The organism is Helicobacter brantae (genome assembly GCF_003364205.1).
Lineage (GTDB): Bacteria > Campylobacterota > Campylobacteria > Campylobacterales > Helicobacteraceae > Helicobacter_G > Helicobacter_G brantae.
Map to the genome: position 1 here is coordinate 57,672 of NZ_NXLV01000001.1, position 57,671 is coordinate 115,342.

Here is a 57,671-nt window from a genome sequence, read left to right on the forward strand (position 1 = left end):
AGTTATTTAGGAGAATATGGCTTTTGGGAGTTGTGGGTGCTGTGGCTGTGGCTGTAAGATCGCCTTTGATGGTTGATTGGCTTAGGGCTTTGAGTGTGGCTTCTGTATTTGTGAAAGTGATATTTCCCTCTAGTGTGGATTGATCCTCTAGGATGACTAGATTGTCATCTCCCTCAATAATCTCAAGTTCGCCCATTTTGGATTGCTGAAGTGTGAGATGGGATTTATCTCCATTGTTTAGAGTGGTTGTGCCTTGGATATCTGAGTTATTAGAGAATGTGAGATCAAATGTGCCATTTTCTTGCTTGAGTGTCCCTTGTATTGTCATTCCTGAGATTGAGGTGGGGAGAGGTTCGTGTCCTGCTTGAACATAATCATCCCCTCCTGTGATGAGGATTGAATCTGTGGAGACGAGGTTTCCTGTAATGGTGTTGTTGTCTCCAAATCCTCCTAGGGTGGCATTGGTATCAGTAAAAGTCAAATCTCCTTCAATTGTGCTTCCATTATTGATACTCAGTCCTAGTGTAGGATTTCTGCCTTGATTATCCACCCCGCTCATTGTAAAGCCTGTGCCGATGGTTGAGTTATCAATCGTAAGCAATGTATATCCACGCGTGATTTCTATCCCTTTATTTACACTAGAATCGATGATATGAAGGTGAGTTGTGGCATCTGTGAGCTTGATAGCTCCATTCATCGTCGTGCCTGTGATGTCTCCATCAAGACTTCCATTGCTGATTTCTAAATCTCCCCCAATTTCATTATCAGTGCCTTCAAAGTCAAGTTTAAGCTCATTGTCGTTATCAGTAGATTTGATACTTCCTGTGATTTTTGAGCCATTTTTGACACCCAAAGTTACTTTGGAATGCACTAAATTAAAATTTCCATCAAGAGTTGTAATGTGATCAAGTGTGAAAGAGTTGTTGGCATTTAGACTTCCACTTAAAGTGGTGGTTTTGAGTTGAGAGTTATTATCAAAAGTGATATTGGTTTGATCTGGGCTATTTAGTTTGGTTTCTTGCTGAAAATTTGCACTCTCAAATGTGATATTTGAAGTTCCATTATTTTGAGTAAAAGCACCCTCAAGAGTTAGTCCTCCAAGATTCCCACTAAGAGTTCCTCCATTTTGAGTGAAATCTCCCTTAAAGGTTTCAAGTTTATCTACTGCTGCTCCATTGCCAAGAGTGGTATTCACATCATTGAGCGTAACATCTCCGCTAACGATAGCCTCTCCCCCTAGTATCCAATCAAGTGAGCCATTGTTTTGAGTGTAAGATCCATCAAGTTTTGAGTTTGAGCGAAGCTCAAAGTTTGTATTTGTATTATTGTTGAGGATGTTTCCCTTGATAGTAGAGCTATCAAGTGCTGTGAGGTTTTGATTGCCTCCTGTTTGAGTGATGTCGCCTGTGAAAGTGGAGTTATCAAGGTATAGACTTGTAGTTCCTGTATCTTGAGAAGTCAGATCTCCCTCAAAACTTGAATTACCCTTTCCACTGATATAAGCATCTCCCCCTGTGATGGTGATATCTCCCTCTTCTGTGCTTCTATTATCAAGCTCTACCCAGATAGAGTGATTATTGGAAATGATTCCTCCATTGAGTGTTGAGCTATTGTCAAAAAGCAACGCTGTATCATAGCTTGTAGAGAGTGCAAGATTTCCCCTAGCATTCCCTCCATCTCTTACCTGAACACCATTGTTAAGCGTGGAGTTGCTAAAATTTAAATAAACACGATCTCTTCCCGTTTGGTCATATCCTCCATTAATGGTTGAATTGTCGGTAATCTGTCCGCTAATCCCCCCATTAATTGTTCGAGTTTTAATCCCTCCATTCACTGTTGTGCTACTTAGACTGATTTGTGGAATTGTGTTGCCTGGTGTAACTGAAGAGATAATCATCCCTTGCCCAATAGTAGAGCCTGTTGCTCTAAACAAGGTGAGTTGCCCTCCATTTTGGGTGTAGCTTCCATCTAGGGTTGTATTATTAAGCGTAGCTTTGAGTGTCCCACCTGTTTGATTGATACTTCCTGTGATTTCTGAGTTGCTAGAGTCAATGAGTGTAGCACCATTAGAATTTGTGATACTTCCATTGACTTTACTTTTTACTCCTGATATGGTTTCTTGATCCCATTGATTTGTAGGAGTGATGCGAGTGTTGAGAAAGACATCAAGTGTAGCACCATTTGAGCCTGTGATAGAGCCATCGATTGTGGAGTTGAGAGCTTGGAGAGTGAGTGTCCCACCGCTTTGAGAAACACTTTTTGTCGAAGAACCCTCAACTACCCTCAATAACCCCACACCCCCTATCCCTGTATAGTCTTCCATTGTAGAGCCTGAAGCACCATTCGTCCCTGTTTTTTGATCCCCCTTGAGATTGATTGTAGTTGTGCCATTGGTGGCTGAGATGGATTTGAGATTGGTAGAGTAGAAGTGAATGGTCGTGGTGGCTCCACTGAGGGTGGTGGCTGATTGAAAATCTGAGTGATGAAAGGCAATATCAGAGCTTCCTCCTGTTTGAGTATAGTTACCCTTCAAAGTCAAGCCTTTGACAATCCCCTCTAATCCCCCTCCTTCAATAGAGATATTTCCTGTGATTGTGGCTGTTGGGTTAGCAGGAGTTTGATCTTTATTTGCCCAAAGTTTTGTTGTAGTTACCCCACTTGTAGAGGTGATACTTCCCGTAAGTGTCCCCTCAATAGTGGCGTTCATTGTCCCCCCTATTTGGGTGATATTTCCTTGTATTTCTCCTCCATTATTGATTGTGATAGTGCTTTCTCCATCATTACTAAGATTTCCCTTAAGTATCCCTCCTACTGTGGCTTGAAGTGTAGTATTTGAGCCTTGGAACACACCATTCCCCATACCATTTGCCCCTGCTGTGAGGGTGAGTGAAGCACCATTGCTGATATTGAAAGCTACATTATTTTGAGCTTTATCTGCATTGTTGAGGGTTAATCCTACATCAAGACTCCCCCCTGTGATATTGAATGTTACCCCTGCTCCATCTTTGAGCCAATACATTCGGAGCTGTTTGATGATATTACTCCCACCCACGCTATTGATTGTCAAAGTTTCATCGTTTTTGATATCTACCTTATCAAGAGTTTGTCCATTCAGATCTGGCACCACTCCATGCCCCACCCCTCCAAGCAATAAGACAGATAAAGTGATAGCAGGAGAGATACGCATCAGAAGCTTACCTCACTTGTAATATCTCGGACAGATTGGCGTGATTGAGAGCTATATCCTCCTATGCCATTTGGAGTGCGTGTGGGGAGTTGATTGCCCTCAATATAGCTTTCTATTTTTCTAGGTTTTCCTGCATAGTTTTGATCGATATCTTTTGTAGTGTAGCGTTTTACCACAGGCACGGTGCGTTTATCGTCATTGATTGCCACAGGTGGAGTATAGGGGTTATAGACCATTGGGACATTTCTTACTCGATTATTAGCCCTTCCAAAAGTCATTCTAAGCCCTACATTTGCAGAATACACGACATTATAATCCCCAAAAAAGCTTGTATCCAAACTTGCATAGAGCTTGAAAAAGTCATTAAAAGTAAAATCTGTTTGAGCACTCAAAATCATTCTAAAATCGCCATCTTGTTTGTAGCTAAGTTCTGTGGAGCTATCTTTGAAGCTAAGATCTCCACCACTATTGACATCATAAGCAAAAGAGCTTCCAACTTTGATATGGGATTTGATTTTTTCTCCAAAAACCTGTCCCCAAAACACACCTGCTCTAATATTGACAGGGAAATTTCTCGCCATTGTAGCACTAATTGTCTCTCCACTCACATCAACCACTTCAAGAGTGGATTTGTCAATATACCCACTTGTTACCTGAAATTGTGGCTCAATATATCCACTTTTATTTTTCTCTCCATAATAAAAGCTATACCCAATTTCAGCATTTAAGAGCAGTTTGTGGTTACTTATACTTGGACTATTTTTTGCCAAAGAGTAGTTGCTGATTTCAAAAGAATTGGAGCTATAAATGTATTTTGCCAATACATCAGCATAGAATCCACTGAAAGCTTTAAAGGTGTTGTAGATTCCAAAAGCGACATTATAGCCTTTGGCTGTGTAGTCTTTGCTCTCTGTGTTGATAGCTGTGTAGTTGAAGAATGCTCCTGCAAAGTTATGCACAGTCAAGCCCAAAGAGTTGAAATCCACCCCTGCCCATACAGAATAATAATTATCTTTTGAAGCCACACTAAAGTCCCTTGCCTCTTGGCTTCCTTGTCCCACATATCCCCTCATCCATACCCCCAAATCCCTTTGGATATATTTGAGATCCCCTAGTCGTCTATCTAGGCTATCTATCTCAACGCTAAAGTTACGATATTGGCTTTGAATCATGGAAGCAATAATCTTAGAGCTATAGCTAATCCCTGAAGGCGTGGCTTGTCCGATAATCCACTCAAATCCTTGTCCATCAGCTGAATTCTCTTTGAGGATTTCAGTATCATAGCGTGTAAGCCCTACCTCGCTTTGAGTCCCTTTGAAGCTCACTGAAGTAGTTGGATCTGTAACTTTGGCTACGACAATTCTTTGCCCCCCAATCTCTTGGAAAGTCTCGGCTCGGTATTGCACTTGAATGAGGTGATCTCCACTTGCTTTTTGAGCCAAGATATTATCTGCTAGTCCTGCCCCCAAATCTGCATACACTCTAAAAAGCCCATTATTTCCACTTAGAGTATTGACTTGAAGTTGTCGCACATAGGTTTGTCCATTGGGAGCGTCAGGGATTGGCTGACCATTTATGGGATTGGGTTTGACAATCATTTCTTTGCCTACCCTAGAGGTAGTAGCTGTATCATCAAATTCCAATGTAAAATCCACATAGCTCATCGGATTGCTAAACGCTGAGGCAAAAAGGGCATTGGTATAGAGGATTTGCTCATCATTGCTGAGCGAGAGGGATTTGAGCTGAGAATCATCAGTGATTGCTAGTCTTCCTCCAAAGTTCCCTACACTCTCTAGCACTACATCTCCGACACTAAACCCTCCAGCTCCATTGCCGGTCTGAGTGAAGCTCCCTTGTAGCATTCCTCCACTGAGATTGACATCAAGTGTAGAGGCTTGGGAGGCGATAGTTGTATTGACATTGAGATTTCCATTGGTGAGGGCAGTATAGGTGGCTGTTGTGTTGCCTTGCAAAGTAACATTTGCCATCAATCTTGCATTGTTTTCTGCTAGGAGGTCAAGGGTGCTATCTGTGGTTGAAAGCTCATTGATAAAGGCTCGGCTACCCCCTGTGGCTGTAATGTCTAGCTTTGTATTTGTGGCTGTGAGTTTGCTAATCACCCCACCATTAGGAGAGCTATCATATTTGAGTGTGAAACTTCCCCCTGCGATTGTCATCTCTTCAGAGTTGAGGGTAGAGCCTGTGAATGTGGCTGTGGTGTCAATATTACTAAAGTTCATCTTTCCATTATAGACACTGCCTGAGCTAAAGCCTAGAGTGGCTGTTTTGAGCGGTTGGGTGTTTGTGTTGTTATTGTCTGTAATATTGGCATTGAAGCTTGAGCCATTACTTGCAGTGATAGAGAGGGTGCTATTAGTGAGGTTTATATCTGAAGGATTTCCTGCTTCTCCTAGAGAGGAGTTGTTATTGAGATTGAAAGTGAGAGTAGAGGAATCTGCTGTGATATTGCCTGTAAGGGTGGAATTGGTGTCAAGATTGACATTTGTTGTCGCTGTTGTCCCATTGCCATTGATTGTAACGCCTTGAGTAGTGAAACTTGAGCCATTTGTCCCTGTGAGATTCATAGTCCCTTGATTTTGGGTGATACTTCCATTGAAGCTTGAGCCTGTGAGGGAGAGGGTGGTAGTGGAATTGTCAGCACTCAAATTTCCTGTGATAGAAGAACCATTAGAGCCTGTGATGGTAGCTGTTGCACCTGTGATGGTAGTCGCACCATTGATAAAGGAATTATCACTAAGATTGACTGCATTATTATTTCCATTTGTGATTGTAAGTGTATTGTTTATCCCTGATTGATTAGTAAAGTTGAGGTTTGAAGAGGTTGCGTCTTTGATTGTTACCTCTCCATTGAAATTTGAGTTATTTCTAAAAGTGATATTTGAAGTGCCATTTTCTTGAGTAAATGTCCCTGTCAGTGTCAATCCACTCACATCTCCTGTAAGGGTTGAGTTTTTGGAGAGGAAATTTCCACCGATACTATTTCCTGCCCCACTGCCTGTGAAGTGAGCATTTGTATCTTTAAATGTGAGATCTCCTCCAATACTAGAGCCATTGGAGAGATCAAGACTGATTTCTCCATCTGTTTGAGAGAGATTGCCTGTGATAGAGGAGTTATCAAACTTGATTGTATTATTAGAGTTTGTCCCTGTGGCTGTTACATCTCCATTGATAGTGCTTCCATTAGTGAAACTCACATTTGAAGTCGTATCTGTAAGAGTGAAATCCCCACCAAAGCTTGTGCTATCGGCTATGCCTGTGAGTCCCCCTGTGTCAATTGTGGTTGTGCCTGTAACTTGGGAATTGAGAGTATTGAAGTTGAGGGTAGAGTTGTTTTGAGCGTCTATATTCCCCTCAATCGTTGAGCTATCCATCTTGAGCGTTGCTGTGGCTGTATTTTTGAGTGTGAGATTCCCTGTCATTGTTGTGTCATTGAGGAGCTTGAGAGTATTATCATCCCCTCCACTGATAGTATAGGCTTTGAGAATGGAATGATCAAATGTGAGTGAGGAGCTAGTGGCATCTGTGATTGTGGTGTTATTTTGGAATGCTGAATTTGTGAAGCTCACACTTGAAGTCCCACCATCTTGAGTGTAAGTCCCTGTAAGGGTTAGTCCATTCATCGAGCCTGTAACGCTACCATTAGTTTGAGAGAAATTTCCACCGATACTATTATCTGTCCCACTTCCTGAAAGTGTCGTGGTAACGCCACTTAGTGTAACATCATTTGTAATATTTCCATCATTAGAGAGATCAAGCTTGAGTGAGCCATTGGTTTGCTCTAAACTTCCCTCAAGCTTCCCACCTGTTTGGATATGGATTATGCTATTGGTGTTAGTGTTTGTGATATTGCCTGTAAAGGTAGAGTTTTGTTTGATTGTGATTTCTTGATTGTTGTTTGTTTGCTCTAAACTCCCCTCAAACTTTGAAGTCGTATCAAGAGTGAGTTTAAGATGTGCGTTTTGCACTTGCATTTGAGGGCTAGTGATTGTGGAGTTGTTTTGTGCTGTGAGATCAAAACTCCCCCCTGTGATTGTCATATTTCCATCAATCTTTGAGCCATCGACAAGGATTGTGGTAGTGTGATCGGTGGCTGTGATACCATTTTCAATCTTAGAGCTATTAAAAAGGGAGAGGGTGGTAGAGCCACTAGAGAGAGTAAGTCCTGCTGTTCCATTTCCTCCACTGATTGAAGAGCCCCCATCAAGTGTGCCTGTTACACTACCTTGAGTTTGAGTAAATCCCCCCTTCAGTGTAGAATTGCTTAAAAGCATAAAGGAGAAACGACTATCACTTGAGGTAAATCCACCTGTGATCCTTGAATTTTGAGCGAAGCTAAGAGTCCCACTCTGCACTGTGGTGAAATCTATCCCTTGTCCGATAGAAGAGTTTGTGAAATTCACCATACTCACCCCATCGGTTTGCTTATACTTTCCTTCTACTTGTGTATCTGAAGCATTGAAGTTCATCGAACTTGCTCTTTGTGTAACATCACCTGTAATGGTGGAATTTTGAGAAGAGATAGTGGTATTTTCTCCATTATTGCTGATATTCCCCTCTACTCTTGAATTATTTAAAGAGATAGAGAGGGTGGAGAAATTGCTTGTGATACTTTGAGTGGTAGATCCGCTTGTGGCATTGATTGTAAGCTCTCTACCATTGGTTTGAGTGAAAGTCCCTGCATCAGAATCTGTCAATGTTACAGAGTGAGTCCCTCTATTTCCTGAAAAATCCCCCATTTTGCTATTGGTAAGATTAAAAGAAGTTGAGCCATTATTGGCTTGAATATTTTTTATTTCTGATTTTGTAAAAATCATACTTGCACTTGTGGCAGAAGTGATAGAGATATCTCCCTCAAAAGTGCTATTTGCAAAAGTGAGGTTAGAAGCCCCATTGGTTTGATTAAACTCCCCTTTGAGGGTGAGGGCATTGGATACTCCACTTGTATTTGATGAGGTGAGAGTAATCCCACCCTCTACAACAGCTGTATTGGCATAGAGTCCAAAGTCTGCATTTGTAGCACTGATAGAAGTATTTGTGCTTGTAACCTTGGCATTTGTGAGATAGAGATCCATAGAGCCTGTATTTTGTGAGATTGTCCCTCCGACATTCGCTCCTGTAACGCTGATATTATTAGTGCTGTTGCCTGTGCCTTGGATATTTCCTGTTACTTCTGCGTTTGTCCTAAATTCCAAACTTCCACTATTTTGAGATACATTTGCTATCGTTGTATCCATCAGGTGGATAACATTTTGAGAATTGTTAGTTCCATTGAAGCTCCCAATGTTTTGCATACTGACAATATCAGCCTTGAGGCTTCCCCCACTTTGAGTGATATCGCCATTATTGAAGTTCCCATCAAGCATTTTGAGAGTGTTAGTGGAGCTTGTCCCTTGGAATCCCCCTTCTATGGTTGTGCCTTCAGAGAGGAAGTCAAGACCTCCTGTGGTTTGCTTGATCCCTCCACTTAGACTTCCTTTTGTCATTGTAATATCATTTTCAGAATTTTGTGTCCCCTCAAATCCCCCTGTGATGATGGATTCTGTGGCAGTGAGGGTAAGTTTGCCACTTTTTTGCTGTATCCCATTTGCTATCTTGCTATTTGTGAGGGTGAGATTGTTGATTGATCGTTCTCCTACAAATCCCCCCAAGATTTGAGAGCTTTTGAAATCCCCTGTCATTCCTGAGTTATTTACGCTTGGACCTTGATAAATTTGTCCTTGCACTTCTGAAGTGGTGAGGTTAAATTCTACTTCATCATATCCTGTAACTTTGCCTGTAATCCTGCTATTTGTAAAATCTCCCTTGCTGTTTCCCATAATATCTCCCAAACCATCAAGAGTGAGATTGCCCTTCAAAAGTGAATTATTAAAAGTTACATCATTCTTTGTCCCTTGAGCTTTGATATCTCCTACGATATAGGCTTGGTTATCAAAAGATATATTTGTAGTTCCATTAGTAGTGGTGATGTTTCCTTGCATATTGGCTATACCATGAAAGGTGATATTTGAAGCCCCATTGCTTTGATCAAAATTCCCTGTCCATTTGGCATTATCTTTGAATGTGATAGTTGAATCCCCCCCACTTTGGGTGGCATTACCATTGAATTGGGAATCATCTTTAAAGGTAGCATTAAATGTCCCACCACTTTGGGTAAGTGTGCCTGTGAGGTTTGCACTTGTATCTGCTGTGAGGGTTGTATCTCCTGAAGCGGTGCTGATTGTCCCATTTGTCATTTTGGAGCTATTTGTGAAAGTGATATTAGCATCTCCCCCATTGTTGTTGATACTTCCCCCTTGCATCTCTGCATTATCTTGAAATTTGATATTGGCTGTGCCTTGAGCGACATTGAAAGTCTCACTAATGGCTTTGGAAGTATTTGCAAAAGTAATGTCAATATCGGAGTGGAAAGTAGAAGTTCCACTTTGGAGTTTTGAATCTGTGGTGAAGTTGGCTGTGGTTTTTCCTGCCCCTGCTTGTGTATCAATCCCCCCTGTGATTGTGGCGTTTTGGTTTATGGTAAGGTCTGTTGTCCCTGTCCCTGCTCCACTGATAATTTGCCCTGTGATAGCTGAATCGCTATTAGCTGTAAGAGTGCTTGTCCCTCCTGCAAAAGTGATATTGCCATTGACTTGGGAGCTATTGTAGAGATTTATTTTATTTGTTTGGTTTGCAAATGAAGAATCCCCACTAAGTGTGGTTGTATTGTTGAGATTGACAAGTGCTGTGCCTATCCCTCCTGTGGTTTGTATCCCATTACTGATTTTTGAGTTTTGATTAAAAATTGCTGTAAGATTTCCATCACTATGGCGAATTCCCCCATTGATTGTTGCATTTCCTGCTTGTCCTGAGCTTACGGAAGTTAAGCCCTGTGTAGTGAGTGTGCCATTGATTGTCCCATTATCAAGTTTTACGGTATTTCTTGTTGTAGCTGTGAGAGTGGCGTCGCCCTGAATGACAAGTGAGGCTGTCGTGGTCATTACTCCTATTTGATTGATTGCACCTGTCATTGTTGCACTTTGGATTGTATTGGTTCCATAGGCAAGAAGATTGTTCTGTGTTGTTCCATTAAAAACAAAGTCTCCTCCACCTGAAGTTCCATAAAATCCAACCTGATTAACATTTGCTGAAAATGTGGAAGCTCCATTGATTTGAGAGTTTCCATTGGCTTGGACTACTGCCTGTGTCCCTGAATTAACCGTGATTCCTTGAGTGATGGTTGTATTGCCATAAAGTATTGCTTGAAATTTTGAATCTGAATGCACGATTTTATTGATAGTGGAATCTGTTGAAGTGATGCTTGCCAATCCTCCATTGGATTGTGTAGTCAGAGTATTGTTAATATTTGAACTTACAAGTTGGATAGAGTGATTTGTCCCTGAAAAACTAAGATTATTGGCTGTGGTGCCTGAGGCATTGAAAATATTTGTGGTGGCTGTGGAGTTTAGATCTCCTAGAGTATTTGTCCCTGTAAGTATGGCTTGAAATCTTGTCCCACTAATATTGCTAGTGCCATTGATTGTCCCATTATCCACAGTCAGCGTTGTAGTGCCATCAGCGTCAAATCCACCACTGATACTCGCATTACTTTGTATCGTTACATTGTTTGTCCCCCCTCCCTTAGTGGTAAGCTTCCCCCCAATACTCCCCCCATTCATTGTAACGCTATTGTTTCCCCCTTGCAAAGACACTCCATTGGTAACATTGGTATTTGTGAGAGAGGCTTCATTTTTTGTTGTGCCATTGAGTGTGAGGCTTGTGATAGTTGAGCTATCTGATTTGAAGTCGTTTGTAGAGGCTGATGAGGTAAGAGTGCCTAGATTGGATTTATCTTTGAGTTCGGCTGTGAAACTTGTTCCTTGAATATTGCTAGTGCCACCGATTGTCCCACTATCCATTGTCAGCATTGTAGTGCCATCTGCGTCAAATCCACCATTCACTCTTGCACTATCTTTAATCTCAATCGTATTTGTCCCATTTCCTGCTGTGAGTTTTCCACCGATACTCCCCCCACTCATTGTTACGTTATTTGTGCCACTTCCATTAAAAGAGGCGTTGTTTGTGATGGTAGAGCTTGTGAGAGTGGCTGTATTGTTTTGAGCAGTGGAATTGACACTTTGGGTGATAGAGCCATTATTCATTGTGAGGTTAAGTTTTTGTCCTTGCGTGGTGAGTGTGCCTTGGAGTTGTCCTCTATTAGTGATATTGATAGTGCTAGTGCTGTTTGTGCCGTTGTTGGTTACGCTTCCTGCGTAAGTGGAGGCGTCAATGTCAAGTGTAAGATTGCCACTACCTGTGTAAGTTCCTGTGATTTTGTCCTGACTATCAAGTTTGATGGTGCTTGTCCCACTCCCTGCGTTGATATTTCCTGAGATTTGCACATTTTTTCCACCAGAAGAGTTGATACTAAGAGCTCCACTCCCCATCGTGATGGCTGTGTTGCCATTGCCATTGATTGTTGTATCTCCGCTAAAAGTTAGACTTGCACCATTTTGTGCTCTAAAAATCCCTCCAGAGACAGCTTGTCCTGATGAGGTAATGCTAATGCCTGAAGAGATTGTCAATGAAGTATTACCAGAAAGATTAAAAAATGAGGGTTGTCCTACAGAGCCTTGAACATTGACATTAAAGTCGATTGTTCCATTCCCTCCAAAAGTAATATTGCCACTAGTAAAATTGGCAACTAGTCCGTTGAGCTGTTGTCTTGAATCACTTGTAATATTTGCACTAACAGTGCCACCATTGATGGTTAAGTCACTATTGAGAATTGTGGGATTGGTGTTTTTGAAGTCGTTGGTAATATTTACAATGTCTCCACCATTTAAATTTCCCCCATTCCAATTTTGATAGCTAGCCCCACACAATACGCTAGATGCAACAATGCTAAAGGCAATGTAGCGATTGAATCTCAATATAGGCAACCTCACTTTTCTTTTATACTTCGTATAAATATCGGCTTTTTAAATCCGAAATAATGCCCTTTTTTTGCTTGAAAACAAATATTTTTGAAGTGCTTGAAGTGCCTTCTCAACTTTGTTTAAGCTACCTCCTAGAATTGTATCTATCCTCTTGGGTTATGGTGGTGCTTGGAGAGTAACTATCTTGTTTGTAGTATCTCTCAGCTGTGGGGGTGGATTTGGGCTGGACATTCCCTCTATCACGCACTCCACTATTACGATAACTCTCTTGAGGTTGAGAGGTGGTTCTTGGGACATAATAATCTCTTGGATAGAAGCGATTAGTGTTCCCACTTTCTTCACCCCCTCCTTGAGGGGCAGAGTATTGAGGAGATGAGGGTTGAGGATAGGAGTCAATGATATTGTCTCGATTGCCCTCATAGTGCTTCATATTGCCCCTATCATTATCTCTAACGGTGGGAATATCCCTAATGGTATTGTATTTGAGCTTCCTTACTTTGAGGCGATTGGGGTCTTTGGGGGGTGGAGGTGGGGGGACATAGCGATCTCCAAAACTCCAGCGAATCCCTGCATTAAAAAGGATATCGTGTGTGTAGCTACCCATAAAGCTTGTATCAAATTGGAGATAAAATCTTAGATAATCCTTAAGTGTGATATTTGAGATGAGAGATACCCCCACATCAAAGTCCATATCAAAATTTTTCTCAAATTTACTCCATTGATCACTGAGTGTGGTTTTTGTCCCATTAAAAAGTGAGTAGTCAATAAACGCACCAAGTTTGAGATCTCCGATAAAACTCTCATTCCACTCATATCCTAGATACAAAGAGCTTCTGATGAGGAGAGGAAACTGAAAATCACTCTCGCCTTGGATTTGAGTGCCGTGAGGGTCTTGAGTATCAAGAGAGGCTGAGGAGATGAACCCTGAAGTGAGCTTGGCTTGAGGTTCGATATAAAAAAAGCTCTTATTGGAATTGAATGCAAATTTCTTCCCTACCTCTGTGCTAAGAGTGAGGAGGTGGGAGGAGATGGAGGTAGAAGAGGCAAGAGAGCCAAGATTGATATCTGTGGGCATATAGGCGTATTTGAGGACAATATCATAATAGAATCGATTGCTCCAAATCGAGGTATAGTAGAGGAAGCCCCCATAAGATTGGCTCTCTGAAGTGAAAATCTCTGTGGTGGTGTCTAAGAGATTGATTTCAAGCCCAAAGCCAAAAAAATCATCGTGCCCTTTGTAGAGGGCATTCATATCAAATCCCCCTACCATACTCATAAAGAGGTCTTTACCTGTGGTGAGGTTAGAATCTTCTTTGAAGTCGTTTTGGGCGATTGTGTAGTGGAAGTAGAGTCCAAAATCTTTGGGGTAGTTTCTAAGATCGCCAAGCCTTAGATTAAGGGATTGGCTAGATAGCTCAAAGAGGCGATAGGGGGTGTTGAGAGCAGTGGTGAGGGCTTTGGTAAGGGGGCTTTCTCCATCGGGAGTTACATTGGTAATCAGCCATTCTGTATTAGTCCCATTGACTTGCTTTGTGAGTGTGGTGTGATAGGAGGTAAGTCCCATTGTGGTGGGGAGAGCTGAGAATGTGGCTGTGGAATTGGTGCTGTTGATTGTGGCGACTACCATACGATCTGCAGTAGTGATACTTCCTGCTAGGGCTTGGGTGAAGGTATTGGGATTGTAGAGGATATCAAAAGTGTGAGAGCCATCAGCATTAGTAAAAGTCATCGTATCTATCTCTCTTGTAGCCACATCTCCATAGATTGCAAAGATTCCAGAGCCTGAGAGGTTTGTTCCACTTAAGGTTTTTTGGGTGAAGTTATTGCCAAAACGAGAAGAGCCATTGGGGATATTCATAAAATTGACTTTAGCACCTGAGGAGAGAGAGAGATCTTTTACCACATTATCTTCACTCTTTGAGCCATTTGTCATATTCCCCCACATATTCCACACAGAATTTGAAGAAAGACTTAGATCTGTGTTGTTGCCGATGATTGTGGCATTGAGGGTTGAGCCTGAAGAGGCGGTGATTGTGGCTGAGCCATTTTGTTGGGAGTAGGTGGTAAAGGTAGCTGAAGAATCAGAGAGATTGAGAGTGAAAGTTGAGTTATTAGAGAGTGAGACTGAACCGATAAAATAAGAGCTTTTGTTGTAGAGATTAAGCTCAAAAGAGCCTCCAGCGATATTTAGATTTCCTTTGAGGATAATGCTTTGTGAGGCTTTATTTCCTCCATTGTTGATGGTTACTTTTGAGTTAGTTCCCATTGTTGAAAAAAGATAGGGTAGAGGGCTTTGATTGTTGGAGAGATCGAGATAAAGGTTTGCATCGGTGATATTGAGATTGGAGTTATTTAAGAAAAACATACCATTGCTAAAATCACTTTCGCTAGAGGCTGTAACCTTAAGATTTGCATTGATATCAAGCTCTGAGCCATTGGGGAGATAGAAGTATCCTGAACTAAGATTTTGAGCTTGACTTGAATCAATGTAAAAACTCATATTTCCGCTATTGAAGGTGTATTTTCCACCATTAGTGTTTGTATCAGCACAAAATACAAGCCCACAAACATTTTGATTTGCATTATTTGCCCAATCCCCCGTGATTGTATTTGTGATAGAGAGGGTGGCATTTTGGTTATTGAAGAGGATATTATTTTTTAAGATAAAGTTTGCTGAATTAGCCGAATTATAAGTGAAATTTCCTGTGGTGTTTTCTTGGATTCCTGCAGGAAGTTGTGTCCAATTGTCAATCGTCGCACCACTTAAAAGATTGCAAACAATCAAAGAGAGATAGAATCTAGTCTTTGCCATATTTTCTCTCTAGCTCTCTTTTGTGATAATCACGGATAACCCCAATATCACGCACTTGCATTTGAGGGGTGTTTCTGTTTTGATAATTTTCTTCATTTTTCTTGATGTCTATCCATTGACTGCTCTCTCGCAAATAGCGTTGTCTTTTGGCGTATTTTATATCATCTTGCACATAAGGGGAGTTTCTTTTGGCTTGGGTGGTGTATTTTTCTTCCACTTGCTCCTCTGTAAGATGAGTTCGCTCCTCCACTCTTGCAATGCTTACATCTCCCTCATAACGCAAATTTTGCTGAATGGCTTTCATCGTCCTTGTATCGCTTCCTCCATAGCCTCTTTTGGGGGGTTGCTGATAGGTTGAGCCTCCAAAGAGGAATCTCATTCCCAAATTTGCCCCATAAGTGATATTACTCTCTCCAAAAAAGCTAGTCTTTGCCCCAAAATAAAGCCTAAAGTTTTTACTTGCGTGAATGTTTGTGGCAAACTCTAGTTCTAAGCGATAGCTCTCTCTTGAGGAGAGTTGAGTTTGGTTGAGTTTGGGAGAGGAGAGAAAGAAAAAATCACTATCAAAAAACGCTCCCAATCTCACATCTCCCCTCACTCCACCAAAAAAATCAACCCCAAAATACCCCCCACTTTTGAGAAAGAGTGGGATAGAGTTTTGGGTTGTGAGGGTGCTAGAGTTGGAAGTGAGAGTGAGAGAGGGGATAAAGCCTATTGAGGTTTTAAGCAAGGGTTGGAAGAAGAGAATGGAAGAGAAAATAAACTTCTGTCCGATTTCAAAACTTGCTCCTAGATGATGAGCTAAGGGGTTGCTAGGGAGATTTGAGGGAAGAAGTAGGGTGTAGAAAAGAGAGCTATCGATATAGAAGTGATTGTTTGCCACATAGCTATCATAAAGAGCGATACTCAAAGAGTTGGCAACTGCTTTTTGGCTTGAGAGATCAATCCAAGAGTAGGCATAGGAGAGAGAGAAGCCTAGAAAATTCTTGCCACCCTTAGGAGTGAAGGCGTGATCGTATCCTGCTTGAGCTAGGAGGCTTTGGGTAGTGGAAGAGAGGAGGGTGGGGGTATTGGCATTGGCTTGTTGTGTGAAGTTTGCTCTTAGCCAAAAACTCTCTTTGAGTGGGTAGGATTTGAGATCCCCCCTAGAGGAGTTGAGAGCTTCTTGGTTGTGGAGATAGAAAAGATTGTAGAGTGCATTAAGCGAGGTGGGGAGAATCTTATCTTGAGCGAGTAGAGGAGTGAGGAGAAGGGAGAGTGCAAACAAAAAGCGTTTATTTATCATTGAAATCCTCTATTTAAATTCTCTTTAATCTCTTGCATTGATCGATTGTTTTGTGGAATCACTGTGGGAGATATCGGCACATTTTGCTCTCTTTTGTAATTTTTGCTAGGAGCGTTAATCTCTTGAGGATTGTCGATAAAGACAGGCTCTCCTTGAGGTTGCTTCTGCACTTGTGGAGTGATAGAGAATTGTTGCAAACTCTCAGCCTTGGGCGTGGTGTCTTGGTTGTAGGGCTTGTTTTTGACTTCAATTTTGGGTGGAAGTTTTCTAATCTTTGTCATTCCTTTATAGTTATCCAAGATGTTTTGGGTTTCATAGTTTTGCACTTCAGGGATAGTCCTGCGATAAGCTGGGTATTTTCTGAAATCCTCAGGTGCTTCAAATCTTGGGGGGATATAGGGCATTTGAGGGTGCAATCTTCCAAAGTTGATTCTCACCCCACCATTGAGGGTAAAAGTGGAGTTGATTGTGCCAAAGAATGCAGTATCTATATCAAAGTAGATTCTCCAATATTCATTGAGGATAATGTTTGTTCCAGCATTAATTCGCCAATTGAAGTTTCCTGCGTGAGAGAGTGTCATCTTATCCAAGAAATCCTCAAGTCGCAAATCTCCACCGGTGTTGAAGTCATATTCAAAGCTTGTGCCAATATACAAATCCCCCTCATATCCCCTTGAATTAAAAGTCCAACCTGCTGTAAGTCCTGTGCGTAAATTTATGGGAGTATTGAAGTCTAGTCTAGCTTTGATATTTTGATTACTCCAATCTTTGAAAGTCCAATCTTGCCCACTATTGAATGCAAAAGAAATCCCCGCATCAGGTTTGATATAGAAATTGAGTGGGAGACTAAATCTCTGTCCGATTTCAAGAGAGGCTAGGAAGTTGTGAGTGAAAAAGTCAGGGATATTTCCTGCTAAGACTTCAGAGGCTATGGTGAAGCGATTGTGAGTGAAGTAGTATTTGGCTAGAGCGTCAATGTAAAATCCAAAATCAAAGAAATAAGTATCATAGATTGAAAATCCATAAGATTGGGATTTTCCTGTGTAAGAGGGATTGGAAGTATCATCTTCGCTTGGTAATCCATAGGCGTTGAAGAATTGCACATCAAATGAGCCTCCAAAGAAGTTTTTCCCTCCTAGCACATAGAAGTTTTGATCATAGCCTAGCCAAAGTGAGGCGTATTCATCCCAAGAGCCTATGGTTTGATCTGTCTCTTTAGAGCCTAGTCGTCCATATTTGGTTCTTATCCATACGCTATGCACCCTATCAAGCTTTCTTAGCTCTCCCATTCTGAGATTGAGGGTATCAATTTGGGTTTTTTCTATCCTAAATTGAGATTGGAAAAGTGAGTCAAGAAGTCGTGAGAGATAGGAGTTATCTGCTCTTTGCACATTGCTAACAATCCATTGCCAACCTTCTGGAGCTCCATTAGCACCATTGTAAATCTCTTTTTTGAGATTAGTGATATAGTTATACACCCCAATGGGCGTAATAGCTCCGATAAAATCATTCCCTCCTGCCATTGTGGTTTGTTTGGCAACGATGATTTTGTCGTCTTCTAGGTTTGTATTGAGAAGGGATTTGTCAAAGTTATTGGCATTCCAAAAGAGTTGGATATAGTGGGTGTTGAAAAGTTGATTTGTGATGATTTGATCTGTGGCGATAGTTTCTGTGAGAGTGTTTGTGGCTTGATCTGTGAGTTTGGTCCAGCCATCACGATTGAAAACTCCAAAGAGTCTAAATACTCCATTTTCTCCTAGAATTTGAGTTGTTGAGAGAGTGTAGCGAGTGGCTTCATCAAGAGTGGTGGTGGTTCTAGCTGTCGCCCCTTGATCTCTATATCTAAAATCCACCGAAGCTAGATTTCTTAAATGCTCAAAATTATCTTTTGTAAGATTGGCTTGAGGGTTGTTGATGGTGAGCAGATTGATTGTATTGCTTTGTCCCAAAAACCAAGTTCCCTCATTGTTGATTGTGATATTTCCTTGAGCAGGGAGATTGTCTGCAAGATAATTGAAATCAGCATAGAGTGAAGAGTGATTGACGCTAAAGTTAAGTTGTGCTGCTTGTGATTTAATCCCTGTTGTAATTTTGGCAATTGAATCTCCTGAGAGTGTGAGAATAAAATTTGGAGAGCCATTATTTCTATTGTGAGAGGTAAGATTGATTTCTGCACTTGAGCCTCCTTGGAGATTGAAGTTGGTTGTGGAAGTATTGACTGCTTCTACCCTTCCTTTGAAAAAGGAGTCTGTGTTGGTAAGATTGATTGTGGTAGTTCCTCCAAAGTTTGCGATATCCCCTGTGAGTTGGATTTTTGCATTGCCACCGGTATTGACATTGGTTGTCCCTGCGGTATCAAAGATAGTTTTTGCTCCTGTAATCCCCTCATTTGCATTTGCGTCATTGAGTGTTCCTGTGGCTTTGGAGAGATCGACGATAAAGTCATTGTTGATATTGATTGTAGATCCTCCATTTCTAAAGATTGAGAAAATTTGACTTCCTTCTGTGGCAGTGATTGTTGTCTTGACATTGAGGTTTAAACCACTATTTGCATTATCAAAGTTGAAAATACTTTTTGCATACATTCCTTGAGAATCAATACTCAGAGTAAGTGAGCCTACTCCATTGAAATCTTTCATTCCTTCCCCATTAAGGCGATAAATCATTGTAGTTTGATTGGTGGCTTGTCCTTGTGTTGTGAGATTGATTGTGAGGTTGTGATCAAAATTGACACTACCATTGAAATATTGACTTCCTGCTGTGGGATTTGTAGTGGTAGTAATATTGAGTGTGCTATCTTCATAGATAGTCAAAGGATCTGTGATTGTAGGATTGGCTGGTGGTTGGGGCTGAGGATTATTGGCTTTATCAAGCTCCCACCACTGCGTTGCATTCACACCATAGAGGCATTGAGAGAGTGCAACACTAAAAAATCCAATCCTTAGAAATTTTTTCATTACTTCATCAACACCTTTAGGCTCTCTTTGGGATCTTTGCCTTGGATAATCTCTTGCACCTGTGTGGCAATGGGGGTGTAAATCCCCTCTTTTTTGCTGATTTGATCAATGGCTTTGGAGCTTTTCACACCTTCAGCCACTTCTCCAAGCTCTTGCAAAATCTCTTCTATATCTTTATTTTGTGCAAGTGCTAAACCTACACGATAATTCCTTGATAGAGTAGAGCTAGCTGTGAGGAAGAGATCACCTGCTCCACTTAACCCCAAAAAGGTTTCCATTTTCGCTCCAAAATGCTCTCCAAAGCGACACATTTCCACTAATCCCCTAGCCATAAGAGAGGCTTTGGCATTATTGCCTAGAGCTAATCCATCACAGATCCCCCCTGCAATGGCAATGACATTTTTATATGCTCCACTCACTTCTCCACCGATAATATCAGGGCTAACATAGGTTTTGATAAAGCTAGGCATAAGTTCTCTAAACTCTCTAGCTAGTGGGATATTAAGAGAGTTAATCACCAAAGCACAAGGAAGCTTTCTCATCACTTCTTGAGCAAAGCTAGGTCCTGAGAGGAAGCAGAGTGAGAGAGAGGGGAAGAAATGCTGAAAAATATCACTTACAAATGCTCCACTATTCTCCTCAATCCCCTTACTTGCACACAAAATTTTTGGCTCTTTACCAAGGGAAGTGAGGGCAGGGTGAAACACGCTTGAAATCCACTCTCTCAGGGCACTTGAAGCGATGGCTATCACATAGTATTCACTTTGTAGTGCTTCTTGCAGTCCTACTTGTCTGATAGGAGAGGGAGAGGAGAGATCCTCTAGGGCTAGAGTCCGCCTAGAGTGGATCAAAACTTGGTTAGAAAAAGAGAGAGAAAAGGCGAGTGCTTTTCCCCAAGCACCGCCTCCAAAGACGCTAACTGTTGTCATAAAAAAACCTTGAATTCATAAATTTTTCAAACCCTTCAAACAAAAAGAGTTCCATATTTTTCAAGCATACTTTTATCTCTAAAATGTAAAATCATTAGAAAAAAGTCTAGCTTTTTTGGTAAAATCCCAAGTTTTAATCCAAATCAAATCCATATCAAAAGGAAGCAATGATGAAAAAAGGTATTCACCCTGAGTATGTCCCTTGTAAAGTAACTTGTGTAACAAGTGGAAAGACAATTGAAGTTTTGAGTAACAAAAGTGAGCTAAGAATTGATATTTCAAGCTTTTGCCACCCTTTTTATACAGGGAGCGATAAAATCGCTGATGCGACAGGAAGAGTAGAGAAGTTTAGACAAAAATACAATATGAAATAATTGTGCTGTATTTATTGCCTAGCCCTCTGGGCAATCTCTCTGATATTTCACTTCACACACTAGAAGTCCTCAAAGAAATTGAGGTTTTTTTGTGTGAGGATACAAGAATCACCCAAAAACTTTTGCTTCTTTTAGAGCAAAAGGGTTATCTCTCTTTGGGAGAGAAAAAGAAATTTATCCCCTTTCACACCCATAATCAAGATCAGTTCCTTGCTCAAACTTCTTTGGAATTTTTCAATCAAAAAGTTGCATTTTTGAGCGATGCAGGTATGCCTTGCGTGAGTGATCCAGGTTCTGCCCTCATCACTTATGCACAAACTCATCAAATCCCCTATGAGGTGGTTTTGGGAGGGAGTGCTTCAACTTTGGCTTATGCTTATAGTGGATTTGGAGATAGTGGGTTTGTTTTTGATTCTTTTTTGCCTCACAAAAGTGGCGAGAGAGTGGAGAGATTGAGGTTTTGGCAAGAGGTTTTGGGAGATAGGGGAATTGCTTTGGTGTGTTTTGAAAGTCCTCATCGACTTTTGGAGAGCTTGGAAGATATTGTGAGAGTGGGGAGCGAGATTGAGCTTTTTGCAATCAAGGAGATGACAAAGAAGTTTCAGAAATTTTGGAGGGGGAGTGCTAAAGAGGTTTTGGAGAGATTGAGAGAGGAAAACATACAGGGAGAATGGTGTCTTGTGATGAGGTTTGAGGACAAAAAAAGAGAGAAAAAAATCGGAGAGGTAGAAATCCTCTCTATGGATTTGCCTCCCAAAATCAAAGCCAAGCTTTTAAGTGAGGTTAGCATCCTCTCTCCCAAACAATGGTATGAGCGATTACTTAAGGAGGGGAAATGATTGTTTATGGAAAACAAGTCGTGCTTTATGTAGCCAAGAAAAAACCCAAAATGATAGAAGAGCTCTATGTCGCCAAAGAGTTAGATTCTAAAATCTTTAAACAATTAGCTCAAGTGGGAGCAAAAATCATCAGAGTAGATAGCAAAAAAGCCCAAGCTTTGGCTAGAGGGGGCAATCATCAAGGGATTTTAGCCAAAATCTCTCCCCTAAAAATGGGGGAGAAAAAAGAGCTTTTGGAGATGAAGAGAATCGTGGTGTTGTGTGGGATTAGTGATGTGGGAAATATCGGCTCTATTGTAAGAAGCTCTTATGCACTAGGAGTAGATGGGCTTGTAGTGGGTGGAGAGCTTTCAGAGAGAGCTATGGAGGGGATAGTGAGGGCAAGTGCAGGGGCAATGCTAGATTCTTTTGTAATGAGTTATCCCAAAATTTTGGAGCTAATTCACGAGCTTAAAGAGGCAGGATTTATCTGTTATGGAGCAGATATGGGGGGAGAGGAAGTTTCCAAAGTGAAAAAAGAGCAAAAATGGGCGTTGTTTTTGGGGAGTGAGGGAGAGGGATTGCATAAAAAAATCACCCAAAAAATGGATAAAATAATCTCTATTGAGATGAAAAATAATTTTGATTCTTTAAATGTTGGGGTGGCAAGTGGAATTTTAGTGCATAGGTTGGTGATGGAGTAATGGAGCAAAACGCATTAGAGAAGCTAAAGAGTATTGGAGCAGAGAAGATTAGAGAGGCTACAAGGCTAGATATTGGCAAGATTGAAGATATACTAGAGAAAAGATTTGAGAAAATTGCCCCCATAAGAGCTAAAGGTTTTATCAAAATGCTTGAAAAAGAGTTTTCTCTTGATCTCTCTATTTGGCTTATGGAATACAATGAATTTCACAATCAAAGAGGGGAGAAAAAAACTGAGATAAAGGGAGAGCAAAAAGGGGGGAATGCTTTGTTTTGGGCAGCGTGTGTGGGATTGGTGCTATGTGGGGGAGGGCTTTTGTATTGGATTTACTCTCAAGCCCCATCTACCTCTCACTCTTCTTCTATGCCTACACAACAGCCCCAAGAGCTTGTAGTCCAAGAAGAAGTCATAGAAGTGCTTCCCTCTCAAGAAGTGCTAGAAGAAGCCCCCAAAGTCTTAGAAGCTCCTACAAAAGAGTTGAGTGAGTATGGAGAGAGTGTATTTCCCAATATTGCCTATAACGAAGAGAATATCTTATTTATCACTTCAGATACTCCTTTGTGGGTGGGGATTGTCAATTTGGATACCAAAAAGAGAGTATCAAAAACCAAAAAAGAGTTTGAAATCCCTCTTGATAAACAACTTCTTCTTAGTATTGCAAGAGGGGGATTTAGTGCGAGTTTAGATGATGAAGAAAAAGTCTTTAGTGGATATAAGCCCATCTATCTTATCCATACTAAAGAAGGGGGATTGAAGCAAATTAGCAAAGAAGAGTTTATCCTCTTAAATGGTGGAGTGGAATGGTAAAAAAAATCCTTTTAATCCTTGCTTTTGTTGTGGGTGTATGGGGAGATGGGGTAGATGAAGCGATTGAAAATTTTATTGGAAAGAACTCTTTTTATACAAACCAAAACTTTATCAATCGTCTTTTTAAAGAGAAACAAAAATTTTATACCCAAGAGCATTTTGTAGATTACTATGCAATTTTAAAAACACTCAAAGATAATGGATTGCTTGAGCTAGTCTTCAAACAACCCTCTGAAGTGCGACTAAATTTCATCGCCAAAACCAAACCCATCCTTCTCACACGCACGATAAATAGCGTATTGTCTTCTTTGGGATATTCTTATTTCACCACCTCCAAAGCCAAGTATTCTCAAGAATACTCTGATATGACTTTTTCTCTTGTAACAGAGCATATCGTCGATCCAGTAGTAATGCTCAATGAATTGCGAAAGAGGGGAGTTTTTGCAAAAAAAGTGCAGAGGAATAGTCAGCTTGAATGGATTTATGAGCTTGAAGTGCAAGATTGGAGTATCACTAATGCCACTCCTCTTAGCACCACAGCAAGAATGGAGTTAAAAAATGTATCAGGGGAGTATTGGTTTAGCACCAAAAGTGCAGGGGTTTTGCAAATAAGCAAAAAAAACAATCGTATCGGTTGGTTTCCTCGAATTGTCTTGTTTGATAAAAATTTGCAAATCCTTGAGATCATCACTCAAGAGAGTTTTGCCAAAAGTGCTGAAGTGAATATCACAGATAGGACAGCTTTTGTAATGGTAACTGACTTGAATTCTCCTGCACGGCTAAAGTATGGGATCACAATCCAATTCACACCATATTAAGGAGAAGAGATGAGCTATAAAATCGCGATGATTGGCTTTGGCACTGTGGGAAGTGCAGTAGCCAAAAGGATACAAGAGCAAAAAGAGCTATTGGCTCAAAAAGCAGGGGTAGAGATAGAGCTAAAGCTAGTGATTGTGCGAGATAAAAGCAAATATCCTTTTTGTCCTTTTAAATTGAGTGAGAGGCTTGAAGATGCACTAGAAGATGATGAGATTTCTATGATTGTAGAACTTATAGGTGGAGTGGATTATCCTTTTGAGATAGCCAAAAAGACTTTTGAGAGAGGCAAGGCGTTTGTAAGTGCAAATAAAGCAATGTTAGCCTTTCACTCCCAAGAGTTAGAAAAACTCTCAAAAGGACTGCCTTTTGGGTTTGAGGCAAGTGTGTGTGGGGGGATTCCAATTATCGAGCTTCTTAGAGATAGTCTATCTGCCAATAAAATTTTGGGATTTGAAGGCATTCTTAATGGCACAAGCAATTTTATCCTTACTCAAATGTTTGAAAAAAACCAAGATTTCTATACAGCTTTGAGTGAGGCTCAAAGATTGGGATATGCTGAGGCGGATCCGAGTTTGGATATCAATGGAGGAGATGGGGGGCATAAGCTTTTGATATTGGCAAAAATGGCTTATGGAATCAATGCAAGATTTGAGGATATTTTGGTAGAGGGGATTGTGGGAATTAGGCTTGAGGATTTGCAATGTGCAAATGAGCTAGGATACAGTATCAAGCTTTTGGGGATTGCTAGAGAGAGTGAGGGGGAGCTTGATTTGAGGTTGCATCTAGCACTTTTGGGGAAAGACAAAAGCTTAAGTCATATCAATGGAGTGAAAAATGCAATCAACCTTAGAGGGGATTGTGTGGGAGAGCTTTTTATCAGTGGTTTGGGTGCTGGGGGAGATGCTACGGCAAGTTCTGTGATTGCTGATATTATCCATATTGCAAGACTTAAAGAGAGCAAAAGCTATCCTACCCCTCCTTTTGGATATTTTGCTCCCAATCATACTTTGAGATTGAAAGATAGGGGAGAGATTGAGTGTAAATATTATTTGCGTTTTGAGGTTTCAGATAGGCTAGGAGCTTTGGCAGAGATTAGCTCAATTTTGGCAGATTTTGGAATCTCTGTAAGTGAGATTTTGCAAAGAAGCAATGGAGAGAGGGCATTGATTTTCCTTATCACTCATTTGGCACAAGAGGGCAAGATGAATGAAGCACTTAGCAAAATCTCAAAGCTAGATTGTATGCTAGAAAATCCTTACAAAATCCGAATCTATGAGTAGAGAGAAAGGGAGAGAATACGAAAAAAGGGCGTGTGAGTTTTTGCAAAAAGAGGGGTTTGAGATCGTTGAGTGCAATTTTTACTCACGATTTGGAGAGATTGATATTATTGCTTATAAAGAGGGGGTAGTGCATTTTGTGGAGGTGAAGGGGAGTGAGAAGTATGAGAGTATTTATGCCCTCACTCCCAAAAAACTTCAAAAGATTATCCACACAATTAACTTCTATCTCTCCAAAAACTCTCTTACCTCTCCTTATTGTATCGATGCGATTGCTTTTAGGGGAGAGGAGATTGTCTATATCCCCAATATTACATTTTAGGAGAAAGAATGGCTTATATCATCAAAGAGGTTGAAAAACTTACAGGAATCTCATCACACACTTTGAGATTTTGGGCGAAAAAGGGACTATTTCCTTTTGTGCAAAAAGATCATAATCAAGTCAGATATTTTGCAAACTCTGATGTAGATTGGGCAAGATTTATTGAATGTATGCGTTCTGTGGGAATGAGCATAGAGCATATCAAAGACTATATTGCTCTATGTCAAAAGGGAGTAGAGAGTATAGAAGAGAGAAAGGCAATGCTAGTGGCTCAAAGGGAGGAAACAATTAAAAAGATACAAGCCTTTAGTGAAGCTCTCAATCATCTTGATTACAAAATTGCTTTTTATGAGGAGATGAGTAAAAACAATCAAGATCCTCTCAATCCTATGAAAGTGGGCTCTATAAGAGAATGTATGATGAAAAAAAGCAAAAAATAAGATTTTGCTCTTGACTTAGAGTAGCTCTCAGGTTTTATAATTTTTTCACTCAAGTTTTTTTGAGAATTTTTATTTTGAGGAAAGAAAATGAAAGATTTGGTGCTACAAGAGTTTAAAGAGGGCAAAGAAATTAGCTCAAAAGGTTATGCCCTTTTTTCTAAAGATGGTAATTTCAAACCCTATGAGTTCAAGCGACATTGCGTAGGGGAGAGAGATGTGTTGATTGAGATTTTGTATGCAGGGATTTGCCATAGCGATATTCATACAGCAAGGAGTGAATGGGGAGAAGTGAGTTATCCACTTGTCCCAGGACATGAGATTGCAGGGAGAGTGATTGGAGTAGGAAAAGGGGTAGAGAAGTTTAAGGTGGGGGACTTGGTAGGTGTAGGGTGTATGGTAAATTCTTGTCAGAGTTGTCCGACTTGTCAAAGTGGAGAAGAGCAATTTTGTGATGAGGGCAAAACGATATTTACCTATGCCTCAAAAGATATTTTCCACAATGGAGAGCTAACTCAAGGGGGATATTCTAGCCATATTGTCGTAGATGAAAATTTTGTGCTTAAAGTCCCACAGAATGCAAAGCTTGAATGCGTAGCTCCTTTGCTTTGTGCAGGAATCACCACTTATTCCCCTCTTAAGAGAGCCAATATCCAAGAGGGAGATGAAGTGGGAATTGTCGGATTTGGAGGATTAGGACATATGGCAGTGCAGTATGCTAAGAGTTTTGGAGCAAATGTCAGTGTCTTTGCGACAAGTGAGAGCAAGAGGGATTTAGCCTTTAGACTTGGAGCAAAGCATTTCTACAATGTCAAAAATCCCAAAGAGATTGAGGGGATAAATAATCGGTTCAAAGTGATTTTAAGCACAGTGGCACAAAACTATGAAATCAGTGATTATCTCAAAATGCTAAAGGTAGATGGAGAGATGATTATTGTAGGTGTGCCTCCGATTGCAAACCCTGCTACGCTCAATGCCACAGCTTTGATATGGAATTTTAGACGCAAGGTGTATTCTTCTTTGATTGGAGGGATTAGAGAAACTCAAGAGATGTTGGATTATTCAATCAAAAATGAAATCTATCCAATGATTGAGATGATTGATATTAAAGAGCTTGATAATGCGTATGAGAGGGTGCTAAAAAGCGATGTGCTTTTTAGATTTGTCATTGATATGAAAACTTTGAGTTAGAGAATGCTCTCAAACACTACCCCATCAATCCCTAAAAGGGCATATCGCTCTATCTCGCTTGGGTTTTGAATGATTTTGAAAATCTCAATATCAAGCAGGTATTCTTTGGCAAGATTTTGATAGGGGGTGGGATCACCTTCAAGCAAAGCATACTTTGCCCCAAGATTGGAGTAAATCAAAAAACTCTTAATGGAGTTGGGGATAAAGGCATAGCTTACTTGGTTGCTATAAGCAAATCCTCCTATGAGCAAATCACAATCTCTTGTATCTTTGAAGTAGGGGATTGTATTTGCAGGAATATTTGCAATATCCTCAACTTGATAGATTTTTTGAAAACTTGGATAAGGGATTGGGGGGAGTCCATAGATTTTCACTAGTTAGCCTTTTTAAGACAAGAATGAGAGCAAAAATACTTACCATTAGAGCATATTGCTTCACTTTGAGAGATAAAAGTCCCACATTCTTCACACTCAATCATCGTCTCTTCAATCTGTTTGCTTGGACGCTTTTTGATGAAAAAGAACCAAATGATTCCACCAATGACAGCAAGGAAAAGTAAAGTTTTTAGCATAAACACCTCCGATAAAAATAAATTTGATTCCCCAAAGAGCGAAAAATCTCACTCTCTTTGATTTGCTCCCCCTCATTGAGTAGATTTGAGCCTTTATAAAAAAGATAAGCCCCATTTGTAGCCAAAAATGGCTCTCCCAAAGAGAGCAGGGTAGGAGTAGAAGCCACAGCCTTGCTAGAAATCAGCTCCACTTTTTGGGGGATTTTTGCTTCTTGCACTAAGCTTGGATAGACTTTGACATTCTCTAGCTCTAGCTCAATGCAAAGCATTCTAAGAAAACTTGCCCTCTTTTTTCTTGGCTCTGTGAGAAAAAAAAGACTTTGAGGACAAGAGATGGCTAAAGGAATAGCAGGAAATCCTGCACCTGAGCCAATATCAAGGGCAGAAGAGAAGGGAGCGATAAAGTTTAGAGGATAGAGGCAATCTTGGATATGAGAGTGGATTTCCTCTAAACTCTTTGCTCCACTAAGGTTATGGGTTTGATTCCATTGCATTAGGAGTTTGGCGTATTCTTGAAGTTTGGCATTCATAAGATTAGCATTCCATCGCCATAGGAGTAGAAGCGATAATTATGTTTAATCGCTTCGCTATAAAGCTCTAGGCACTTTTCTCTCCCCACAAGTGAGCTTACAAGCATAATCAAAGTAGATTTGGGGAGATGAAAGTTTGTCAGAAGTGAATCAAGCTTTTTGGGGGGATTGAGGGGGTGCAAAAACAAATCGCACTCTCCTTGATAAATCTCTCCTTCAAATTTGGGGGGATTTTGATAAAGATATTCCACTACTCTAGCTGAAGTAGTGCCAATGCAAAGCGTGTGCTTGGCTGAAGCGATTTTCTCCCAAGCTTCCTTGCTCACCTCAAAACTCTCTGTATGGATTTTATGTTCTGTAATCTCTTCACTCTCCACACTCAAAAATGTCCCTGCCCCTACATGCAGGGTAACAAAGCAATGAGAGTAATGAGATTTGAGATAAGAGATATCGCTAAAATGCAAAGATGCCGTAGGGGCAGCCACTGCTCCAAGATTTTTGGCAAATACACTTTGATACTCGCTCTCATCAAGTCTTTCATCTTCTCTTTTGATATAAGGAGGCAAGGGGATATGTCCGATTTTCTCAAATTTTTCTAGCACCTCTGAGAGAGTGGCGATTTTGCCTTGAGTGAAAAATCTCACTTCTCTAAAACCATTTTCAAGTAAGGCTACTACTTCAAGAGAGAAATCTTCATCTAAGATAATGAGAGTGTGGGGCTTGACTTTCCCTCTAATCTGCACCAAAAATCGCTCATCACTCAAATGGCGATGATATAGCACTTCCACTCTTCCTCCAAGACTTTTATCCTCTTTGAGTTTATTGCCATACATTCGTGCTTTGATGACTTTTGTATCATTGAGGATCACTAAATAATCTTTGGGGAGGAAGTCATAGAAGTGGAAGAAATCACTATGAGTGATTAAATCTTTCTTGCGATCATAGACTAAGAGTTTGGCACTTTCTCTAGGAGAGGCAGGATAAGTGGCGATACGCTCTTGAGGGAGAGTGTAATCATAGCTTTGCAAGTATAAATCTTGTATCAACTCTTCTCCTCTTCCTCATCATCTTCCTCACTCTCTTCTTCCTCTTTTGGGGCAGGATTGACAAAGGAGAGGATAAGGATTGAAAGTCCATAAAGTCCAATGAGTGGGATTGCCATAAAAAATTGTGAAAGCACATCAGGAGGGGTAATCACAGCAGCGATAATGAAGATAATCACAATGGCATATTTAAAAAACCCTTTGAGTGTGGCATCAGTAATCAATCCGATTTTTCCTAGAAAATAGCTTAGCACAGGGAGTTCAAAAGCGATTCCAAACCCCAAAATGAGGCGAGTGAAAAAGGTTACATAGTTTTCAACACTAATGCTAGAGGAAAATTGCTGATTACCAAAGGCTAGAATATATTTGATGACAAAAGGAAAAACCACAAAATAGGCAAATCCTGCACCAATAGCAAACATAATGCTTGCAAAAAATACAAAAGGCAAGACAATCATTTTCTCGTGTTTATAGAGTCCAGGTGCGACAAAGAGCCATATTTGCCAAAAGATAACAGGCATTGAGAGAGCCAAAGAGGCAAAAAAGCTTACTTTCATTGCTGTAAAAACTCCCTCAGCAGGAGAGAGTTGCACTAGCTCACCTTTCACTCCTCCCTCACCAAAAGCTTCACTCAAAGGGAGTTTAATCCACTCAAAGATAGTTTCCCAAAAACTAAAACAGATGAAAAATACAACAATCAAAACGCCAAAGGAGATAACAAGGCGTTTGCGTAAATCTTGGATATGGGGTTTTAAATCTTCAAACATTAGGATTCCTTTTTATAACCGATTTCTTGGGCGTTTTCTTTGGGGGTTACACTCAGACTTTGAGCCTTATCTTGCAGACTTTGAGCATTGAGCTCATCTTGGAGGGATTGCTTTTCTTCAGCACTAGGTTTAGGAGTGGGATCAAAGATGTGATTGAGATCATTTACCCCTGAATCTTTGCTGATATTTTCAAGTCCTTGAGTAAGAGAGTTTTTGTATTGCAGGGCTTCTTGCTTGAGTTCTTGAAGCTTTAGCTCTTCATCAAGGCTTGATTTTGCTTCATCCATTGTTTTTTTGATAGCCTTAAAAAATTTGGCTAAATCCACCATTGCTTTGGGGAGCTTGTCTGGTCCTAAAAAAATTACAGCAATGACAAGCACCATACAAATCTCAAAAAAACCCATTCCAAACATACTCATACCCTCAAAGTGTAAGATTTTTCAAAAATTGCATATTTTACACTTAAAAATCCATTTTAGAGATGATGATTTGTGGAATAAAAAGTGTTTAAATGCTAGAATTTGATATTTAAATAGTTTTTAGAGTTTTTGTGTCGGAGGAAAAGATGATAGACATTAAGCTATTGATTGCAGATTTTGATGCGGTGGCAAAGAAGCTAGAGATTAAAAAAGTTGAGGGCTCAATTCTCTCAGAGTTAAAGAGTAGAGCCTTATCTTACAAAGAGAGCAAACAAAGACTAGAAGAGCTTCAAGCAAGTCAAAATGCAAACTCCAAGCTTTTTGCAAAATATCAGCAAGAGGGCAAAAGTATCGCTGAGTTAAAAGAGGGATTGGAAGAGAATAAGAAAAAGATTCAAAGCCTAAGTCAAGAGGTAGATGAGCTTGAGAGTTTGCTGGAGAGTTTGTTGCATACAATCCCAAATATCCCTGATGAGAAGACTCCAAAAGGAGAAGATGAGAATGATAATGTTGAGATCAAAAAGATTCTTAGCCCCAAAGAGTTTAGCTTTGCCCCAAAAGAGCATTGGGAGTTAGCAGAGAGTAATGGTTGGATTGATTTTAGTTTGGGGGTGAAGTTAGCCAAAAGTCGCTTTAGTGTGCTAAGAGGGGAGGGAGCAAGATTAAATAGGGCATTGATGAATTTTATGCTTGATTACAATGAAAAAAGAGGGTTTGAAATCATCTCTACTCCTGTGATTGTCAATAAAAATTGTCTTTTTGGCACAGGACAGCTTCCAAAATTTGAAGATGATATGTTTAAAATCAATTCAAAAGTTGAAGAGCTTGATGGAAGCGAGTGTGAGAGAGAGTTGTATTTGATTTCAACCTCTGAGATTACCCTTACAAATCTCTATAATGATGAGATTATCCCTGTGGAAAAACTCCCTATCAAAATGACAGCTTGCACACCTTGTTTTAGAAAAGAAGCAGGAAGTGCAGGGAGAGATACAAGAGGAATGATCCGCCAACACCAATTTGACAAAGTCGAGCTTGTGGCAATCACACATCCAAGTGAAAGTGAGGCAATGCAAGAGTATATGATTGAAACAGCTTCAGGAATCTTGCAAGAGCTAGGATTGCCTCATCGTTTGGTGCAACTTTGTGGAGGGGATTTGGGCTTTAGTGCAAGTAATACTGTGGATATTGAAGTGTGGCTACCAGGTCAAGGAAAATATCGAGAGATTAGCTCTGTATCAAATACTAGAGATTTCCAAGCTAGAAGGGCTAAGATTAGATATAGGGAAGAGAAGAAAAATGCCCTAGTGCATACGCTCAATGGCTCTTCTTTGGCAGTGGGTCGGACATTGATTGCGATTATGGAAAATTATCAAAATGAAGATGGAAGCATTAGCATTCCTGAGGTTTTAAGAAAGTATCTCTAAGATGAAGTTTGAACAGATTAAAGATAGGATTAAATCTTTTTTTCTCTCTCAAATTAGAGCGATTAAAAGCTTTTCAAAGCGAAACATACAGACAGGGGAGAACAAAATTGCCTCCTATGTAGTGCTAGTTTTGCTAGGATCAATTATCGTCTTTTATCTTGTTTTCACGCTCATCACTTCAGAAACAAACGCCAATCCAAAAGATATTCAAATCCAAAGCACACCTAATCAAGAAAAAACAGATTTTACTCCAAGCGTAGATGAAAAACAGCTTGTCTCAAAAAGTCTAATCAACCCCGCCCCCTCAGGTGAGCTCTCTGAAATGATACAAAAGGCCAATATTCTCTACAATAATGGCAGAGTTGAGGACGCACTAGAGATTTTTGATAAACTTGCTCTCTACTCTCAATCTTTGGCAAATTATAATTTGGGAGTGATTAAAATCACAGAGGGGCAATACAAACAAGCCCAAGAGATTTTCCAAAAAGCAATCAATGGGGGTGATGACGTGGCAATCAGTGCTTTAAATGCTGCATATGTGGCTTATAAGCAAAACAATCTTAAAGAATTTAATCACTTTCTCAATCTTGCAAACTCACAACTTTTCAACTCAATCAACACGCCTTTTTATTCTTATCTTTACGGAGTGATTTCCTACTATAACAAAAATTATTTTGAGAGCCTATCTCCACTTCTTAATCCAAATTCTCCTGATTACCAAAAACAAAACGATCTTTTGGCTTCTAAAATGTTTTTGATGTTTGATGATGATTACAATGCCCTAGAATATCTCAAAAAATCAGCCTCAGAGGAAGATTATTTGGCTTTGGGAATGCTGTATGCAAGGAATGGAGAGTATGAACAAGCTAGAAATACGATTGTTGGATTTTTGCAAACTCATCCTAATAATTTAGAAGCTATCAATGCTTTGGAGCTAGTGAATTTGAAGCTAAGGGATTATGAGGAGAGTGCAAGACTTTTAGAGACTTTTTCCAAAGAAAATGCCCCAAAGCTTCCTTTCAAAATCATCACAGGATTAAATGAAGATTTATTTGATATCAATATTGCTCAACAAAACTTTTGGAATCGCAAATTTGAGCATCGCCAATCTTTGCAATACAAGATTTTATTTTACTATGCTCCCTATAAGGTTTTTGATAGCAAAGAGGTGTTTCAAATCCTTTCAGAAGGGGACTTTGAGTGGGGGGCAGGTAGGATTGATGAAAGCCAAGATTCTTATGTGAGAAGTCAGACAATCTCAAAAATCAATCGTGATATTGCCAATGGATTAAAAGAGGTGTATGTAGGGGATTTAAGAAAGGCTCTTAAAATCTTTCTTGAGAATGTCAAAACCTACTCTCAACACTCAGTGCTGTATTATGATATAGGATTGATTTATGCCCAACTTGGGGATTTTGAGAAGGCTTATTCTTATTTTTCACGAGCTTATCATCTCAACAATAAAGATATCCTAGCAGGAATCTTTGCGATGATGAGCGGACAGCTTGTCTATCAAGATACCTCAAGGATTGCAAGCTCTATTGCTCTTGATTTTTTAAACATTACTTTCAAAAATGATTATGAGAGAGCGTTTATGTCAGATTTGTTTGAGCATGCAAGAGGAGGGATGCCTACGCTAATGAATATGGGTAATGAAGATTTGCAAAGCGATAAGTCTTTGTATTATGCCTATGGTGCAATTGGAGCAATGGCAAATGCGGATAGAGCCAAGATTATTGACTTCTTTGGCAAACTCAAAGCAATGCAACCCCAAGATCTAGCGACAAATATTTTATATGAAATGGCACAAAATTTTGGAATGAATCTCAAAGAGGTTTCTCTAAAATTCTCAAAAACTTTCCGTAAAGGGACTTTTTCTAATTTGCATTCACTCTATTATGGAGGAGCATTGGTAAGAGAGCTTTATATCTACCTAGCCTTTGTTACAGGAAACTTGCCCTATGTCATCGATCAGCTCCAAGAAAAGCTCATCTCTGAAGAAGAATCCCCAAATGGCACGATGCAAGCTTTGGGACTTGCCTATATTTACAACAAAAACTTTGAAAAAGCCTTTGCCACTTACAATACTCTTATTGATGGGTTGAAAGAAGATGATGTGAGGACAAAATTTTTGGGAGCTGTGAGTGCCATTGGTGCAGGACATTACAACAACGCCGTTGTATTGCTACAAATCTCAAAACTTGATTCTATTGCTTCACTTGAGAGCCGTTATGCACTAGGGTTGCTTTATCAACAAACAGGCAATATCAAAAGTGCAATGAGTTTATTTAGTGGCATTGCAAATCGAGGATTTGTCTCAGAGTTTTTTGATTTCAAAATCGATACAAGCGATCTTTTGGAGCAATAATTGGACTTCTTAAAAGGATTGAATGCAAGGCAAAGCGAGGCAGTTGAGTGCATTGATGGGGCTTTGCTAATCTTGGCAGGAGCAGGGAGTGGTAAGACAAAAACCCTCATCTCTCGCCTTGCTTATCTTATCGGTGCAGTGGGAATCCCCCCTAGCTCAATTCTTTGTCTTACCTTTACCAATAAAGCAAGTAATGAGATGAGAGAGAGGGCGATGGCAATGCTTAGGGGGTTTGATTTAGATTCTCAGCCTCTTCTTTGCACATTTCATAAATTTGGTTTATTGTTTTTGAAGCGATACATTTCTTTGCTTGATAGAGGGGCAAATTTTGTGCTTTTAGATAGTGATGATTGCAAAAAAATCATCAAAAGTCTTGAGAGTAAAATCGCTACTTCCACCCTTCTCTCAGCAATCTCTTTCTACAAAAATGCCACCCTTAGTCCCTCTGAAGTGCTTAGTGGTGCAAGAGATGGTGAGGAGAGGAAGATTGCAAAAGTTTATGAGGAGTATCAAGAATATTTATTGAGAAATAATTTGCTTGATTTTGATGATTTGCTTTATCTCACTTATTTAATCCTAGAGCAAAACCCCTCTTTGGCTTCTCATATTTCCAAGAAATACGCTTATATTATGGTCGATGAGTATCAAGATACCAATCCTTTACAATACAAAATCTTAAGGCTTCTCACTCAAGAGCATAGCAATTTGTGCGTAGTGGGAGATGATGATCAGAGCATTTATGGCTGGAGGGGGGCAGATATTCGCAATATTTTGGAATTCACCCAAGATTTCCCCAATGCAAAGATGATTAAACTAGAGCAAAACTATCGCTCAACCCCTGAGATTTTGAGAGTGGCAAATGCCTTGATTTCCAAAAACTCTCAACGACTAGGCAAAGTGCTAGAGCCGACTTTGGAAAATGGGGAAGAGGTGGAAGTGAGTGTATATGAGAGCGATAGAGAGGAGATGAGGGCAATTAGCAAGAAAATCATCGCCTTGCATAAAAGTGGAGTGTCTTATAAAGATATTGCAATCCTTTATCGCCTCAATGGTATGGCAAAGAGTGTGGAAGATGGATTGCTTAAAGAGAGAATCCCCTATAAAGTCATTGGCTCTATTCGATTTTATGAAAGATCTGAAGTCAAAGATGTGATTAGCTATCTAAGACTTATGGTCAATCCTAGCGATGATTTCTCACTTCTTAGAGTCATCAATCGCCCCAAAAGAGGATTTGGCAAAGCCTCTCAAGATAAACTCATCTCACTTGCTAGAGGGAGGAGGATTTATGAGTTTTTTTGCAATGAGAGTGAGTGCAAAGAGGGGATTGGAGAGAAAAATTATAAAACTCTCAAAGAGTTTTTTGATCTAATTGCCGAGCTTAAAGAGGCATTGAAACATTCTTTTGAGCGATTTGAGGATACATTTTCTCAAAGGATTGATATTTTGAGTGAGTATGCAATCAGTGAGAAAGAAGAGAGGGGGAGCAATCTTAAAGAATTGTTTGCCTCACTCAAAGAAGAGATTGCAAAAAATAGAGGGATTGAAGATTTTCTCAATGATCTGTCTTTGAGTTCAGATCTTGATGTGGAAGTAGAAAATAGCATTTCTTGTATGAGTGTTCATCTAAGCAAGGGGTTGGAGTTTGATTATGTATTTGTGGTGGGGTGTGAGAATGGATTTTTCCCATTGCTAGGAGATGGGGGAGATATGGAAGAAGAGAGAAGATTGGGATATGTGGCTTTCACAAGGGCTAAGAAAAAGCTCTTTTTGAGCTATACTCATATGCGTTTTTATCGAGGAAAATCCTCTTGTCTGCCCCCCTCAAAGTTTTTGTTTGAAGCCAATTTGCTTCAAGGTGAGAGTGAGACAAGTGAGGGTGTGGGGGAGAGAGTGATGGGTAGTGGGGCAATGGTAAGGCATAAAATCTTTGGAGTGGGGCGAGTGATTGAAGTGAGTGGAGGGGGCAAAGAGATGAGGGTGAGGGTGAATTTTGGAGGGAATGAGCGGTGGATTTTAAGCTCATTTTTGGAGCTTGTATGAGAGTTTTGCTAGGAATCTTGCTTTTTTTCTCACTAGGGATATGTGAGATTAAAGAGAGATATATCCTCTCTAGCAATGAAATTTACTCCACAGATTTGCTCCCCAAAGCCCCTAAATTTCTCATCGCAAAATTTGGGGAGAATTTCTCCCTCACACTCTCTAGCCAAAAACTAAAAGAGCTTTTTGCCTCTTATTCTACACCCTTTGAGAGTGCTTATCCTCAAATCACTTTTTCCTATCACTCCACCCTCCCTCTAGTTCAAGTCAAAGAGCAAATCGCTCAAGCTCTCCTTTTGCAGTATCCCAAAATGCAAATCCAAAGTATCAATCTCAAACCCATTGGGCGAGATTTGGGTAATGAGAGGGTTTTTGAGTTAAAAACCTTGCAAAATGTGATATTCAAAAAAAAGACTTTTCAAATCTTGCTCAACACCTCTATGGGTGTAGTGCCGTTTTTGTGTGAAGTGAATGCAAGGCTTGAGGTGTATATAGCAAGAGAGGATATTAGAGCTAGAGAAGATTTAAGTGTGAGCAATGTAGAGAGAAAGTGGGTGGAGTTTGAGGGATTTATCCAGCCACCAATAAATGAGAGTGAATTTCTCTCCTCATCAGCTAGAAGCTTTATCAAACAAAATCAAATCATCACAATCAACAAAATCAAGCCCAAACTTTTTGTCAAAAAGGGAGAGATGATAGAAGTAGGGTTAGAAGAGGGAGGAGTGAAAATCACTACAAGACTTGAGGCATTGCAAAATGGGGGATTGGGAGAGGAGATTATGGCAAAAAATCCAACAAGCAAAAAAAATATCAAAATCAAAATTACAGGCGTAGGCAAAGGGGAAATCAAATGAAAAAAATCATTTTAGCTATCAGTGGGGCAAGTGCAACAACTCTAGCAATGAAGTTTCTCAAAGAAGCCCAAAAGAGTGCAGAGTGTTATGTAATCCTCTCTAATGGTGCAAAACTTGTGGCACAAAAGGAGAGAGGAGAGGATTTGAGGGCAAGAATTGAAGAGCTTGGAGTGAGGGTGTATGAAGAGGAAGAAATGGAGGCTGGAGTGGCTTCAGGGAGCTTTGGGGTGAGTGCAATGGCTGTGATTCCTACAAGTATGAATACTTTAGCTAAGATTGCTTATGGAATCGGTGATGAGCTTATCTCTAGGTGTGCGTGTGTAATGCTTAAAGAGAGAAAAACCTTGCTTCTAGCTCCAAGAGAAATGCCCCTCTCTCCTATCGCATTAGAGAATATGAGCAAACTTGCCTCACTTGGAGTGATTATCGCCCCACCGATTTTGGGGTATTATTCAGGGGCAGAGAGTTTGGAATCTATGGAAAATTTTTTGGTAGGCAAATGGTTAGATGTGCTAGGAGTAGAAAATGAGCTTTATGAGAGATGGAGGGATAGATGAGAAGGGTAGCGATTTATCCAGGGACTTTTGATCCATTGACAAATGGGCATTTTGATATTTTAAATCGGAGTGTAGAAATCTTTGATGAAGTGATTGTAGCTGTGGCAAAAAATGCTTCAAAATCTCCACTGCTAAGCCTTCAATCTCGCTGTGAGATACTAGAGATTTGCTTAAAAGATTTCAAAAGGGTCAAAGTCGAATCTTTTGATACGCTTTTGGCTGACTTTGCCAAGAAAAGGGGGGCAAGAGTGATTTTAAGAGGGCTTAGAGCTGTGAGTGATTTTGAATATGAGCTTCAAATGGGGTATGCCAATCAATCCCTAAACTCTGAGCTTGAAACCCTCTATCTAATGCCAACCTTGCAAAATGCTTTTGTCAGCTCTTCAATTGTAAGGAATATTTTGGGTTATCAAGGCAAAATCTCTCATCTTGTCCCCAAAGGTGTGGTGGAATATCTCAAAGCAAAGGGTTATGAATGTATGTAGCATTAGAAGGGATAGATACAGCAGGGAAAAGCACACAGATTTCACTTCTCAAAGAGGCTTTCCCGCAAGGCATTTTTACTCTAGAGCCAGGGGGAAGTAAGCTAGGAGTAAGACTAAGAGAGATTTTGCTTGAGGGGGAGTTTTCTCTAAGCTCTAGGGCTGAGTTTTTGCTCTTTCTCTCTGATAGGGCAGAGCATTGCTCTAAAGTTTTGCTCCCCAATCGCGATAAGCTCATCATCTCTGATCGCTCACTTATTTCAGGGATTGCATATGCCAAGAGTTTGCCACTAGAAGAGGTTATCTCTCTCAATCTCTTTGCCACAGAGGGGTATAAGCCTGATTTGGTGGTTTTATTGGAGCTTAGCAAAGAGGAGCTAGAGAGGAGATTGGGGGAGAAAAGGCAAGATAGCATTGAGCTTAGGGGGAGTGAGTATTTGCTAGAGATTCAAAAGAGAATGATACAGGCGTGTGAGAGGCTAGGAGTGAGATTATTGAGGGTTGATGCGTCTTTGCAAAGAGAGCAAATCCATAACAAAATCAAAAAAGAGCTGAATTGAAGTGCTTGTCTTGTGGGAAATGGAGCTTTAGGATTATCTGTAAAAATTGTCAATCTCTAATCACTCTCAAGCCCACTTTGAGGCTAGTGGGGGATTTGAAGGTTTATAGCTTTTTTGCTTATAGCGAGATTGAATCTTTGCTTCACTACAAATACTCTCCTGTGGGATCAAGGGTGTATAGGGTGTTATGCAAGATTGCAAGAGAGTATTTTGCCCCCACTTTTTCTCTCAAAGAAGCCTATGGAGTAGGGATAGATGATAGTGTGAGAAGAGGGTATTCACATAATGGAATCTTTTTGAGTGAGTTTAGAAAATGTGGAATCAAGCCCATTTATGGAGAGCTTTTGGCACAAAGTGATGTGAGCTATGCAGGAAAAAGCCTAGAGTATCGCCAAACCCACCCCAAAGGCTTTGCTACACACTTAAAGGAGAGAAAAAATCTCATCATCTTTGATGATATCATTACCACAGGAGTGAGTTTGAGTGAGGCTAAAAGAGTGCTAGAGCAAGAGGGAAATGAAGTGCTTTTTGCCTTGGTGCTTTGTAATGCTAGGGGGTAGGGGCTAGTGAGTTGCTCTAAGAAAGATATAAAAATACGCATAATTAGTAAAACAATATGTATAATTACTAAAATTTTAGGAGGAAGTAAATGAGGATTTTAATGTGTGCATTATTATGCCTAGCAAGTGTGTTTGCCAAAGAAGGAGGAGATAAGTTGGGTTATGCCAAAGGTGCAGAGGTAGTCAAGGTGGAGATCAAAAACCCTGTGATTATTGATAGTATCTCAGGTGTGATTTTCTCTCAAATCAAAGATACACGATCAGTAAGAGGACTAAGAATGTCGCTTCTTATTCCACGCACTAATGAGCTAAAGCCTTGTGTGGTGTATGTGCCTGGAGGTGGGTTTAGCAGTGCAGATTATGAGAAGTTTAGCGAAATGCGTTATGCCCTTGCAAAAGCAGGATTTGTGGTAGCTGCTGTGGAGTATCGTGTAGTGCCAAATAAATTTCCTGCCTTAGTTGTAGATGCAAAGAGTGCGATAAGATATCTTAGAGAGCATTACAAAGAGTATGGAATCAACCCAAAAGCTATCGGAATTTTGGGAGATTCTGCAGGTGGGTATCTCTCTCAAATGGTAGCGATGAGTGCAGGAGAGTATAATCAAGGCGATTATCTCAATCAATCCTCAGAAGTGCAGTCTGCTGTGAGTATGTATGGGATTTCCAATCTCTTAAATATTGGAGAGGGATTCCCTCCTGAAATCCAAAAAGTTCATGCTTCTCCTGCTGTAACTGAAGCTTTGCTAGTCAATGGTGTGGCATTTAGGGATTTTGCAGGAGCTAGTATTGATAGCGATCCTACAAAAGCACTCAAAGCCTCTCCTATGGGACACCTTGAGGGGAAAAAGCCCCCACTTCTTTTGATGCACGGAGATAAAGATACTTTGGTTTCTCCTGCTCAAAGCTCTCAAATGTATGAGGCACTCAAAAAACGAGGGCAAAAAGTAGAGTATATTATCGTTGAGGGTGCAGGACACGGGGATATCACTTGGTTTCAAGAGCCAATCATCAATAGAGTTGTAGAGTGGTTCAAACAAACTTTGCCAAAGCCAATCCCTGATAAAGAGATTTCACAAGATAAAAACGCAAATTTATAAGGAGAGTTTTCTCTTTTGTAAGTTGATTTCAAAGAGGGGGAGAGGGTTTGAGGCTTGTAGTGAGAAACTCTCTTTGAGAATCTTGGGGGAAGCTCCCCTTATCGCTCCATTATTTAGAAGCTATATCTTGCTCCAAGATTGAACTGCATATGCACTCTTTGCTTATCTCCAAAACTTTTTTCTACATCGATATACATTCTAGCTCCCTTAGTTAGCTCAATATTGCTTCCCACATTGACAATCGCTCGTCCATTGCTCTCCACTCTATCAAGCTGTGCTATGGTTTGACTTCCCCCTCCATTAGCTCCCAAATCTCCTCCTTTGATATAATCACACTCATAGAATGCTCCTGCATACAAAGTAGCAAATCCATTTTCTGTATTGAATTTCTTTCCAAGACTTGCTCCAGCTCTAGTTCGGAGGGTAAAAATTGCATCTTGATAAGCATAAAGCTCTGAAGAAGAATCAAAAATAGTTCGTGCAAAATCACTTTGATTGAAATATCCCATTGAAATCTCTACTTGTGGATCAATATACCAATTTCCTTTTTCATTCTCTGCAAACTTGTAGCGATAACCAAATTCATCACTCAAGATTGTTGCAAAGTTTTTGATTTTGTTCATTGAGCTAGAATTGTTGCTCATAGAGAATTTGCTCAAAATATAATCAAATTTAAGAATGGTATCATTATACCAACCACTATCGGCTACATAGGAGTTGTAAAGCCCTACTTCTATGATATTGGAGCTGATATTGTCAAGCCCAATGCTACTAATCAGACTTGTGTTTGCTGTGATATTGATCATTTTACTTTTAGTCGATGAGCTTCCATAGGCTAGGGCAATTCCCATATAGTTTCTTGCACTCTCTCCCACTTCAATAGAGTAGTCATATCCTCCTTGAATGGTTACATAATCACTCTTGCCCCCAGCTCCAAAACTATGACTTGTAGAACCCCCAAAGATTCTAGCCCATACTCCATGATTGCTATCATTCTCTCTTAGCTCCCCCATTCTTTTATTGAGTGAGTTAAAATTGGCAAGGAATAAATCATAGTTTATCATTAGAGCCGTATTTGCCATTTCTTGAAACACAGGATCAACCCCTAAGTCAATTATTTTTCCCACATAGTAGTTTGTGATTTGATTATCAGATGTAGTGATAAGCTCAACTTTGATTCTATCAATCCCAATAAGACTTTCCCCACCCTCTACGACTATTCCTGAGCCATTTTTAGTTTGTGCAACAAGAGTGTTGTCTGCACCAAGATGACTGCTGTAAGCAATGTCGTGAATATCACTTTCACCAATGAGTGTGATGATAGCTTTAGCTCCATTGTTTCCTCCATTGAAAATCACTCTATCATTTTGGATAGAACTTGCAAAGAGCTTGAAGGTTGCTTCTCCTGAAGTGAAGCTGTCGATTGTGAGAGAATTGCGAAGTCTTGCATCATTTGTTACTTTTTGAGTGGCTTGAAGTGTGTTTGGAGTATGATTGAGATTGATAACCCCATTTCCTGAGAGGTTTGAGATGTGATTAGAGCTTGTCCCGAAAGTAAGTGTCCCACCATTAAGAGCCACATTGATAGCTCCTCCATTGCCCTTGTCTATCCCACCTTGAGTGTGGAGTGTTGCACTACTATTGACTTGAAGGGTGAGTCCTTTGCCACTTGCAACTGAAGTGCTATTGATTTGATCCATAATCGTTGCTGATTGATTGAAGGCCAGAGTATTGTTTGTCCCACTTGAAGCACTTACAGATCTAATATTAGCATTTCCATTCTCAAAGCCTTTCAGTGTGAGTGTGATTGATTTGTCGTTTCCACCCTTGAAGTTGATTTTGAGGTTATTTCCATTTTCCAAAGTATCAATGCTTGTGGCAATAGAGCTATTAGTGCTATCAAGGATTAGAGTATTGCATTGATTGACATTATTGTCGATAGAGGCAAGTGCTGTGAGGGTAGTGATTTGATTGGTTGCACCTTTGAGGGTAAGGGTAGTTCCACTTTTAGAGAGAGCAATGTTGTTTTCTCCCCCTGTTGTGGAAAGATTGCCCTCAAAAGTAGAATTTCCTCCAAGAGTGAAGCTATTTATCCCTCTTACTGAGGCTGAAATGTTGCCACCAAAAGTGTTTTCTCCCTCTCCTGCAAAGATGATGATATTTCTACCATATGCAAAATAGCTCCCACTCTCTGCAATGATGTTCCCTTGTATAGAGTTTGTGCCAGATCCATTGGTGTAGATGATATTGTCTGCATACTTTTGTCCATAAGAGTTATTATCTGAGATAATGCCTGTTGCATTTGCTTTGACTTCATCTGAGATATTGATATTTTCCACATTGATATAATTGCCCCCTACAGTATTATCCACACTTATAGAAGCAAGAGAGAATGTGCCTTTTGCTGTATAAGTATCTTTGGTAAAAATTGCACTCATATTGTCTTGTTGGATAGAGGGGTTAGTGGCATTACCAAAAATGGCTGTATCATATCCATTTTCTTGAGTGATAAGATTTGCTCCAATAATATTGCTTCCATAGTTTGCCTTGATTGCTCCAAGTGTTTGTGCTGGGGTTGTATCAGAGTTGTTGAAACTTAGGGCATTGAAATTTTGGTAAGCTCTTGAGGCAGTTGTTCCTATCGCAGATATTTCTGTAAGGACAACCGAATTACTAGAAGCTCCTAGCAAAAGCGTATTATTAGAGTTTCTCTCATAAGGATTCCCTCCACTATTATTGACTTTGATAGAAATAGCCTTATCGCTTTCTCCAAGTTTGGCTGAAGTTCCTGTAAGGACAATAAGATTATTGTGTCCTCTTATTGCATCGCTAGAGGAGGAAACTGAAGAAAGGATATTGCCTTTGATTGTGGTGTCTCCATTGATATTGATATAGTTTTTTCCATTGGCATTAGCGATAATAGAGTTGTTGTTATTGTTTGCTCCAAAGACAAAAGTTCCTTCAGCTGAATGAGTAGATTTGATAAATTCTGTGAAAAATCCATTTTGTATAGTGGGGGTATTTGAGCCAAAGAGAGTGGAGTTATAAGCAATTATCGGATCGTCAGCATTGTTTGTTGTAACGAGATTTTTTCCAATGATATTATTACCATAGCTTGATTGAGTGGTATTGATTGAAATATTGTTTGATGATGAATTTAGAGAGAGGATATTGAGTGTTTTTGCTTGAGGATTTGATCCTCCATAGTTTCCACTTGTTTTGAAATTACCGATTGAAAAGGTGTTGCTTGAGGCATTGCTAAGAATTGTGTTTGTTCCTGAATGTTGCCAACTTGCTCCCGTATAATAGGGGCGAAGCGTAATGGTAATGTCTGTTGTTTTACCTTCTTCTCCAATCTTTGCTGATGAGCCATTGAAGATGATCTGATTTTTTGTATAAACCGTTCCACCTTCTCCACTATCAAGACTAATAGATGTGCTTTTGAGTGATGAGTCTCCTGAGAAAAAGATAGTGCTTCTTGCATCTCTGCTAACTGAAATGTTGCCCTCAAGAGTAGTAAGTCCCTTGATCGTGGTATTGCCACTTGTGGCATTAAGATTTCCTGTAAGAGTGGTAAGCCCTTTGATTGTGGTGTTTCCTCCTGTAGCTTGGATATTTCCTGTGATTGTGGGAGTATGTGGGGTTGTAGATGAATTGGTGTTATTGCCAAAAGTGATATTGTGGTTTCCACCTCTAAGGATAAGATTCCCCTCAATTCCTGCGTTGTTATTGAATGTGAAAGTATTTGTCCCTGCAACTGCTTTGAGGGTTACATTTCCTTTGATTCCCTTTCCTCCAATTTTTGCTGTTGTTCCACCTGTTTGCCAGTTGTCAATAGAGAGATTTCCTTTGAAGGCATAATGATTGCTATCAAGAAGATTATGTAGATTGAGTGTCATATCCTTGCTGTGTCCATTGCTCTTGTTTCCTCCTCCGATAGTCAAAGTTCCCGTGCCATTCTCTCCCATTTGAATCCCATTAGATGTAGTGGAGAGCGTAAGAGAGTCGACACTTGTGGAAATATGAGCTGTATAGCTTGTGCTTGTTGTATCCGTGGTTGTGGTGCTATGATTGCTACTAGTTTCAAGATAGAAAGTAAAATTGTCTAAAGCACTACCATTATTGTGAGACATTTTGTAGTAACCATCACTTCCAAGCCAGTTGATTGTCGGAGTTTGAGTAGTGTTAGAACCAAAAGAAATACTAGGGGCTTGTCCATTACTAGCATTTCCTACACTCATACCCAAAGCAAGAGCAAGTGATGTTGCAATTAGAGGTTTAAAACCCACGCCATTTTTTTGAGATTTTGTAGGAAATGAGGTTTTCATTTTGTTCTCCCTGTTGATAGATATTTAATCAAACCTTAATAGAAATCAAATTTCTTTTGGCTTAATGAAAATGATTCTAGCATAAACAAAAAGTTAATAGGATAAAAAATAAATCTTTATGAGAATGCTTATAAATATCGATATTTACGAATCTATGAAAAATAATGAATCTATTTTTTTAATAAAGATTGAAACTAAAAATACTTAAGAAAATGAGATTAAAATCTTGATTTTTTATCTCTTATTTCTTTTTAAATCATAGAAATATAGGGGGGTGTATGAGATGAAGAAACGCTTTTATTTTTAATCTGTTTTGACTTTTGTTGTCATAAGGATAAAAGTGCAAAAAATGGAAAAAAAGCTTTTAAAAATATTTGATTTAAAAGAGGTGGAGTTATTTTTTTTTTTTTTGATTTGAATATTTTTAAGGGTTTTTGAGAAAAAGGGAGGTGGGGAGAGCTAGAGAAAAGAGTTGGGGAGAAAGCACCTAGTGTGAAGTGCTACAAGAGTTTCAGGGTATCAAAATCTAAGAAGCAAAGAGTGAAAAATAATTGAGAATTGGATTTTATGAAAAATAAAGTAAAAAAATTAGAGAATCTATTTTGTTTTTCAATCAAAGGGGAATTATTTCCCCTCATTTTCCTCAATCTGCTTGATATTGAGCAGTGCGAAGCGATAAGAGAGATAAATCATCACAACCCAAATTACTAACATATACATCTTTTTCTCCTTAGTATTTCTCACTTTGATTTTCTAGCTCTTGGCTATCAAGCTTTTTGCTATCCATTTTTCTCCACACATAAGAGATATAAAAAATCACAATAGGGATGAGGATAGAGACATAAGCCATTGTTTTTAGGGTGTAGTGGCTTGAAGAGGCATTAAAGATTGTAAGAGATTGAGAGAGATTATCAACTGAAGGATAGAAAATCCCGCCATTTATCCCAAGATTGCCAAAGAGGGCAAAGACAGCCAAAAATACTCCCCCAAACTGCCAAAACACGCTTTTATCGTTCCCCCTCACACCTCCAAGATAGATTCCTATCAGTAAAATCACTGCCCCAAGCAAAAGTAAGGATAGAAAGAGGGGGTGAGAGAGAAAGAGGCTAAGATAGCCCAAGGGTTTGATAGTCGCTACGCCATTGATGAGGAGGAAAGCGTCCTTGCAAGATACCCATAGCACAAAGAGAATAAAGCTTATCAAAAATGCAATCCCATTGAAGATAATCGCCCTTTTAGCCCTCAAAGCTAGAGTAGGGGAGGAGAGATTGCTGAGTAGATAGCTAGCTCCTAGAGTTTTGGAGAGGAAAACTAGAGCAAATCCTAAAAGATAGTTATAAGGATTGCCTAGAGCTTCAAGCCCTCTTAGGGGGTTGCTCCATTGCACGAAGTTATAAGAGGAGAGAGTGAAGTTTGCCCCTGAGAAAAATGTGCTGAGTGCCACTCCAAGCAAGAAAATCCCCACATAGCCATTGATAAGCAAAAAGATTTCATAGGTTTTTTGCCCCAAGAAATTATCAGGCTTTTTGCGATACTCATAACTCACTGCTTGGATAATGAAGCAAAACAATATCGCAAGCCACACCCAATACGCCCCTCCAAAGCTAGTGGCATAAAAGAGTGGAAAAGCTGCAAACATCACTCCACCAAAGACAACCAAAGTCGTAAAAGTCAGCTCCCATTTCCTTCCCAAAGAGTTGATAATCAAACTCTTTTCCTCTTCACTCTTGCCTAGGGTGTAGAGAAGCATTTGCCCTCCCTGCACAAAAAACAAACACGCCAACGCCCCAAGCAACACACTTGCCACTATCCACCAATAAATCTGCAAAGCCACTAAACTCATCTTGCTTCTCCTTCAAATCCTTTTTTAATCTGAGTGAGCATAATCTTCACTTCCGCGATTAAGAGGGCAGTGAAAAGGAATGCGAAAAGGAAAAAAGAGATTTTGATATTGATACTAGAGAGATTTGTAGCTGCAATATGGGTGGGGAGCAAGTCTTGAATCGCCCAAGGTTGTCTTCCCACTTCAGCGACAATCCACCCAGCCTCAATAGCGATAAATCCTAGAGGGATACTCCACACACACGCCCACAGAATCTTCCTAAATCGCTCAATCTTGTTTGCCATAGAGAGGTAAAGCACTACAAGGATTAGGGCAAAAAGCCACGCACCAATCCAAACCATTAGATGAAAACTATAAAAGACTAAAGGCACATTTGGCACTAAGTCTTTGGGGTTTTCAAAATAGCCATAGCCAAAGTCTTTGATATGGCTTTGAAGGAGTGAGAGGGAGCTTTGCATTTTTGTAGTGTCATTGTCTTTTTTGGCTTGGGTGTAGTCTGAGAGGGCATTGATAGCGATTTTCCCACTGCTGATTCTCTCACTCATTGGGGGGATTGAATGCTTGGGGTTACCATAGATGAGATCATCTATCCCTGCTACAAAGCCGTTCAGTGAGCGTTGTCCTAGCAAAGAGAGGGCATAGGGGATTTGAAAACTAGCCAAAAATGGCTTCTCTTCATCTCCGATTTGTTTGTGAGGATTGAGGATTCCTAGTGCGACTATCCCTGCACTTTGCTCTCCTTTGTAAAGCCCTTCCATTACAGCAAGTTTCATTGGTTGGTGTTGGGTTACTTGATAGGCACTCTCATCTCCACTAAAGGTTGTCATCAATGTAGCAAGGATTCCAAAACTTGCTCCCACTACTAGGCTTTTTTTGGCTGAAGAGAAGTGGCGATTTTTGAGTAAAAAATAAGCTGAGATACCGATGACAAAGACTGAACTAGCAATATAAGCACTGCTAATGGTATGCAAAAATTTTGGCAAAGCCACTGAAGAGAAGGCCACATCAAAAAAGTTTGTCATCTCATTGCGGATAGAATCAGGGTTGAAAGTCGTGCCTGTGGGGTATTGCATCCACGCATTTGCCACCAAAATCCAAAACGCACTCAGATTGCTACCAATGGCTACAAGCCAAGTGGAGAGGAGGTGAAATCGTGGAGAGACTTTATCCCAGCCAAAGAACATTACTGCAAAAAATGTGGCTTCTAAGAAAAATGCCATTAGTCCTTCAATGGCTAGTGGTGCTCCAAAAATATCACCCACAAACCACGAATAATTCGCCCAATTTGTGCCAAACTCAAACTCCATAATAATTCCCGTAGCTACCCCTATGGCAAAGTTGATTCCAAAGAGTTTAATCCAAAATTGAGTGATAGACTTCCATTGAGGATTTTTAGTCTTGAGATAGATACTCTCCATAATCGCAATGATAAAAGATAGCCCCAAAGTGAGGGGAACAAAAAGAAAATGATAAAGGGCTGTGAGGGCAAACTGAGCCCTTGAGAAATCAACGCTTGATAGATCCATTGGCTTCCTTTGTGAGATTTTTTAAGACAAATTCACTTCTTTGCTCTTTGTGAGGATAAAGAGTTTTGAAGTTTTCATCAAAGACAAAAAGTTTCAGCACTCCATAGAGGACAATAAGCTTTAAGATAATGATTTTCCATAATGTCTTGCCAAGTTGCATATTTCTAAACCCCTCATAGTAGAGGTTAAAAATTTTTTGAAAAAAATTCATTATCTTACCTTTGGAGTGCTGAAAGTTTTGAAGTGGGGATTATTTCACAAAACAAACAATGATTATCAAAGATAAAAACTCATTTTCATCTTAGTTTTGTTTGTTTTGTAGTTTTTGGATAGTGAATTTTTTACAAAAAGATAAAAAATCTTTTTTATCCCAAGTGCGAAGTATGATGACAAGATAAGAGAGGAGAAGATAAAGCACTCCTAGAGAGAGAAGATTTTTGAAATAATGAAAGATTGATTGAAAATCTGCCCCCATTTCGTTCAGCCTCAAAAGTGCATTTACGCCATGAAAGATAGGAATAAATTGCACCAAGGTTTGAATAGGAGAGGGGATATTTTCTAGTGGCCAAATAAATCCTAGCAAGAAAATAAGAGGAAGAGAAGAGAGTAGGACTAAAACCGTGGCTTGATAGGGTTTGCTTACAAGTGTGCCAATAAAGTTCCCAAAGGAGAGGATAGAGAAGATGAAGCCAAGAGAGAAGAGCCAAAAGTCTGAAATCTTGGCGTGATGATGAATCCCATAATAAGAAAACCCAAACCCAAAATAAAAAGCAAAGAGTGGAATACAAATACAAGCAAACAAAATCATTCTTGCAAATAGAAGCGAGAGGGCAGGGGAGGTGGGGGTGTAGGTATATGAAGCCCCAAAGATTCCCATTCCTACCACTAGCATTTGATGCAAAATCACGACAAATACTGCTGCTAGGGCGTAGTTGATATAGCCAAGTGAAGAGTTAAAGAGTGGGGAGGATTTGAGGGTGAGCAAATCTTTTTGCAGTGCGTGATTGCTTCCTTTGAGTGCGTAATCTCCATAGAGAATCTGCTGTTTTATCTTGATTTGTGGGTTTAGCTCTTGGGTGGCTTGATAGAGTCCATTGACAATTGAGCCATAGATGAGAAAGTATGAGGAGTTAGCAAGGAAAGAGAGAGTAGGGCTAGATTGCAAAAATGAGTCTCTCTCAAAGCCTTTGGGGATATAGAGGATTCCAAAAATCTCCCCTCTCTCTAGCAAATCTTGAGCATTTTTAAGAGAGGTGGCATATCCCCTCACTTGCACCTCTGAGCTTGAGTTGGCAAAGAAAGCTAGGCTTCTTGAAAGCTCTGTATTGTCCTCATCAATGATTGCAATCTTTTGAGAGCGAACCACATCGTTTTCATAAGGTGTGGGATAGAGCAGGAAATAAGCTAGAGGTCCAAGGATACACACTGTAAGCACAGAAACATTTTTGAGTAGTCTTAAAGCCTCGCTTTTGAGTGTGCTAAAAAATATCATTTGCAACTCCTTAGAGTATAAATCACTATCCCCACAAGTCCAAAGAGAAAGAAGGGAAGCATAGAGAAACAAATCTCAAGCCCCAAAGAGGCACTTCCTCCATAGTTGGCTTGTTGGATATAGAGTTTGAGATAATAGCTTACAGGCAAAAGACTGCTCCAAAAGAGTGCAAAGGTATTCATACTATTTGTAGGAAATGTGATTCCTGCAAAGGCAAAGCTAGGAGCAGAATATACACTAATAAAACTGATTGCCCTTGTGCTTTCTTTGGCGATAGAGAAGATAAAGAGTGTGATTGCATTATAAGAGAGGATAAGAATCAAAGCTCCAAGAAAGAGAATCCACCACTCCCCACGCATTGGTAAATCCATAATATAAGTAAAAAAGAGCATCATCAACGCCCACCAAATGAGATAAAAAATCGTATTATTTAGCACTTTTGCACCCAAAACGCTTAGCATTTCTTTTATCTCCACCTTTTGCTCCATTGCACTTCTTGGATCTCTTAGAAGTGCATTGAGCAATGAGGCACAAACTAGGATAACCAAAGAGCAGGGGAAGACGGCAGTGAGGAGGAATTGAGAGTAGCTACTATCAGGATTATAAAGTGCTGTGATTTGTTGCATTATAGGAGCAGACTTGCTTAAAGCTCCAATAAAAGTTTTACTCTCAACTAGATTTTTAGCCATTTTGAGCTTGACATTGCTTGTAGCAATAATTTGCATAATCTTAGATTGCAAAGTTTTAGCCACTAGTAGAAATTGGGCATTGTAGTAGAGTGGGATTGTGGTGGGAATGCCTTTTTTGGAGTTGCTTTGAAGTCCATAAGGAAGCACAATGAGAGCAAAAATTTTGGCATTTCTTAAATCCTCTTTTGCCTCCTCCAAGCTTCCATATTCATCAACAATTTGCAATGCAGGAGAGGCATTGAGAGAGAAGATAATGTCTTGAGAGGTGAGGGTTTGATCTTGATTGATGATGCCAATTGGCATTTTTTGCAATGTCCCATTCCCAAAGGTAAAGTAGAGCAAAATCGCAATCAATGGGGCAGGGAGAAGAAGAGTAAAAAGTGAAAAAGGACTTTTTAGCAAAGAGAGAAAATCTCTCTCAATCTCTTTTACCATGATGATGTTTTGACCTCTTGCTTGGCTTGTGAGGGTTGAGAGTTTTTCTCATAGATAAGCACACTCATTCCAATTCTTAGATCTTTGATGGGTGTTGTGGGCTTGGCGTTGATTTCAAAAGTTCTAATATCATAGCCTTTTTTATCAGAATTGCTTTTCCAAGTGGCAAAATCTCCCATAACCGATACAAAGGTAACTTGAAAGGTTGTTGTGATGTCAAGTGAGGGGATATAGCCTTGGAAAGTCGAGCCTTTTTGGAAATCTTTGAGCTTGTCTTCTGTGATATTTAGGCGTAAATACGCATCATTCATATCTGCCAAAAGCACCACAGGGAATCCACTAGGAGCAAGCTCTCCGCTATGAAGCAAAATATTGCTTACCTCTCCATCTGCAGGAGCTAGAGCTTGAGTGTCTTTGGCATAAGCCTCTACCTCTGCCACCGTTCCTGCTGCTGCCCTTTCTTTCTCTTCTACGGCTTTTTTGGTTTCTTTACTTGCTCCCTCAAGGGCGAGTTGGTATTGCTGATAAGCTGTGTTTTCTTTGAGTTTAGCTCCCTCAAAAGAAGCATAAGCCTCATCTCTTTTTTGCAAACTCACCACACCACTTTTATAAAGGCTCTCCACTCTTTTGTAGGTTTTCTCAGCCAATTCTCTCATTGTCTTTGCTCCTAACCATAAATCTTGGGCTGAGATGATTTGCTGTTCTCTTGCACCTTTTTGAGTTTCTGCATTGATGGCTTTAGCTGCTTCATATCCTGCTTTGGCTTGCTCTAGTTTGGCTTCAAGTTCAGGAGAGTGAATGGTGTAGATAAGATCGCCTTTTTTGACCATATCTCCTTTATGCACAAACACCTCTGCAATTCGCCCTGCAATCTTGCTAGATACATTATATTCTCGTGCTGAAATCTGTCCTTGCAAGACTTTGGGTTGGGGTTGGTAGGCTTTATAAAAGCTGAGCGAAAGCCACGCTGTGATTGAGGCTACTCCGATGAGTAGGATAATGATTTGAATGATTTTTTTCATTTTTTCTCCTTATTGGTATTGACTGAAAGTTTGGATTTGATCACTGAGTGCCATAAGTTTGGCAATTGAGAGGATATATTTATAAGCCACGCTTTGTTGCTCAATCTTGGCTTTGGAGAGCAAATTTCTTGCATCTACCACACTTGTGCTTGTCCCCATTCCTTGCTTAAAGGCTTGTTCTTGGAGTTTGAGATTCTCTTCTGCCAAAGCGATTGAGGAATTTAGCACAAAATAAAATTCTTTTGCCTGAAGAGCTTCTTTGTAGGTTTTCTCCACTAGCAAAGAAATGTCTTTGATGGCTTGGGCTTTGATTTGAGAAACTTCAAGTTGAGCGATTTTACTTGCTTGAAATTTTTGATAAGAGCCTGTGTTATCAAGCAAGGGCATTGTCATTCCTACACCCACATACCAGCTAGGCATCGAGCTTCCTAGAATGGAATCGTGGCGATGATAGGTGTAGCTTCCAAAAAGTGCAAAATGAGGGATAAAGCTAGAGCGTGCAAGTTTTAGAGCTTCTTTGGCTTGTTCTTCTTTGAGCTTGACTTGATTGAGCATTGGATAAGAGCTAAGGGTTTTGTCAAGCAAGATTTTGAGTGAGGGGGCTTTGGAATTGGATTTGATGATGAGTTTTGAGCTAGGTTTGTAATCAAGTTTATCATCAGAGAGAATGGTTTGTAGAGCAAGTTGGGCTACTTCTAGAGAATCTTTGGCTTTGAGTGTGTCGTTTTTGGAGCGATTGTAAGCCACTTGGGCTGAGAGGACTTCGATTTTGGCAATCTGTCCTGCTTGTTGGAGCTTTTTGGCATTCTCTAAGTGGAGTTTGTGTCCATTTTCTACTTCTTGGAGAGTTTTTAGCATTTCTTGATTTAAAACCACTCCATAATAAATCCCTGCAAGTTTCTCAAAAGTAGAGAGGGTTTTGAGCCTCAAAGCTTCTTTAGAATCCTTGAGTGCAAGTTTGCCTAGCTCATTGACTGCCTTTATCGCCCCACCTGCATAGAGAGGATAGAGGATTTTTACTGAAGCCATAACGACATTTTGGTTGCTGAGATTAAGAGGGGTGAGGCGATCAGCAAGATTATTGACAATGCCTTGAAGTGCAGGGGTTGAAATCTCTTGGGCTAAATCTTTGACAAGCTCTTTGCTATCAAGACTTACAGGATCTCCTAGATACATATAACTAGCACTCAAATCAATTTTGGGAAGATAGAGCATTGTGTTTGCATCATTGAGTTTTTCAGCCTTTTGCACGGCGATATTTCCTGCTTTGAGAGCGTGGTTGTTGTTTAGTACAAGTTGCCAAGCATTCTCAAAGCTCAAATTTGTAGCAAAAAGAGATGAGCAAAGGCAGATTGCTAGAGCGATTTTTTTCATTTTTCCTCCTTTTGGGGATAGGTAAGTGGAAAATAATCTTCAATTATTTGTAAGTATTCATCAAGATAGAAGATATTTGACATTCCTTTTTCTACAAGAAGAGTTCCATATCTTGCACTCTCTAATCCACCATTGCATACAAGCAAAATTTTTTCTTTTGAGTTTTGAGTGCAAAACTCTACAAGCTCCTCAATATCGTGAATATTACAAGAGTTTGTGATATGTGGAGTAGTGAAATAGAGTTGTGGAGTTCGCACATCTACGATAATAAAGTCTTCTAGCTTAAGATTTTCTAAACCCACTTTAGTCGCAAGGCTAGGGTGATTTTGTTGCTTCAAAATCTTTTTTAGCATATCCTTTCCCATTTAATTCTTAACTACTCCTATTTGAAATCCTCTTTTTCTTAAAAGCTAAGTTTTACTAAAATATAACTTAAAGATAAAGATTAAAAATGCAATTCTATAACAATTATTGAAAATAAACTTCCAAAAATCAAAGTTTTTGCATAAAATATCAAAAACAAAACTATACCTACATTTTGGAGTAAGGAAGGAAATGTCAGAAAATTTGCTTGATCATAGTGAAGTTGTGGATATTTGTATTGATGATTCGATTAAAGAGAGTTATCTTGATTATTCAATGAGTGTTATTGTCGGAAGGGCGTTGCCTGATGCAAAAGATGGACTCAAACCCGTTCATCGCCGAATCCTCTATGCAATGCACGAGCTTGGAGTAACTTCTAGAGTGGCATATAAAAAGAGTGCTAGGATTGTAGGAGATGTGATAGGAAAGTATCACCCACACGGCGATACAGCAGTGTATGATGCCCTTGTGCGTATGGCTCAAGACTTTTCTATGCGACTTGAACTTGTCGATGGGCAAGGAAACTTTGGATCAATTGATGGCGATAACGCAGCGGCTATGCGTTATACAGAGGCTAGAATGACTCAAGCAAGTGAAGAGATTTTGCGTGATATTGATAAGGATACTGTGGATTTCGTGCCAAACTATGATGACACACTCAAAGAGCCTGATGTGCTTCCTAGTCGTATTCCCAATCTTCTTATCAATGGATCAAGTGGGATTGCAGTAGGTATGGCAACTTCTATCCCACCCCATCGAATCGATGAGATTGTTGATGCACTTGTTTATCTTGTTGATAATAAAGATGCTGAGTTAGAGGAGCTTATGGAGTTTGTCAAAGGGCCTGATTTCCCCACAGGTGGGATCATCTTTGGTAAGCAGGGCATTATTGAGGCTTATCGCACAGGAAGAGGAAGAATCAAGGTTAGAGCCAAAGTGCATACTGAAAGCACCAAGACAAAAGAAGTGATTGTGATTGATGAAGTGCCCTATCAAGTCAATAAAGCACGACTTGTGGAGCAAATCTCCGAACTTGCCAAAGAAAAGGTGATTGAGGGGATTTCAGAAGTAAGAGATGAGAGTGATAGAGAGGGGATAAGAGTGGTAATTGAGCTTAAGCGTGATGCGATGAGTGAGATTGTGCTAAATCACCTCTACAAATCCACAGCAATGGAGACAACTTTTGGAATCATTCTCCTAGCAATCAACAATAAAGAGCCAAAGATTTTCACACTCATTGAACTTCTCAAACTCTTCATCTCTCATCGCAAAACTATTGTCATCAGAAGGACAATTTTTGAGCTAGAGAAAGCCAAAGCAAGAGCTCATATCTTGGAAGGCTTGAAAATCGCACTAGATCATATTGATGAAGTGATTAAAATCATTAGAGCAAGCAAAGATAGTGAAGAGGCAAAAAATGCTTTGATGGGGCGATTTGGACTATCTGAGCTTCAAAGCAAAGCAATCCTAGAGATGAGATTGCAACGCCTTACAGGGCTTGAGAGAGATAAGATTGAGCAAGAATATGCCGAGCTTTTAGCTCAGATTGAATACCTCAACTCTATCCTTAGAAGTGAAGCAAAACTCAATGAAATCATCAAAGAAGAATTGCTAGAAGTCAAAGAAAAATTCAGCTCTCCTAGAAAGACAGAGCTTGAAGATGATTATGATGCTATTGATATTGAAGATTTGATTCCCAATGAGCAAGTAGTGGTTACAATGAGCCATAGAGGGTATGTCAAGCGTGTGCCACTCAAAGTTTATGAGAAGCAAAATCGTGGAGGCAAAGGCAAAATTAGTGGAAATACTCACGATGATGACTTTATCGAGAGTTTCTTTGTAGCCAATACTCACGATACGATTATGTTTGTAACAAATCGTGGGCAACTCTATTGGCTCAAGGTTTATAAAATCCCTGAGGCTGGAAGAACAGCGATTGGAAAAGCAGTGGTTAATCTCATTGCAATTCAGCAAAATGAGAAAATTATGGCAACCATTACCACAACAGATTTCAATGAGGATAAATCCCTTGTATTCTTTACAAAGAATGGAATTGTAAAGAGAACAAATCTTAGTGAGTATAGCAATATCCGAAGTGTAGGGGTCAGGGCGATTAACCTTGATGAAGATGATGAGCTAGTTACAGCAAAAATCGTAGATAGTGAGGTTCAACAACTCTTTATCGCCACATATCAAGGAATGTGTATTAGGTTTGATATTAACGATGTGCGAGAGATAGGAAGGGTTTCACGAGGGGTTACAGGAATCAAATTTAAAGCCAATGAAGACTATGTCATCGGTGCTGTAACTATTGGAAGTGATCAAGATAAACTTCTGACTGTGAGTGAGCTAGGAATCGGTAAGCAAACTATCGCAGGAGAGTATCGACTCCAAAGCAGAGCAGGAAAGGGAGTGATTGCAATGAAGCTCACACCTAAGACTGGAAAGCTAGTGAGTGTAGTGAATGTCAATGATGAGAATATGGATTTGATGGTGCTTACAAGCAGTGGCAAGATGATTAGGGTAGATACTCAAGCAATCCGTGAAGCAGGGCGAAATACAAGTGGGGTAAAAATCGTCAATGTTGCAGGAGAAAAGGTGGCTTATGCAAGTCGATGCCCCAAAGAAGAAAAACAAGAAGATTTGCTAGAGGATGAAGAAGAGTAGTTTGATCTTTGCCCTAAGCCTTTGGCTGTGGGGCAGTGAAATGGAGTTTATCATCTCATACAAAGCAAAAATGCAAGATGATATTTTGGTAGGAGAGGACTACAAGGTTTCTGAAGTGATTGATAGCAAAGGGATTAGGGGGATAAAAGATGGGGATTATCAGCTTTTTAAGATTTGCAACATTATTCCTAGGGATTATGAAGGGGTAGAAGATGAGGCAAGTTTTATCAAAAAGGTGTTAAAAACTCAAAGGGAATTGGTGCTTGATTGTTTGTATTCAAGTGGAGTGAAGATTTATGATGAAGTTACAAGCAAGGATTTGCAAGCCAAAAGTAGGACAATTTTTTCAATCCCTCCCAAAAGAGTGATTGCAAAATATGAAAATGGGGTGGTTAATCTTGGAATCTTAGAGGAGAAAAAGAAGTGAAAGTCGCAGTCGTTGAAGATGATATCAATCTAAGAAAGGCATTAGAAATCTCACTCAAAGACTATCCTGAGTTTGAGGTGGAGTTATTCAAAGGGCCAAAGGACGCACTCAAAAAACTTGATGAGAGTTTTGATCTAGTTGTAACCGATATCAATATGCCTCAAATGGACGGACTAGAGTTTCTCTCACTTCTAGGGGGGAAATATGAAGCTGTTGTCATCACAGCTAATGCTTCAGTGAATAACGCAATCAAAGCCTTGAGATTGGGGGCTAAAGATTTCTTGACTAAACCATTTGAGATAGAAGATCTTATCGGAGCAATCAAGCGAAGTCAAAAAGTCAAAGAGGTTAGCCATAAAGCCTCTAAGAAAAGCAGTGCAACAAGTGAGAAACAAAGCGGATTTGTCGCCCTCTCTCCTGCATTGCAAGTAGCACAAAGCAAAGCCCTCAAAGTCGCCCCCACAGATGCAAGTGTGTTGCTTTTGGGGGAGAGTGGGGTAGGAAAAGAGGTGTTTGCAAACTATATCCACCAAAACTCCAATCGCTCCTCTAAGCCATTTGTGGCTATCAATATGGCTGCAATCCCTGAGCATTTGCTAGAATCTGAGCTTTTTGGTTATGAAAAAGGGGCTTTCACTGATGCAAGCAGCACAAAAATGGGATTATTTGAGGAGGCAAATGGGGGGAGCATATTTCTTGATGAGATAGGAGATATGCCTATGGGACTTCAAGCAAAGCTATTGAGAGCCTTGCAAGAGAGGGAGATTGTAAGGCTTGGGAGTGCAAAGCCTATCAAAATCGATGTGAGAGTGATTTCAGCAACCAATGCCAATATCGAGCAAAAGATCAAAAATCATCAGTTTAGAGAGGATTTGTTTTTTAGGCTTAACACTATTCCCATAGAGATTCCTAGCCTTAGAGAGAGGAGGGAAGAGATTATTGCTTTGAGTGAGTGGAAGCTAGAGAGAGTGTGTGAGAGTTATGGATTTGAGAAAAAGGCTTTGAGTGAGGGGGCAAAGAAGGCATTGCTAGAATATCCTTGGCCAGGAAATATCCGAGAGCTTCTCTCTGTGATTGAGAGGGCTACGATTTTGAGTGAGGGGGAGAGGATAGAGGAGGAGGATTTGTGCTTGGGTGTGAGAAATGAAGTCATCTTTGGCAAAAAAGAGAATAAAATGGAAAATTTAGAAAAAGAACTGATAGTCGAAGTGCTTAAAGAGTGTGAGGGAGATAGTGTGAGGGCTAGTGCTATGCTTGGAATGAGTGAAGATGTGCTAAGAAGCAAGAGGGCGAGGTATGGGGTATAGAGATGAGGGAAGTAAGCGATTTTTATAAACTAAGGTTTTTGACAACTAGAAAGGATAAGATTTCTCTCCTTGTCT

43 protein-coding genes (2 of these 43 cut by a window edge) are annotated in these 57,671 nt (G+C 39.9%); 22 read left to right on the top strand and 21 right to left on the bottom strand.

Annotation, left to right across the window (positions count from 1 at the left end):
* The 6 genes from CQA58_RS00275 to CQA58_RS00300 all read right to left on the bottom strand — a co-directional run.
* On the bottom strand, window positions 1-3,187 hold the 5' portion of the coding sequence (locus tag CQA58_RS00275) for a hypothetical protein (protein WP_115568705.1). 2,510 nt of this gene lie to the left of the window's left edge; only the first 3,187 of its 5,697 coding nucleotides appear in the window; its start codon is at window positions 3,185-3,187; the stop codon falls past the left edge of the window.
* Window positions 3,187-12,132: a hypothetical protein gene (locus CQA58_RS00280; protein ID WP_147288583.1), complete on the bottom strand. Its 8,946-nt coding sequence runs from the start codon at window positions 12,130-12,132 to the stop codon at window positions 3,187-3,189. Before CQA58_RS00280 ends, CQA58_RS00275 begins: the two co-directional genes overlap by 1 nt.
* A gap of 115 nt (window positions 12,133-12,247) precedes the next feature.
* Entirely contained in the window at window positions 12,248-14,935 is a 2,688-nt protein-coding gene (locus tag CQA58_RS00285) for an autotransporter outer membrane beta-barrel domain-containing protein (RefSeq protein WP_115568707.1), read from the bottom strand.
* On the bottom strand, window positions 14,922-16,220 hold the full coding sequence (locus tag CQA58_RS00290) for an autotransporter outer membrane beta-barrel domain-containing protein (RefSeq protein ID WP_115568708.1): 1,299 nt from the start codon (window positions 16,218-16,220) through the stop codon (window positions 14,922-14,924). The genes CQA58_RS00285 and CQA58_RS00290 overlap by 14 nt, the downstream gene beginning before the upstream one ends.
* Complete coding sequence (locus tag CQA58_RS00295) at window positions 16,217-19,177, bottom strand: autotransporter outer membrane beta-barrel domain-containing protein (RefSeq protein ID WP_115568709.1); 2,961 nt, start codon at window positions 19,175-19,177, stop codon at window positions 16,217-16,219. The genes CQA58_RS00290 and CQA58_RS00295 overlap by 4 nt, the downstream gene beginning before the upstream one ends.
* The gene (locus CQA58_RS00300; RefSeq protein WP_115568710.1) at window positions 19,177-20,106 is read right to left on the bottom strand and encodes an NAD(P)H-dependent glycerol-3-phosphate dehydrogenase; all 930 of its coding nucleotides are present in this window, start codon (window positions 20,104-20,106) and stop codon (window positions 19,177-19,179) included. Before CQA58_RS00300 ends, CQA58_RS00295 begins: the two co-directional genes overlap by 1 nt.
* Before the next feature lie 170 nt (window positions 20,107-20,276).
* Here CQA58_RS00300 and rpmE point away from each other — a divergent pair, with 170 nt between their 5' ends.
* The 9 genes from rpmE to CQA58_RS00345 all read left to right on the top strand — a co-directional run bounded on the left by rpmE (window position 20,277) and on the right by CQA58_RS00345 (window position 26,854).
* Window positions 20,277-20,480, top strand: coding sequence for a 50S ribosomal protein L31 (gene rpmE / locus CQA58_RS00305; RefSeq protein WP_115568711.1), 204 nt, complete (start codon window positions 20,277-20,279; stop codon window positions 20,478-20,480).
* A 2-nt stretch (window positions 20,481-20,482) separates the two neighbouring features.
* Window positions 20,483-21,319: a 16S rRNA (cytidine(1402)-2'-O)-methyltransferase gene (gene rsmI / locus CQA58_RS00310; RefSeq protein WP_115568712.1), complete on the top strand. Its 837-nt coding sequence runs from the start codon at window positions 20,483-20,485 to the stop codon at window positions 21,317-21,319.
* Complete coding sequence (gene rlmB, locus CQA58_RS00315) at window positions 21,316-22,002, top strand: 23S rRNA (guanosine(2251)-2'-O)-methyltransferase RlmB (RefSeq protein WP_115568713.1); 687 nt, start codon at window positions 21,316-21,318, stop codon at window positions 22,000-22,002. The genes rsmI and rlmB overlap by 4 nt, the downstream gene beginning before the upstream one ends.
* Entirely contained in the window at window positions 22,002-22,808 is an 807-nt protein-coding gene (locus tag CQA58_RS00320; protein ID WP_115568714.1) for a hypothetical protein, read from the top strand. Before rlmB ends, CQA58_RS00320 begins: the two co-directional genes overlap by 1 nt.
* Window positions 22,802-23,626: a hypothetical protein gene (locus tag CQA58_RS00325; protein ID WP_115568715.1), complete on the top strand. Its 825-nt coding sequence runs from the start codon at window positions 22,802-22,804 to the stop codon at window positions 23,624-23,626. Before CQA58_RS00320 ends, CQA58_RS00325 begins: the two co-directional genes overlap by 7 nt.
* Before the next feature lie 9 nt (window positions 23,627-23,635).
* Entirely contained in the window at window positions 23,636-24,907 is a 1,272-nt protein-coding gene (locus CQA58_RS00330; protein WP_115568716.1) for a homoserine dehydrogenase, read from the top strand.
* A complete protein-coding gene (locus CQA58_RS00335; protein ID WP_115568717.1) occupies window positions 24,900-25,226 on the top strand; it encodes a YraN family protein in 327 nt (108 codons plus the stop codon). Before CQA58_RS00330 ends, CQA58_RS00335 begins: the two co-directional genes overlap by 8 nt.
* A gap of 8 nt (window positions 25,227-25,234) precedes the next feature.
* The gene (locus CQA58_RS00340) at window positions 25,235-25,666 is read left to right on the top strand and encodes a MerR family transcriptional regulator (RefSeq protein ID WP_115568718.1); all 432 of its coding nucleotides are present in this window, start codon (window positions 25,235-25,237) and stop codon (window positions 25,664-25,666) included.
* Between the two features lie 87 nt (window positions 25,667-25,753).
* Window positions 25,754-26,854, top strand: coding sequence for an NAD(P)-dependent alcohol dehydrogenase (locus CQA58_RS00345; RefSeq protein ID WP_115568719.1), 1,101 nt, complete (start codon window positions 25,754-25,756; stop codon window positions 26,852-26,854).
* Here CQA58_RS00345 and CQA58_RS00350 read toward each other — a convergent pair.
* Genes CQA58_RS00350 through tatB form a run of 6 tightly spaced genes read right to left on the bottom strand, consistent with a single transcriptional unit; the run spans window position 26,851 to window position 30,178 of the window.
* Window positions 26,851-27,228, bottom strand: a complete 378-nt coding sequence (locus CQA58_RS00350; protein ID WP_115568720.1) for a hypothetical protein — start codon at window positions 27,226-27,228, stop codon at window positions 26,851-26,853. The two genes, CQA58_RS00345 and CQA58_RS00350, sit on opposite strands and share 4 nt — an antisense overlap.
* On the bottom strand, window positions 27,228-27,425 hold the full coding sequence (locus CQA58_RS00355; RefSeq protein WP_115568721.1) for a PP0621 family protein: 198 nt from the start codon (window positions 27,423-27,425) through the stop codon (window positions 27,228-27,230). The genes CQA58_RS00350 and CQA58_RS00355 overlap by 1 nt, the downstream gene beginning before the upstream one ends.
* Window positions 27,419-27,955, bottom strand: coding sequence for a 16S rRNA (guanine(527)-N(7))-methyltransferase RsmG (rsmG, locus tag CQA58_RS00360; RefSeq protein WP_115568722.1), 537 nt, complete (start codon window positions 27,953-27,955; stop codon window positions 27,419-27,421). Before rsmG ends, CQA58_RS00355 begins: the two co-directional genes overlap by 7 nt.
* A complete protein-coding gene (gene queA, locus CQA58_RS00365; protein WP_245942715.1) occupies window positions 27,952-29,001 on the bottom strand; it encodes a tRNA preQ1(34) S-adenosylmethionine ribosyltransferase-isomerase QueA in 1,050 nt (349 codons plus the stop codon). Before queA ends, rsmG begins: the two co-directional genes overlap by 4 nt.
* Window positions 28,998-29,765, bottom strand: a complete 768-nt coding sequence (gene tatC, locus CQA58_RS00370) for a twin-arginine translocase subunit TatC (RefSeq protein WP_115568723.1) — start codon at window positions 29,763-29,765, stop codon at window positions 28,998-29,000. The genes queA and tatC overlap by 4 nt, the downstream gene beginning before the upstream one ends.
* Window positions 29,765-30,178: a Sec-independent protein translocase protein TatB gene (tatB, locus tag CQA58_RS00375; RefSeq protein WP_115568724.1), complete on the bottom strand. Its 414-nt coding sequence runs from the start codon at window positions 30,176-30,178 to the stop codon at window positions 29,765-29,767. The genes tatC and tatB overlap by 1 nt, the downstream gene beginning before the upstream one ends.
* A 152-nt stretch (window positions 30,179-30,330) precedes the next feature.
* On the opposite strand from tatB, the gene serS reads away from it, so the two are divergent.
* From serS to CQA58_RS00420, 9 genes are all read left to right on the top strand, one after another.
* Window positions 30,331-31,608 (top strand): serine--tRNA ligase, encoded by a 1,278-nt coding sequence (gene serS / locus CQA58_RS00380; RefSeq protein WP_115568725.1) that lies wholly within the window; start codon window positions 30,331-30,333, stop codon window positions 31,606-31,608.
* Window position 31,609: 1 nt separating this feature from the next.
* A complete protein-coding gene (locus tag CQA58_RS00385) occupies window positions 31,610-33,976 on the top strand; it encodes a tetratricopeptide repeat protein (RefSeq protein ID WP_115568726.1) in 2,367 nt (788 codons plus the stop codon).
* Window positions 33,977-36,016: an ATP-dependent helicase gene (locus CQA58_RS00390; RefSeq protein WP_115568727.1), complete on the top strand. Its 2,040-nt coding sequence runs from the start codon at window positions 33,977-33,979 to the stop codon at window positions 36,014-36,016.
* Entirely contained in the window at window positions 36,013-36,867 is an 855-nt protein-coding gene (gene flgA / locus CQA58_RS00395; protein WP_115568728.1) for a flagellar basal body P-ring formation chaperone FlgA, read from the top strand. The genes CQA58_RS00390 and flgA overlap by 4 nt, the downstream gene beginning before the upstream one ends.
* On the top strand, window positions 36,864-37,424 hold the full coding sequence (locus CQA58_RS00400) for a UbiX family flavin prenyltransferase (RefSeq protein WP_115568729.1): 561 nt from the start codon (window positions 36,864-36,866) through the stop codon (window positions 37,422-37,424). The genes flgA and CQA58_RS00400 overlap by 4 nt, the downstream gene beginning before the upstream one ends.
* On the top strand, window positions 37,421-37,909 hold the full coding sequence (gene coaD, locus CQA58_RS00405; protein WP_115568730.1) for a pantetheine-phosphate adenylyltransferase: 489 nt from the start codon (window positions 37,421-37,423) through the stop codon (window positions 37,907-37,909). The genes CQA58_RS00400 and coaD overlap by 4 nt, the downstream gene beginning before the upstream one ends.
* A complete protein-coding gene (gene tmk / locus CQA58_RS00410; RefSeq protein ID WP_115568731.1) occupies window positions 37,900-38,466 on the top strand; it encodes a dTMP kinase in 567 nt (188 codons plus the stop codon). Before coaD ends, tmk begins: the two co-directional genes overlap by 10 nt.
* The gene (locus CQA58_RS00415; RefSeq protein ID WP_115568732.1) at window positions 38,463-39,026 is read left to right on the top strand and encodes a ComF family protein; all 564 of its coding nucleotides are present in this window, start codon (window positions 38,463-38,465) and stop codon (window positions 39,024-39,026) included. Before tmk ends, CQA58_RS00415 begins: the two co-directional genes overlap by 4 nt.
* Before the next feature lie 89 nt (window positions 39,027-39,115).
* Window positions 39,116-40,123, top strand: a complete 1,008-nt coding sequence (locus tag CQA58_RS00420) for an alpha/beta hydrolase (RefSeq protein WP_115568733.1) — start codon at window positions 39,116-39,118, stop codon at window positions 40,121-40,123.
* Window positions 40,124-40,236: 113 nt separating this feature from the next.
* Here the strand turns inward: CQA58_RS00420 and CQA58_RS00425 are convergent, their stop codons facing one another.
* From CQA58_RS00425 to CQA58_RS00465, 9 genes are all read right to left on the bottom strand, one after another.
* A complete protein-coding gene (locus tag CQA58_RS00425; RefSeq protein ID WP_115568734.1) occupies window positions 40,237-44,451 on the bottom strand; it encodes an autotransporter outer membrane beta-barrel domain-containing protein in 4,215 nt (1,404 codons plus the stop codon).
* Window positions 44,452-45,181: 730 nt separating this feature from the next.
* On the bottom strand, window positions 45,182-46,294 hold the full coding sequence (gene cydB / locus CQA58_RS00430; RefSeq protein WP_115568735.1) for a cytochrome d ubiquinol oxidase subunit II: 1,113 nt from the start codon (window positions 46,292-46,294) through the stop codon (window positions 45,182-45,184).
* Window positions 46,291-47,820 carry a cytochrome ubiquinol oxidase subunit I gene (locus CQA58_RS00435; protein WP_115568736.1) on the bottom strand — a complete coding sequence of 510 codons (1,530 nt, stop codon included), beginning with the start codon at window positions 47,818-47,820 and terminating at the stop codon, window positions 46,291-46,293. Before CQA58_RS00435 ends, cydB begins: the two co-directional genes overlap by 4 nt.
* Window positions 47,801-48,031: a DUF4492 domain-containing protein gene (locus CQA58_RS00440; protein ID WP_115568737.1), complete on the bottom strand. Its 231-nt coding sequence runs from the start codon at window positions 48,029-48,031 to the stop codon at window positions 47,801-47,803. The genes CQA58_RS00435 and CQA58_RS00440 overlap by 20 nt, the downstream gene beginning before the upstream one ends.
* A gap of 90 nt (window positions 48,032-48,121) precedes the next feature.
* Window positions 48,122-49,312, bottom strand: coding sequence for an ABC transporter permease (locus CQA58_RS00445; RefSeq protein WP_115568738.1), 1,191 nt, complete (start codon window positions 49,310-49,312; stop codon window positions 48,122-48,124).
* Window positions 49,309-50,436, bottom strand: coding sequence for an ABC transporter permease (locus CQA58_RS00450; RefSeq protein WP_115568739.1), 1,128 nt, complete (start codon window positions 50,434-50,436; stop codon window positions 49,309-49,311). The genes CQA58_RS00445 and CQA58_RS00450 overlap by 4 nt, the downstream gene beginning before the upstream one ends.
* Window positions 50,430-51,458: an HlyD family secretion protein gene (locus tag CQA58_RS00455; RefSeq protein WP_115568740.1), complete on the bottom strand. Its 1,029-nt coding sequence runs from the start codon at window positions 51,456-51,458 to the stop codon at window positions 50,430-50,432. The genes CQA58_RS00450 and CQA58_RS00455 overlap by 7 nt, the downstream gene beginning before the upstream one ends.
* Window positions 51,459-51,467: 9 nt before the next feature.
* Window positions 51,468-52,832 carry a TolC family protein gene (locus tag CQA58_RS00460; RefSeq protein WP_115568741.1) on the bottom strand — a complete coding sequence of 455 codons (1,365 nt, stop codon included), beginning with the start codon at window positions 52,830-52,832 and terminating at the stop codon, window positions 51,468-51,470.
* Window positions 52,829-53,185, bottom strand: coding sequence for a rhodanese-like domain-containing protein (locus tag CQA58_RS00465; protein WP_170126702.1), 357 nt, complete (start codon window positions 53,183-53,185; stop codon window positions 52,829-52,831). The genes CQA58_RS00460 and CQA58_RS00465 overlap by 4 nt, the downstream gene beginning before the upstream one ends.
* Before the next feature lie 202 nt (window positions 53,186-53,387).
* Here CQA58_RS00465 and gyrA point away from each other — a divergent pair, with 202 nt between their 5' ends.
* The 4 genes in view from gyrA to CQA58_RS00485 are tightly spaced (at most 2 nt apart) and all read left to right on the top strand, a layout consistent with a single transcriptional unit that may run on beyond the window.
* Entirely contained in the window at window positions 53,388-55,862 is a 2,475-nt protein-coding gene (gene gyrA, locus CQA58_RS00470; protein ID WP_115568743.1) for a DNA topoisomerase (ATP-hydrolyzing) subunit A, read from the top strand.
* On the top strand, window positions 55,849-56,289 hold the full coding sequence (locus tag CQA58_RS00475; protein ID WP_115568744.1) for a hypothetical protein: 441 nt from the start codon (window positions 55,849-55,851) through the stop codon (window positions 56,287-56,289). The genes gyrA and CQA58_RS00475 overlap by 14 nt, the downstream gene beginning before the upstream one ends.
* On the top strand, window positions 56,286-57,596 hold the full coding sequence (locus CQA58_RS00480) for a sigma-54-dependent transcriptional regulator (protein WP_115568745.1): 1,311 nt from the start codon (window positions 56,286-56,288) through the stop codon (window positions 57,594-57,596). The genes CQA58_RS00475 and CQA58_RS00480 overlap by 4 nt, the downstream gene beginning before the upstream one ends.
* A 2-nt stretch (window positions 57,597-57,598) precedes the next feature.
* A protein-coding gene (locus CQA58_RS00485; RefSeq protein WP_115568746.1) for an ABC transporter ATP-binding protein/permease crosses the window boundary here: on the top strand, window positions 57,599-57,671 show its 5' portion. Its footprint extends 1,640 nt past the window's final position; 73 of the gene's 1,713 nt are visible here — the first part of the coding sequence; the start codon lies at window positions 57,599-57,601; its stop codon lies off the right edge, out of view.

Excerpts from the sequence above, each read along its gene's own strand:
- CQA58_RS00285 (WP_115568707.1), bottom strand. The coding sequence starts at position 14,935 with ATGGCAAAGACTAGATTCTATCTCTCTTTGATTGTTTGCAATCTTTTA.
- CQA58_RS00290 (WP_115568708.1), bottom strand. The coding sequence starts at position 16,220 with ATGATAAATAAACGCTTTTTGTTTGCACTCTCCCTTCTCCTCACTCCT.
- CQA58_RS00295 (WP_115568709.1), bottom strand. The coding sequence starts at position 19,177 with ATGAAAAAATTTCTAAGGATTGGATTTTTTAGTGTTGCACTCTCTCAA.
- CQA58_RS00300 (WP_115568710.1), bottom strand. The coding sequence starts at position 20,106 with ATGACAACAGTTAGCGTCTTTGGAGGCGGTGCTTGGGGAAAAGCACTC.
- rpmE (WP_115568711.1), top strand. The coding sequence starts at position 20,277 with ATGAAAAAAGGTATTCACCCTGAGTATGTCCCTTGTAAAGTAACTTGT.
- rlmB (WP_115568713.1), top strand. The coding sequence starts at position 21,316 with ATGATTGTTTATGGAAAACAAGTCGTGCTTTATGTAGCCAAGAAAAAA.
- CQA58_RS00320 (WP_115568714.1), top strand. The coding sequence starts at position 22,002 with ATGGAGCAAAACGCATTAGAGAAGCTAAAGAGTATTGGAGCAGAGAAG.
- CQA58_RS00325 (WP_115568715.1), top strand. The coding sequence starts at position 22,802 with ATGGTAAAAAAAATCCTTTTAATCCTTGCTTTTGTTGTGGGTGTATGG.
- CQA58_RS00330 (WP_115568716.1), top strand. The coding sequence starts at position 23,636 with ATGAGCTATAAAATCGCGATGATTGGCTTTGGCACTGTGGGAAGTGCA.
- CQA58_RS00335 (WP_115568717.1), top strand. The coding sequence starts at position 24,900 with ATGAGTAGAGAGAAAGGGAGAGAATACGAAAAAAGGGCGTGTGAGTTT.
- CQA58_RS00340 (WP_115568718.1), top strand. The coding sequence starts at position 25,235 with ATGGCTTATATCATCAAAGAGGTTGAAAAACTTACAGGAATCTCATCA.
- CQA58_RS00345 (WP_115568719.1), top strand. The coding sequence starts at position 25,754 with ATGAAAGATTTGGTGCTACAAGAGTTTAAAGAGGGCAAAGAAATTAGC.
- CQA58_RS00355 (WP_115568721.1), bottom strand. The coding sequence starts at position 27,425 with ATGCTAAAAACTTTACTTTTCCTTGCTGTCATTGGTGGAATCATTTGG.
- rsmG (WP_115568722.1), bottom strand. The coding sequence starts at position 27,955 with ATGAATGCCAAACTTCAAGAATACGCCAAACTCCTAATGCAATGGAAT.
- tatC (WP_115568723.1), bottom strand. The coding sequence starts at position 29,765 with ATGTTTGAAGATTTAAAACCCCATATCCAAGATTTACGCAAACGCCTT.
- tatB (WP_115568724.1), bottom strand. The coding sequence starts at position 30,178 with ATGTTTGGAATGGGTTTTTTTGAGATTTGTATGGTGCTTGTCATTGCT.
- serS (WP_115568725.1), top strand. The coding sequence starts at position 30,331 with ATGATAGACATTAAGCTATTGATTGCAGATTTTGATGCGGTGGCAAAG.
- CQA58_RS00385 (WP_115568726.1), top strand. The coding sequence starts at position 31,610 with ATGAAGTTTGAACAGATTAAAGATAGGATTAAATCTTTTTTTCTCTCT.
- flgA (WP_115568728.1), top strand. The coding sequence starts at position 36,013 with ATGAGAGTTTTGCTAGGAATCTTGCTTTTTTTCTCACTAGGGATATGT.
- CQA58_RS00400 (WP_115568729.1), top strand. The coding sequence starts at position 36,864 with ATGAAAAAAATCATTTTAGCTATCAGTGGGGCAAGTGCAACAACTCTA.
- coaD (WP_115568730.1), top strand. The coding sequence starts at position 37,421 with ATGAGAAGGGTAGCGATTTATCCAGGGACTTTTGATCCATTGACAAAT.
- tmk (WP_115568731.1), top strand. The coding sequence starts at position 37,900 with ATGTATGTAGCATTAGAAGGGATAGATACAGCAGGGAAAAGCACACAG.
- CQA58_RS00420 (WP_115568733.1), top strand. The coding sequence starts at position 39,116 with ATGAGGATTTTAATGTGTGCATTATTATGCCTAGCAAGTGTGTTTGCC.
- CQA58_RS00425 (WP_115568734.1), bottom strand. The coding sequence starts at position 44,451 with ATGAAAACCTCATTTCCTACAAAATCTCAAAAAAATGGCGTGGGTTTT.
- cydB (WP_115568735.1), bottom strand. The coding sequence starts at position 46,294 with ATGAGTTTAGTGGCTTTGCAGATTTATTGGTGGATAGTGGCAAGTGTG.
- CQA58_RS00435 (WP_115568736.1), bottom strand. The coding sequence starts at position 47,820 with ATGGATCTATCAAGCGTTGATTTCTCAAGGGCTCAGTTTGCCCTCACA.
- CQA58_RS00440 (WP_115568737.1), bottom strand. The coding sequence starts at position 48,031 with ATGAATTTTTTTCAAAAAATTTTTAACCTCTACTATGAGGGGTTTAGA.
- CQA58_RS00445 (WP_115568738.1), bottom strand. The coding sequence starts at position 49,312 with ATGATATTTTTTAGCACACTCAAAAGCGAGGCTTTAAGACTACTCAAA.
- CQA58_RS00450 (WP_115568739.1), bottom strand. The coding sequence starts at position 50,436 with ATGGTAAAAGAGATTGAGAGAGATTTTCTCTCTTTGCTAAAAAGTCCT.
- CQA58_RS00455 (WP_115568740.1), bottom strand. The coding sequence starts at position 51,458 with ATGAAAAAAATCATTCAAATCATTATCCTACTCATCGGAGTAGCCTCA.
- CQA58_RS00460 (WP_115568741.1), bottom strand. The coding sequence starts at position 52,832 with ATGAAAAAAATCGCTCTAGCAATCTGCCTTTGCTCATCTCTTTTTGCT.
- CQA58_RS00465 (WP_170126702.1), bottom strand. The coding sequence starts at position 53,185 with ATGCTAAAAAAGATTTTGAAGCAACAAAATCACCCTAGCCTTGCGACT.
- gyrA (WP_115568743.1), top strand. The coding sequence starts at position 53,388 with ATGTCAGAAAATTTGCTTGATCATAGTGAAGTTGTGGATATTTGTATT.
- CQA58_RS00475 (WP_115568744.1), top strand. The coding sequence starts at position 55,849 with ATGAAGAAGAGTAGTTTGATCTTTGCCCTAAGCCTTTGGCTGTGGGGC.